The sequence below is a fragment of the Desulfovibrio gilichinskyi genome (genome assembly GCF_900177375.1).
GTDB lineage: Bacteria > Desulfobacterota > Desulfovibrionia > Desulfovibrionales > Desulfovibrionaceae > Maridesulfovibrio > Maridesulfovibrio gilichinskyi.
This window is the reverse complement of record NZ_FWZU01000001.1, coordinates 461,374-519,044: the sequence shown is the minus strand read 5'-3', so window position 1 is coordinate 519,044 and position 57,671 is coordinate 461,374. Positions and strand designations below refer to the sequence as shown.

Below are 57,671 nucleotides of genomic sequence, written 5' to 3'. Positions count from 1 at the left end.
CCGAACTTAAAGAATTATTCGGCATTCACGGCCCTAAAACTCTCACAGAAGAAGAACAGACCACGGCGGATGAACTGCGAAAGCAAATGGACGAAATAAATGGCACAACTAAAAAAGAGTTGACCGCTGACGAAAAAGAAAAAGCTGACGACATCATCAAAAAGATGGAAGAACTTGCCGGGAAAATTGTTACTCATGGACTTAGTAACATAGAAAAAACTCTTTATAACAGATTTGATGAACGCTTAGACGAACTTACAAAGTTATCAAAAGAAAGATCCTTGACGGAAAAAGAACAGGCAGAACTGAAGAAGACCAATGAAAATATAAACACTCTTCTTGATAAAGCAGCTAAAATTCAAGATCAGCAGGATGCACAGGCCAACCAAGTATATTCTCAAATGAACGGATTCTTCTCACAGATGGGAATGGGATATAGCGGCGGCGGAACACTACTTTCTACACGTGTTTAAGTAGAAATGAGTTTTCTATGATTTTACTTGATAAGCTTGCTTTTTTTTCTTAACTCTGACCCTGTTAAACAGACAGGAGTTAATGCTCCATTATATAAATTTATAGAACGAAAGGAGCACAGATGCCCATTTATGAATTCAAATGTGATAAGTGCGGAAAAGAATTTGATGAACTGGTCATGCCTGGCAAAGATATAAAAGCTGTTTGCCCGGAATGCGGAAAAAATGAATGTGAAAAGCTGCTTTCCAAAGGAAATGTCAGACCTCACGGTATCCCTAAAGGTAAAGGTGGGTATAAATTGTCACCATGCCATGAGTGTAAATCTCAAAAATAACTAATTTTTAGTTTGGTAAAAAAAACGCCCTCTGTCATACAATTAAACAGAGGGCGTTTTTACATTCAAAATATTTGAAAAAAGAATTAAAATCTTAACCTCTTTCGAACAGGGTGGCGGAAGGAGTTACTTTAAAAGTACAGCAATCCCCGGGCCTGCGATAATTAAAGTATCGGCATGGCTTAATTCCAAGGCGTTCGTGCAACCCTTCAAGCCACTCTGTCCGCCCTAAAGCATGAGTCGGCACAAAAATATGAGGTTGCACTTTTTCGACTAAAAGCGGCCCGCCTGCTAAACTCTCAAGCCGTCTTTCAACATTGGAAAAAGCAATATGCGATCCAAATTCTGAAATTCTATCTGCCGCATTTTCAAAAAAGGTTTTCGCAAATTTTTGTTCAGCTTCGGACGAATTATCCCAATCCCAGCAGGCTAAGTCACCGCCATTATATATTTTTAATCCTTCCGCTGTTTCAATCATAAAAGCGACACCTAAGTCATTCGACATAAGAGTTTCTATTTTTAGATTTTCAAAAAAATACTTTTCATCCGGCTCTACAACAAGTGCGTTTTCAAAAAAATCATTTTGATACATCTCGCCGATATCATCAGCCAGCACCGCTTTCACAGATTTCGCACAGCCACACACTTCCATGTAATCTGGAGCGAAATGATCCAAATGGCTGTGAGAAAAAAATACAACAACATCACGTCCGCGGATGGCTTCTTCTAATGCAGACAGAGTCCGGCGCATGCGGAATCTCTGTGCAGGAATATCAAAAACAATACTCAAATTTCCAACATCAAGAACAAAACAATTATGGAAAATATAGGTAATCTTAAATTTAATCATTACGGAAAACTATTTTTTACACTCGTCAGATTTTTTGAGTAAATACTGATTGAGAGCTTCTCGGCTGACGGGAATATAAATATGCGACCATGAGTTTAAATGCCCTGCTAAAAATTCAGCATCAGAACCAGACCCGCAAAATAAATCAACTCTCGTCCCTTTAATTGCCCCGCCTCTGTCTTGCGCCATAACTATTTTCGTAAACGGTTTTTTATCGTCAACGCCAGCTTCGGGAAGTTTTGTTGTAAGCAAAGCCATAGACCCGAGCGGCAGAACACTGCTGTCCACAGCAACACTTGCCATAGGAGTAAGCGGAGCATTCATGGCACCGTACGGACCGGAGTCATCCAGTCTGAAGAACACATAACTGGGATTAGTAATAAGCAATTCTTCAACAAGGTCAGGGTTATTCTTCAGGAATTGTTTAATACCCTGCATGCTCATTCCTTCTTTCGGCATAAGCCCTCTATCAATCAGGACTTTCCCCAATGACACATATTTCTGTCCATTTTTCCCGGCATACAGAATATGCTTAACACTGCCGTCTGCCAGCAACAGTCTTCCGGATCCTTGGATTTGCAGAATAAATACGTCAACAAGACTCTTGACCCAAGCGACTTCAAATCCTTTATTCTTTAACGCACCTTCAAAATCAATTGCTTTGCGGTCATCATACGGCACAACCGCCCCATCTTCAATTTTATAAATCAACTGTTCCCCTTTCCAGCGATAATGGAATTTACCTAGATCCAACACTTTAAGATCGGCAGGAACACTGTACAAAGGATACGGATAAGCTGGGTCCGGCGTTAGCGAAGCTTCAAGATAAGGCTCATAATACCCGGTCAATAAAGTACGGGGAGATAGAGCAAACCAGACAAATTTATCTTTTAAAAGGTCTGGGCTAACATCAAGCTCAGGTAATATTTCTAACAGCTCTTCATTAGTCCGAGCCAGCATTCCCCAAGTAATTTCCATGTTGCCATATTTTACAGCAACATCATCAGCCTGTTTTCTAGAAAGATACTTAATGTTTTCATTAATTCCTGACGCAAGGCTTATCCAAGACTGCTTTTCGCCATCTGCGGAATTCAAACGGCTGAGAATTGAATTTAATTGAGTCTTATCTACTTGAAAAAAACCTTTAACGGCATCCGGTTGAACATTTTTGGTTGCACAGCCAGCCAGCATAAAAAAAGCAAATATAGACACAAGAACCAACTTTGACATATTATAAGGCAAGTAGACCCGCATTTTAAATGAACTCCCGGCATAATTTGTTATTTAAAGAAGACTGGAAAAAAAAATAAAAGTGACCTACAACGAATTATTAAAAATATTCTTACGTTCAAATTATCATAATTTTAAATATAACATTCACAAGCATGAAGGGTCATGTATGCGTCAGTTAACAATACTAATCTCACTAATTACATTCATTCTGCTATCAACACCCTGCAGTGCGTCAAAATGGGATGTTATAATACTTACAACCTCTGGTTTAAACGGTCAGCTAGTTCCTTTCTCAGAAAAAAGTGAACTTAACAACGGCAATATGCTACGGACTTTCGGAGGATTTGCAAGAATTCAAACCGTATTCGAATCTTATCGCCAAAAGTTTCCAAACAAAACTATCACAATTGCAACCGGCGATGACCTAATGGGAGAATCTATTCAAGATGATCAAGGCAAAGTAGTCTTGGATGCAATGAACAGGATGGGTTTTGACATTTCAACCCTTGGCAACCATGAATTCGATCGCGGGTCAAATATTTTGGCAAAATATCTGGCAAATAAAAATTTCCCGACAATTGTAAGCAATCTTATAATTAATCCCGGAAGCAGACTTCTTAAATATATAAAACCGTACACCGTAATTGAACGAGGCCTTGTCCGTATCGGGTTTATGGGTTTAATCCTACCGGAATTAACAATGATTTCAAATCCTGGAACAACTACGTCTGTAAATCATGATCTGCTTGAAGTAGCCCGCCTAACTGCTCGTAAGTTGGTAAATGAGGAACACGCAGACATTGTTGTACTCCTAAGTCATATTTCTATTGATGATCAAAAATTGATTCTTGAATCTATTCCTGAAATCAACATCATTTGCGGCGGGCAAACTCACAAAGACATTTTTCCAGGGCAAGAGGTTATTGCTCGCGATGGGCCTACTACAGGTCTTATGGTTCAAGGTGGTGCCAGAGGTCGATTTGTCGGAGTTTTAAAACTGCGAATTGACGATGGCCATTTAGAAAATCATGAATGGACAATTATTCCTATTACGAACAGCATTCAGCCTAATAAAGAGACTTTTGACTTTATTAAAGCGCACATGACAAAAAAACTATCTACTGCAATGCTTACAATCTCGACAAAACCTTTAGATACAGAAGTAAAATCTATAAGAATCCAAGACGAACCCGCAGGTAAAATAATCAGCAAGATTCTTATGGACAAATTCAAAACAGACATTGCATTCCAAAACAGCGGCGGAATCAGGGGAAACAAAATTATTCCTGCCGGACCTATATATGCCAGTGATATCGACACAATGCTACCGTTCGGCAATACTGTGACAATCATTAAAATCACAGGCGAAGAACTGAAACAGGTGCTCGAACGCTCAGTTCAAAATCTTCCAGAATCTTCAGGAGCCTACCTGCAAACCGCTGGAGTACAATATACACTGGATTTAAATGGAACCCCGCAAACACTTAATATAACCAAGCAGGGAAAAGTTATCAGCATCAAAACTCACGGTTCAAGAATTTCAAATATTAAAATTCATGACAAATCAGGTAATTATATTCCTATAGTGAATGACAAGATGTATTCTATCGCCACCAATTCATTCTTAGCCAGTGGAGGTGACGGCTATATCACGCTTAAAAACTCTAAACAAAAGGTAGAAACTTTCATTAAAATGTCAGAAGTAATTAAATCAGGACTCTCAAAGATGAATAGTATTACGTATGGTAATGAAATTTCAACTTTTAATTTAAATGGAGATCCTTTTTTTACTGTTTCACAATCGCCTGATAAATAAATTAAAATTGATAAAAAATATGTTCACTATTTTTTATTTTTTAAAATATCTTGAAATTCAAGTCCGTAAATATCCAGCATAACCATTAAAAATGTTAATATCATAGGACCGTAAAGAATACCTAATGCTCCGAAAGCGTTGATCCCGCCAAGAATTGCAAGAAAAACATAGATTGTTGAGACTCTGGAAGAATCCCTTACAATAATCGGTCGTAAAATTGTGTCTATGCCGGTCACCAATATTCCGCACCACAGCCCGAGAAAAACGGCCATATGAATATTACCGATCAATAGAAGATATAAAATTGCCGGAACCCAGATTATGCCTGTACCGAGAACTGGAATAAGTGATGTGAACCCCATCATGGTTCCCCAGAACAGCGCAGGGATATTAGCAATAGCAAGGCCTACGCCACCGACAAAACCTTGAAGAACCGCAATACATAAGCTCCCTACAAGAACTGATTTTGAAACTTTACGAAGACTTGTAAATATAAAATCTTCTTGCTCAGCCCGCAGCGGCGAAAGGTATTTAATTCTGGCAATAAATCTGATTCCGTCTTTTAGAAAAGAAAAGACTAGAAAAGTCATTATAAAGAATTGAGCAATAAGCCCTGCCATATTTCCAGCCAGCCAAGTGCCGGAGGTAAGCATGGACTGCCCGAAAGTCTTGGAATATTCTATGCCTTTAGCTTTTATATCATTCGAATTTAATTCAAGAAAAGGGATCTTGTCTTCTATCCAGTTCACATAGATATCAAGTTTATGCGTATTCATAATTTTCGAGATATCAGCATGTTTCAGCCAACTATTTATCTCTGAAACAGAATCAACTCCCTGTCCGATTAACCCTAAAAAGAAAAACAGAGCAGGTATTATGATGGCAAAAACAATAATACACACAGTCAAAAATGAGGCCAAAGAAGAGTGGCCCTTCAACAGTTTGCAAATACGCTGACTTAAAGGATAAAAAAGCACGGAAAGAGTTATCGAAATAATAATTGTATTTAAAAAAGGCTTTGCAACAGAATACCCCAACGCAATCGCAGTTGCTAAAAGAAAAACCAAGAACAAAGTATAAATGATTGGAGATTTAGGAGCGACTTTTCCTGAAGGAGCCATAAAGCAAACCTTATAATAATAAAACTTACAGGTAGTTATAAAAGTCTTTTTTAAACGGATAAATTAAATTAAATCCGACCTTAAGACATAATCAGACATTACGGCAAGAGTTGTATCTGTTTCACGTTTCAAACGGGCAACCATGTTTGAAAGACAATCAAGGTCTCCATTTGAATCAATATTTTCTATATCCCGTGCAAGCTGACAAATTTTCCCTGCTCCTACATCCAGAGCCATCTCACGCAGTATCATAACACCCTTAACAACTACTTCAAAATCAGATTCAGCCGCAGATTTAATAATACTTTCTATCTGGGCCGGAACAATTCTCAAAAAATGGCTGAAAACATCCCGTACAAGTGAATCATCACCTTCAAAACGTGCAATAGTACCTTTAATATCTAAATAAGATGGTCCGTCATCACAATCAATTATTTCAGCAGCACAATTCGACTTACCGATTGTCATATTAAAAATAGAAGCAATGCCCTCCAATAATCTTGAGGACCGAACAGGTTTTGAAAGATATCCATTCATCCCTGCTTGCAAACACTTGGTCTTGTCGCCTTTCATAGAATGAGCCGTCAGTGCTAAAATGGGAATATCAGGATCAATATTATCAATTGATCCTGACCTGATTAATTCAGTTGTTTCGAATCCATCCATAACGGGCATCTGAACATCCATAATAATCATATCAAACTTTTTAGTCATTAAAAGATCAATAGCTTCCCGTCCGTTTTCAACGGTATCAAGTTCACAGTCAGTGTTTTCTAAAAAAGAAGAAACAACACGTCTGGTGATCGCATTATCATCCACAAATAAAATCTTTTTAGTGCCGTGAAAAGAAATTATACTGCAATCATGTTCATGAACCGCCTGAGCGTCTGTTTCCGGAATTTTAAATACTGCGGTAAAAAGAAAACTGCTCCCGGAAAGCGGCACTGTTTCTAGCCACATCGCACCTTGAAGCATATTAACCAAATTATATGAAATAGTTAAACCAAGTCCTATTCCGCCATGCTTGCGGGTCATATAATCTTCAAGCTGGGTAAAACTGTTAAAAATACAATCTGCCTTTTCACTTGAGATACCATGACCTGAGTCGGTAACAGCAAAAAGCAATCTGACAAAACCAGCAGGATAAGGCTCATCTTCAACGCTGTCCGGCATAACTTCAATAAGCAATCCGCCAATATCAGTATACTTTATTGCATTACTGACAAGGTTATTCAAAATTTGGATAAGCCGCCCTGAATCCCCCTTTAATCTGTAAGGAACATCAGGGTGAACAATACATTCAAAACCAAGCTTTTTTTTCACAGCTGCCGCGATATGAGTATTAACAACTCCGGTTAATACTTCCCTCAGATTAAAACATCCTTCTCGCAATTCCAATATGCGGCTTTCAATCTTTGAGTAGTCCAGAATTTCATTTAAAACATTTAGGAGAGATGTTGCAGAGCCTTTAATAAGCTCGATATATTCCTTCTGCTCAGAATCAATTTTGGTGTCCAGTAGAATTTCACTAAGCCCCAGAATACCATTCATAGGTGTTCTCAGTTCATGGCTTATGGTTGCTAGAAAGGAGCTTTTTGCTTCATTAGCGGCTTCAGCGTTGTAAAGAGCCCGTTTAGCTTCTTGTTCCATTCCATGCTTGTATAAAGCAATTTCAATGGCTGAACGAAGATCTCTTTCTTCAAAAGGTTTTAAAAGGTAACCATATGGTCCGGAAAGTTTAGCTCTGTTAATGGTAGTATCGTCAGCGTAAGCAGTGAGAAAGATAATGGGAATATCATACGTTTTAATAATTATATTTGCTGCATCAACTCCGTCCATTTTACCGTGGAGCTTGATATCCATCAAAACGAGATCTGGTTTTAGCTCTTCAACTTTAGAAATAGCTTCATCGCCTGACACCGCGTCCCCGGCAAATCCATATCCGAGACGCTTTAAAGTCGCCTGAATATCAAGACTTACGATTCTTTCGTCATCAACAACAAGAATTTTTTTCCCGGAAATCATTAACGCTCCATTTACCGATTAATTTACTCGCAGAATAAGTTAATATACAAACATTTCAAATTTTACGCAAATTCAGAAAGATCCGTTTCAAAAAAAACCGGCCCTGAAAAATCAGAGCCGGTCAAGAGAAGCCATTAATGTTTTGTCAAATATGAAGCCAAAGGCTTTAAAGTATTTGACTGAGAAATTGCTTCAGGCGCGGATGCTCAGTTGCGTTAAAAAACTCATGAGGAGGAGCACAGGCTATAATGCGTCCACTTTCCATAAAAACTATTCTATCAGCCACTTCACGGGCAAATCCCATCTCATGAGTAACTACAACCATAGTCATCCCTTCAATGGCAAGGTTTTTCATAACATCAAGAACCTCACCTATCATCTCAGGATCAAGTGCCGAGGTAGGTTCATCAAAAAGCATAATCTTAGGATTCATAGCCAACGCACGGGCTATAGCAACTCTCTGCTGTTGTCCACCGGATAGTTTTGAAGGATAAACATCCGCTTTTTCATTAATTCCGACTTTTTTCAACAAATCAACGGCGATAGCCTTAGCTTCTTCCTTCTCAAGTCCTTTAAGCTTAACCGGGGCCATTGTCAGATTTTCAAGGACGGTTTTATGTGGAAAAAGGTTAAAAGACTGAAAAACCATTCCGAGTTCCTGACGGATGCTGTTGATGTTATTTTCAGGATCATGAACATTTAATCCATCAACAACAATAGATCCGCGACTGATTTCTTCAAGTCGGTTTATTGAACGTAAAAGAGTACTTTTACCAGAACCTGAAGGCCCGATAATTACAACTTTTTCACCAGGCTTGATTTCAAGGGAAACATCACTAAGAGCAGCAAGGTCACCGAAGAACTTATAAACATTTTTTATTTCGATAATCGGTTTAACGGTCATACTGGGTCAACCTCTCTTCCATACGGCTAACGGCTTTTGAAAGAATCAAAGTAATCACAAGATATAAAAGGGCAATCATCGTATATGTCTCAAAGTACTGAAAACTTGAGGCAGCAAACTCACGCCCGCGTCTTAAAATATCAGCGACCGCTAAAATTGAAACAAGCGAAGAGTCTTTGAGCAGTGCAATAAATTCATTACCTACAGGGGGCAGAATTGTTCTCCAGGCTTGCGGGAGAATAACCATAAACATTGTCTGATTTTTATCAAACCCCAGGGATCTGGCAGCCTCAGTTTGTCCGTTATCAACAGACTCAATTCCTGCGCGAAAGATTTCGCCCATATAAGCACCGTAGCAGACACTCATAGCGATCACGGCAGAAACCATATCCGGCACCTGAAGAATGCGTCCCAGTGCGTAATATATATAAAAAAGCTGAACTAGAAGAGGAATACCTCTTACGACTTCAACATAGGTTGACGCAATGAGATTGAAAAAATAGTTTTTTGAAATTCTGCCAAGACCGGTAAATAACCCTATAACCAAAGCGCCCATAATTGAAAAAATAGTTACCTGAAATGTAACAAGAATACCATCAGGAACAAATAAAAGGATATCTTTATATGGATCAGGTTTTGTTATTACAAGAAAAAGGATAACGGAGATAGCACCAATAAATGACACCCACCATGCGTTCAATAATCCTTTATCATGTAGACCAGGTATACTGGCGCCATCCGTGACTTCAATTTTGACTGGTTTGTTTTTCATATTCTTTTACCCGGCTACAGTAAAAGCCGGAATCGGCTTAAGCATTTCCGATTCCGGCTTAACGTTTAATTTTCAAGCCTAATGGTTTACTTTTTAGTTAGATCCGAACCATTTTGCTTTAATCTTGTCATATGTGCCATCTTTAACAACTGCTGCTAAGCCTTTGTTAACTAGGTCAAGTACCTCTTTGTTCCCTTTCTGAAATGCTACGCCAAGATATTCAGGAGTGTCACTTTTGACAATAAAAGCAATCTTTAGTCTTTTGGCATATTCTTCCTGCTGCAATGCAAAGTCAGCAGCGATAGGATCGTCGCACACAACAGCAGAAATACGGCCGTTGTATAAATCTTCCATAGCAAGACCGACTTCGTCGTAAGATTTAGCAACAATTCCGTCTACTTTTTTAACGGCGAAATATCCTGTTGTACCGATCTGAGCTCCAACATTTTTACCTTTAAAATCAGCCAAAGTTGTAGCTTTTGAATCTTTATTAGTTACAACAGACTGCTGAACTTCAAAATATGGTGTTGAAAAATCCATTGCTTTCTTACGTTCGTTATTAATTGAAACAGATGAACAGATACAATCATACTTGCCAGAAGCAAGCCCTGCAAAAATACCGTCCCAAGCAACGTTCTTGATATCAACAACGTATCCGCCTGCATTAGCTGCAGCTTTCATCAGGTCAACAGAAAAACCGACAATCTGTTTATCTGAATTGATAAATTCCATAGGAGGCCAGGTGCAATCTGATGCAACTGTAATAACCGGCTTTCCTTCACTATTCGTGTGCATACCGGCTTCAGCAGAGAACCCTACAAGCATGGTCAGCATCAAAAGTACAACAATCTTCTTAAACATCTTATCCCCTCCAAAAAATTGTTAAAAAAACACAATAATTTACAAACATGAAAATTATATAATTTGCACCCCATGTCAATACAACCAACAGGAACAAGTTTGTTTATTTGCATTTTTCGAAATACATGGATTCAATTGTTGAGTTTATATCATAAAAAGGATAATATATCAGATTATTTTTTAAGGGGCAATATCATGATAAAAAAGGCTAAAGAAGTTAGACAGGAAGCTGTTGAGGTTGTTTGTCCAAAATGCAGGGAAACATGCATTGTTTATTTCCCAAAAGAATCTATGCCGATTTGTCCTTATTGCAAGGTCGAGATGATTATTAAAGAAGTTCTGACTGAAGGAAAATACGGTTGATCACCTGATATAACTTGATAATTTCTTTGTAATCTTACCCAATTCAACAACTATTAAGAGGAAAACCATGAAAAAAGCTTGTTTACTGTTAACATTGATACTCGCACTCGGATTTGCATTCAGTGCTCACGCATCTGACATTGATCTTGCCCAAAAGTCCACCCTCAACTCTATTATGAAAAGAGGGGAACTGCGTTGTGGAATCGATTCAGGATACCTTCCTTTTGAAATGACCGATAAAAATGGTAAATTCATTGGATTTGAAATTGACCTGGCCCGCGAAATGGCAAAAGCGATGGGTGTAAAATTTGTTCCTGTAAACATGGCTTTTGACGGTATTATCCCAGCTCTTCTGACTGATAAAATTGATATTATCACAGCAGGTATGACAGTTAACTCAAAGCGTAATCTCCAGATTAACTTTGCAGATCCGATCATTGTTGTCGGACAGACTGTCCTTGTAAACAAAAAGCTTGAAGGAAAAATTAAATCTTACAAAGATCTTAACAGCCCTGAATACACACTTGTTTCCAAGCTCGGTACAACCGGTGAGCAGGCAGCTAAACGCCTTCTTCCTAAAGCAAATTATAAATCATTCGAAACAGAAACAGACGCAGCTCTTGAAGTGCTCAACGGAAAAGCTTCTGCAATGGTTTATGACCTTCCTTTCAACTCAATTTTCATGGCAGAACAAGGCAGTGGAAAACTTTTCTTCATCGATAAACCTTTCACATATGAGCCTATCGGATGGGGAATCTGTAAAGGTGATCCTGACTTTCTCAATTTCCTGAACAACTTTCTGCGCCAGATCAAAAACGACGGTCGTTACGATACACTCTACGACAAATGGTTTAAAAGCACTGCTTGGCGTAAAAGCATGCAATAAACTTGCAAGTACCTGATAAACAGGGGGGACATCCCCCCTGTTTTTTTATTCTAAATACAACCTTTTTCATAAAATCGGCTTAATATATTATGAGTGGATATTCTCTAAGAACTCCCGGCAAGGGGCGCGGCTACAACCTGTTTTGGAAGTCTTTTTTTTATATTGCCCTTATCGGGACCATAGCAGGACTTTATTGGACAACTCAGCAAGTTGATTATGTATGGCGCTGGGAACGCATTCCAAATTACTTTTACTATCAAGATGAACTGAATATAACGAGCAGTCTGGATGGACAGATCTCCTCCATCAAAAAGACAGGTCTCAATTCGCTTGTTATAATAAAAGGCGAAGATAACAAATCTGTGCAATATGAAGTTCCAAGTGACAGTCTTATTGTTTATCAAGGAGACTCCATATTTACCGGTGACATACTAGGCACTGAAAAAGAATGGAAGATGGGCATTCTTTTAAAGGGGTTGCTGGTCACTTTAAAAGTAAGTGCTATTTCCATAGTGTTCGGTATCGCACTTGGTTTATTTACAGGCTTAGCCAGGATTTCATCAAATCCTGCTCTAAAAATGTCGGCTATTACTTATATTGAACTTATTCGAGGCTCCCCTCTTCTTGTCCAGATTTTTATTTGGTATTTTGTACTCGGGACTCTTATTAACAGCTTGCTTGGTAAGTACGATATAGCACAAATCCCTTCAATATGGTTTGGGATAGCATCTCTTGCTATTTTTGCAGGGGCATATGTTGCCGAAATAGTCCGCGCAGGTATTCAATCTGTCAGCCGCGGTCAAATGGAAGCAGCTCGTTCTTTAGGTATGTCTAAGTATTATGCAATGAAACACATTATACTTCCTCAAGCGTTCAGAAGAATACTTCCTCCGCTTGCAGGACAGTTTATAAGTATGATTAAAGATTCATCGCTGCTTGGAATAATTGCAGTAAGAGACCTCACTAAAGCTACTAGAGAAGCTGTTTCTACCAGCTTGCAACCTTTTGAACTCTGGTTTCTATGTGCAATACTATACCTCATTCTAACTTTTGCTTTCTCCATGTTCGTGCAATATCTTGAAAAAAGAATGGTACAGAGATAATGATTGAAGTACAAAACATATACAAAACTTTCTATGTAACACATGAAGTACAAGCACTTTCGAATGTTTCGCATACAGTCAAACAGGGAGAAGTTGTTGTTGTAATAGGTCCTTCAGGATCTGGAAAAAGTACTTTTTTAAGATGTCTTAACAGACTTGAATACGCAGACTCCGGTCACATCTTTATTGACGGGGTAGATATTCTTTCACCAAAGACAAATATCAATAAGATAAGAGAAGAAGTCGGTATGGTTTTTCAATCATTCAACCTTTTTCCACATAAAACTGTCCTTGAAAACCTGACCATTGCTCAAACAGTTGTCCGCAATCGTTCAAAGGGTGAAGCGATAGAAAAAGCTATGCACCTACTTAAAAAAGTGGGCATTCATGATAAAGCAGAAGTCTACCCGACACAGCTTTCCGGAGGCCAGCAACAACGCGTGGCAATAGCCCGTTCACTTGCAATGGACCCGAAAATTCTTCTTTTTGACGAACCGACCTCAGCTCTAGACCCGGAAATGATCGGTGAAGTTCTTGATGTAATGAAAACAGTTGCAAAAGACGGCATGACGATGGTTGTGGTAACGCATGAAATGGGATTCGCCAGAGAAGTCGCAGATGAAGTTGTTTTTATGGATCATGGAATGATTGTCGAGAAAGGCACTCCTGACCATTTTTTCCGCAATCCTGAATCAGACAGAACAAAAACTTTTTTGAGTCAGATTCTATAGTTGTTAAAATAGATAACAAATCAAAAGCCGCCCTGCTGTAAGCATGGCGGCTTTTGATTTTGAAAAATCAGATCACATATTATTTCAGCTTAGAATCTGAATCCTTGCTATCCTTAACATTTTTCATAGTCACCCCGGCAAGACAGCCGATCAACATTCCAAGCAATAAAGCGCGCTGAATATCCATAAAAAACCAGCCGGCAATTGCGCCGAGTGATCCACCCACAAGTATTCCGCGAGCCATGCATTCCAGCCATCTTTCAAAATTCTTATCTGTTTTCAACTCACTCATATTCTTCCCTTTTAATTTACATTAACTCTTCTATCTGATCAGCCTGAGCTTCTGTCAGGTTCAAAAATCTTACTTCGATGCCAGGCATCTTATCCGTAAATCCCCAGAGTTGGACATTTCTGACTATCGACAAAATCGGCGTTCTATCAGCCAGCTCTTTTATAACAACAGAAAGAGGATCGCCTTCCTCCCATTTACTGACAGAAAAAAAGAACCCCCCTTCTTCTGAAACTTCAAGAGTAACACTCTTCTCAATCCCGACACAGCCGGAACTATATTCCTTGCGAAGCAGCACATTCAAAACTCGGGACGAAGTTCTGCTGCCGCGTAATGACCGTGCTGAAAAGTTAGAACAAGTTTTTCTTACGAAATCATCCAGCTGCTTACTTTCTCCGGAAAAAATTCCGACCGGAATGCCACGGATACTTTCATCAGACGACCGGTAGGTAACTCTTAAAACCGGAAATCTTTCCGTAAAAAGATGTGCCTCCGCTTTATCTTTACCCTTTGCCCGAACAACTGTTGTAACATCAAACAAGAATCCATTATATTTAATTTTATTGAATTTTTTTAGGATATCACCAAAATTATCAATAACGTCAAACTCAACATTAAGAGCTTCAAGAGCATTAATGTAAGCTTCGCGACTTTGTCCAGCCATACAAATTAGTAGAATTCTGACACAATTCAAATTCGAGAACCTCCAAATCAGTGGTTCTGGTTTACGCTGAGCTTATTATACTCTATGTATAATAAAAAAATATGAACATATAAGCAAACTCAAATTACTAAACAATAATATCATTAATGTTAAGACATCTTCCTGATTATGATCAACGGATCTTTCAGACCAGTTCCATATATGGTGTTTATAAAAAGTTCATTAACTCTAAATGGAAAACAACTGATGCATAAACCTCCGCGAATACTAACAATTGATGATGATGAAGGAGTTAGACTCTCAATTGCCAACTATCTTGAAGATAGTGGATACTTCGTATTGCAGGCGACAAACGGGGCAGAAGGACTTGACGTTTTTCGCAGAAAATACCCTGACGTGGTTCTTCTTGATTTAAGAATGCCGGAAGTAGACGGTCTTTCTGTTCTTAAAACACTCGGACAGGAAGCCCCGCTGACACCTGTTATTGTTGTTTCAGGAACAGGGGCATTTGAAGACGTCATTGCAACAATAAGACTTGGAGCGTGGGATTATATTCCAAAACCTATTCTTGACTTAAAAGAACTTGAGTCATCAATTGTAAGAACCATTGAACGAGCCAGACTTCTTGTTGAGAATGAACGGTACAAAAAAGAATTAGAGATAAAAATAAGAGAACGCACAGAAGAACTTCAACGGACCAATTTGATTCTTTCTGAAGAAATTACAGCACGTAAGGCTTCTGAGAGACTAGTTAGAGAATCACTTTCGGAAAAAGAAGTTATGCTGAAAGAAATTCATCATCGCGTTAAAAACAACCTTCAGGTTATTTCCAGCTTGCTCAGCCTCCAAAGCGGCTATACTGAAGATGTTGAATCCAGAAATATGTTACGGGAATGTCAGCATAGAGTCCGTTCAATGTCTATGCTGCATGAGCGACTTTACCGTTCAGAGGATCTCTCGCGAATAGATATGAAAGAGTACGCTCAGACACTTATGAACTTTCTGCTGAGATCCTACTCTATTGATAACAACATACACCCCGCATTCGATATTAGTGATATTCACCTTGGTATAGATTCCGCAATTCCGTGCGGATTAATAATAAACGAACTTCTCTCTAATTCACTTAGACACGCCTTTCCCGACAAAAAGCAAGGCAACCTTTTTGTCTCAATGTCACGCAAAGGAAACGACATAAATTTGACAGTTTCTGACGATGGAATAGGATTGCCGGAAAACTTTAAAATAGGAAGCACAAAAACGCTTGGCATGACTTTGGTTGAAACCCTCTCACAACAGCTCTGCGGAAAAATGATAATTGATAAAACGATTGGAACATCTTTCCAAATCATTTTTCCAGCTAAAACTCAGGCTTGCTAGATTTTAAAAGGCGGTGTAGCTTTCGCCACGTGATCCTTTTATTAGAACCACATAATCAGAAGGAATAAAAATGGAACTTAAATTCAAAGAAGTAGATGAAATAACAATTGTTAAACTAGACGCGCCTGAACTTAATCATGTCGTCAGTCATGATTTTCAACGTCAGATTGCGCCTCTTTTTGATGAAAAAAAATTTAACATCGCACTTGATATGGGCAATGTCGACTTCATGGACAGCATGGGAATCGGAACCCTTATTACCTTGCGCAATAAACTCATGAAAGAAAAAGGCACTATTGCAATGTTCAGCCTGAGTGATCGGGTCAAAAAGATCATTGATATAGCTGCACTGCACAAAATATTTTCCATCTATGATTCAGAAAACGAAGCGGTGGAAGGACTAAAACAGCAACTTTTATCTTAGTTTTTTTTAAAAACAGCCGGGTGTATTCTTAAGAGTATACTTGGCTGTTTTTTTTAACTTTAACCATCACACCACACACAATATCCCCTTTTATGTATAAAATTTCTCCTATCTTTACTGAACTTTATGATATTTTTAAAAATGCTCGAAACATTTCATTCAGCCTTTTTAAAATTATGATTCCGATTGTTATTGCTGTAAAAATTCTTCAAGAAATGAATCTTATCAGCTATCTTGCCACGCCGCTTTCTCCTATAATGAAGCTGGTCGGTCTTCCAAGTGAAATGGGGCTGGTATGGGCTACAGCTTTGATCAATAATATATACAGTGGTCTCATCGTTTTTCTCAGTCTTGCAAAAGATTCTCCACTTTCTGCAGCGCAGGCGACCACACTTGGCGCAATGATTCTCGTAGCACACGCTATGCCTGTTGAACTTCGAGTTGTGCAAAGTTCGGGTCCGAGATTGATTTTCCAAGCAATTATAAGGTTTGCCGGAGCGTTAACGCTCGGCATGATTCTTAATTTTATTTACAGCCACTTCAATTTATTACAAGGCCCGGCTAGAATTCTTTTAACTCCTGAATCTTCTGCTGTACATGAAACGTTACTTATGTGGGCTTTAGGAGAAATTAAAAATTTAATTTCAATTTTCTGCATTATTACTACGTTACTGACGATAATGAAGATTCTCTCCAAACTCAGAATATTAGCCTTAGCAGACTTTTTGCTTCGTCCGCTATTAAAGCTTATGGGTATAGGACCAAAAGCTTCTGCGCTTACTGTTGTAGGTCTTACTATGGGACTCTCGTACGGTGGCGGGTTAATTATCCATGAAACTAAATCCGGTAATATTAATAAAAAAGACGTTTTTTATTCACTGACTCTAATGGGATTATGCCATAGCCTGATTGAAGATACATTTCTTCTTTTAACCATTGGCGGGCATGTTTCCGGGGTATTCTGGGGAAGATTGATATTTTCAATTGTAGTTGTTGCTATTCTTGTACAGATAACTAAAGTTTTACCTGAAAAATTTTGCGACAAATATTTATGGAGCGTACCCAAAAGCTTCAGCACTCAAAAAGAATAAACGTCACTTTTCCGGCACTTCTGTCCTCTTTCTTTGTAGTTAGCAAACCAAGGCTATAATGATATCTTTGTATTTTGACCACTTATCACTTTAAATACAAATTAGGCACGTTTAATGCTTATATAAAATCAACCAGCCCAGCTGATTAATAAGCGAAGATTAAAAAAATATAAAATAAGGCTAACGCCATTAACACAAGAATCTTCCTTTACACAGCTGACTGTGAAAAGAAAAATGTTCTGGATAATATGCGAGTGCAGACTTCGGTGGAATCGAACAGCTTAAGAATATAACTAAACAAAAGCGTTTCCACCTGCCTCCCGCGATTATTTCGGGCATTTTCTTTTTCTAAACATATCACCTCTGCGACCATTAAAATTATTATTTAAATTATACTGTAAACAGATATTGCCCTTACCAGCTTCTCTTGATAACGATTCCTTTCCAGAAAGGAGGAAACGTTTTATGAACCCTTTCAGTATTGTTCTTTTTGAACCTGAAATTCCACCAAACACCGGCAATATAGCCAGACTTTGCGCAGGCACGGATACCAAGCTTCACCTCATTGAACCGCTTGGTTTTTCTATATCAGATAAACATCTAAAACGTGCAGGCCTCGATTACTGGCCAAGCGTTAAACTTTCTGTATGGAAAAACTGGCAAGACTTCATGAAAAATGTTGAAATAGGCCGACTTGTGACAACCAGTGCGAAGCGTGGAACCTCGTTATTCAAATTTGAATTTAAACCTGGCGACCACCTCGTATTCGGACCTGAAACACGCGGACTGCCAGAATGGATGTTTAAGGATATTACACACGCAATAAATATCCCTACAACCAAACAAATTAGAAGTTTAAACCTTTCAACTTCAGCCGGAATTATTTTATATCAAGCTCTTGCAAGTTTAAATGACGATGCACTGTTTGAATAAACATCAATTACTTCATTTAATACAACATCCCGATTTAATACTTATTAATCGAATATAGACTCTTTATACTGTATTCCATAAGGCTTTGCTTCTTGCATAAGAAGACTGCAAGAGATATATTGTTGTTTTAAAAAATATTATCATGACGGAGAATTTATGAGACTTCTTGTTACTGGCGGATGCGGTTTTATCGGGACCAATTTTTTATATCTGATGCAGGAACGCCACCCGGACTGGAAAATTATCAATCTGGACAAGCTGACATATGCCGGAAACAGAAAGAATCTGCTCGCGATTGAAAACAATGCCGACGCCGATTATCACTTCGTCCATGGCGACATATGTGATAAGCAGTTTGTCGCAAATCTCATTGAAGAATATAAAATTGAAGCAGTAATAAACTTTGCGGCTGAATCACATGTGGATAGATCAATAAACGACCCTGCTCCGTTTTTAACAACTAATATTCAAGGTGCGCAGAATCTTATGGAATGCGCCCGGCAGGCCGGAATAGAAAAATTTGTCCATGTCTCAACTGATGAAGTGTACGGAACTCTCAGTAAGACCGATCCTGCTTTCACAGAGCTGACCCCGCTTGCTCCTAATAGTCCCTACTCAGCATCGAAAGCCGGTGCCGACCTTATGGCCCGCGCTTACTTTGAAACATATAATTTCCCCATATCCATAACACGATGTTCAAATAATTACGGACCGTATCAATTCCCTGAAAAATTAATTCCGCTGATGTTTACAAAAGCTACGGCAGGTGATCAGCTCCCTATCTACGGAGATGGAACCAATATTCGCGACTGGATTTATGTGGATGATCACTGTACAGGAGTTGAATTAACGCTGCTTAAAGGCCAACCGGGACGAGCATATAATTTCGGAGGAGCTGCTGAAAAAACAAACCTTGAACTGGTGCGCGAACTTCTAACCATACTTGGAAAAGATGAATCGCTGATTACATTTGTTAAGGACAGACCAGGACATGACCAACGGTATGCCATGGATTTCACGATGGCTGAAAATGAACTTGGATTCAGTCCAAGTGTTACTTTTACTGAAGGAATTCGTAAAACAATCAAGTGGTATCAAGATAATACTTTATGGCTGGAAGAAGTCAGAAACGGATCTTACCGTGACTTTATGGCCGAGTGGTATGGAGATCGAAAATGATTGAATTAAAAGGTAAAAAAGCTGTCATTTTAGGCGGAAGCACCGGGCTTTTAGGGCAAAGTCTTACTGAAGAATTACGCAAAAATGATGTTACAGCAATCCCGCTTTCGAGAAATGATTTTGACCCGCTAAATGAGCAGTCAACAACAGCTTTTTTTGAACGGGAAGAACCTGATTTTATATTCAACACAATTGCCTATACTATGGTTGATCAGGCTGAAGACGAAAAAAACAAAGCGCATCTTCTTAATACGACTCTTCCGGTAATTCTAGGTAGACTAGCTAAAAAACACCAAGCCAAACTTATTCATTTCAGCACAGATTTTGTTTTTGATGGCAAAAAAGATTCTCCATATACCGAAACAGACAAAACAAACCCGAAATCCGTATATGGTGCGACAAAACTTGACGGTGAAGAAAAGCTCTTAGATATTGAGTATGAAAATATACTGATAATTAGAACTGCATGGCTTTTCGGACCGTATAAAACAAACTTTGTACAGAAAATTCTGAAATTCGCCCGTGAAAAAGACTTTTTGAGCATTGTCCATGATCAAACAGGTTCACCGACCTACACGCCGGATCTTTCAGAATACACAATCGCTCTATTAAAAGCTGAAGCCAACGGAATTTTTAACGTTGTAAATTCAGGAAAAGCCAGTTGGTGTGAGCTTGCCACAGAAGCCATCAATTGTGCTGGTATCAACTGCCTGATTACTCCTGTGCCGACAAGCTCCTACCCATCAAAAGCTGAAAGACCGTCCTACTCAGTTCTGGACACATCAAAATTCACAGAAGTGACAGGAATAACCCCGCGTTCATGGGTCCAGGCGCTTCGCGACTATCTATATAAAGACCTCCAAAACGATTTTTAAAACACATCTAAATCTTCACAATTATTTATTATGCTTAAAGTGTCACCAGCTTCGTTACGTAACGCTATCCAGTTTATGATGACTGCATTCTGCATCTTCGTTGGATACCGTTTTTACCTTTTCTACCAATTTATGAACGGCAGTTCCTCCATTGCTGTCAGTAAACCCGGCGCAGTTGAAGGTTTTTTGCCTATCAGTGCCTTGCTTTCATTCAAACAACTCATAACAAGTGGTATATATGACGAAGTTCATCCGGCAGGTCTTACAATCTTCATTGCCGTACTCGTTATGTCACTGCTTCTTCGCAAAGGCTTTTGCGGATACCTTTGTCCGGTCGGATTCATAAGCAATCTACTTAACAAGTTAGGAAAAAAGACAAAAAAAATAATCACTGTCAGGGGTAAACTCGAATTTATTCTGTTAATTCCTAAATATATCGCCCTTGCTTTTTTTGTTATTGCGATTTTCTTTAAAATGGGTCCGCGAGAAATATCTTCGTTCATCCATTCTTCGTATAATTTTACAGCCGAAGCACGGATGTTTAATTTTTTCGCCAATCTTGGATTAACTCCAGCGATCATCATAATAACAATCGGCATACTTTGTATTTTTATACCATATTTCTGGTGCCGTTTTTTATGCCCTTACGGTGCGCTACTTGGCATACTTTCTAAAGTTTCACCTATAGCCGTTAAACGTGACCCCAATTTATGTATAAACTGCGGAAAATGCACCAAAGCATGCCCAGGTGGAATTGAAGTTGAAACTAAAACAATTGTTAACTCTGCTGAATGCATAGGATGCACTCAATGCATCGGAAATTGCCCTGTAAGCGACTGTTTAACCCTTACCGACCGTCTGAGCCGCAAACGGCGTCCATGGGCTACAATAGCTATCGGATGCGTATTCATCCTTATGCTTTACTATGTGACAGCTATTATGACCAATCACTGGAATTCTCCGATGCCATATGAAATGCTTCGCGGGTACTACATGAATATGTAACGCACGCGTCAATTTAGATAACACAAGAAAAGCCTCCCAGAGAAATTCTCTGAGAGGCTTTTTACATACGTTAAACGGAGGTAGCTTTAAACTTTAGCAGCTTGAAGTTCTTCTACTGAGTAATCCCAGATGGTATTGTGAGGCTCGAGGGTTTCTTCACTGAAGAAACGCGGAAGCTGATCATCAAACTTTGTGAATCCTGCGTTCGCATTGAATTCTAGTTCGTTCTTAAGAGTATTAACTCCAAGAGCGATAAAGTCGTCAGCAGTAAATTCAATACCGTGCGATGCTGCAACTAAATCGCAGATACACTGAACGGCGTCTGCAGTATCAAGAACAGCAAATGCAACGAAGAGACATAACCCTAAAGCATCAATCGATGCAGTAGCTATCTGGAGGTTTTTAGACAGTTCAATCTGCCCTTCTCTGGAAAGCGGATCAACATCTCCACCTATTTTAAGAATATTGGTAGCAACTGCGTATCCGGCAGTATGGTCGCCGCCCATAGGGGTTGTAGCATAAGTAACGCCTATACCCTTTACGGAACGTGGATCGTACGCAGGAAGTGCCTGACCTTTGACGGTAGGAATACGATCAACACCGAAAGCTTTACCGGCAAAGACAGTTCCGTTTCCGATAATGCGGCCCATTGGATCAGCAGATCCGACCTTTCTCAAAAGAGCAAGAGCACCATCACCGTCACCCCATTCCAGAATTCCGCCATCCATTGCTACGCCCATGGTACAACCCATTTCGATGGTATCGATACCCTTCTCGTCGCAAACACGGTCCATAGTAGCAATGGTATCAATATCTTTAACTAAACAGTTGGCTCCGAAACCCCATACTGTTTCATATTCAAATCCTGAAGTTAAATAATCACCATTTTTATCATTGTAACGCTGTGAACACTGAATAACACATCCGGTGTGACAGCCTTCTTTTGTTTTACCGTTACGCGATTCAATAATTTCAGCGATTCTTTCGCCGGAAATGTCAGCAACATCATCAAAACGACCTGTACGGAAGTTCTTTGTCGGCAATGCGCCTGCTTCGTTAATAATATTAACAAGAATAGAAGTTCCATACGCAGGAAGCCCTTCTCCGGTTACAGGATGTCCTGTCAGGATTTCAGTCCAGCGCTTACGGGCAACTTTAAACTTTTCAGGATCAGCTGCATTGGTGCGTCCTGAAGCAGCAGGATCAAGAACTACAGCTTTGACTTTCTTAGATCCCATAACTGCGCCCATACCTCCGCGTCCGGCAGATCTGGCAGGGTTTAAGTGCGGATCAGAGAATTGAATTGTAGAAGCGGCAAGACATTGTTCACCAGCCGGACCGGCCAAAGCGGTTACAACCTTTTCGCCATACATTTTCTTAAGTTCTTCATGTGCAGGATAATTATCTTTACCGGCTATTGCCGTGGCGTCTTTGAACACAACTTTGTCAGCATAAATTTCTATAATTGAAAACGGAGCATCTTGTGCAGGTTTGTCTTCAAAAACAATCGCCAGAAGATCAAGTCTAGGCAGAACCTGAGCAAATTGTCCGCCGGTGTTACTTTCCTTAATCCCGCCGGTAAGCGGAGATTTAGCACCACAGGAAAGTCTGCCGGAGTTGGCTGCTCCGGTATTAGCAAGAATACCGGCAGCAAAAACAAGTTTATTTGAAGAGGAAAGCGGATGGCAATCAGCAGGTACTTCTTTATTTACAAGTTTAGAAGTAAGTGCGCGACCGCCGAGTCCTGCGTATTCGCCAAGTTCTTCAAAAATAAATTCTTTAGTACGAGTATTAATTCTTAGTATTCTAGGCATGTGACCACCTTAAATTAAAGTTAATTCCAACCAACCTTCGCTGAACAATGTATAGTTAAATAATTAATAAGCATGGTAACTATATATGTGTATTGAAAGTTGTCAAAACAATTAAATTATATCTTTTGAGACATAACATAATATCTATTATATCTTATAAGACATAATAAATTTAAGGATGGTATTTTGAGTAAAATATACTTTTAAAAAAAAATTACAACAACAATTTATTAAATTTATTAAAAAGTTAATACATAGTTATATATAAAAAAAAATTACAACAATAAAGTTTAAGCAAAATAATTCAAAATACATAAAAATTGAATTAAATTTTTAATATTATTAAAATGAAATCAACAAATACAATTTACCCATTGCTAAAAAAAAGCGGGGATGGTTTTTCAACCATCCCCGCTTATAAAAGCAGTATCTAAAAAACTAACTGCTTATGCAGCGTCTACTTCTGGAATATCCTTTTCAATTACACTTGGACCGAATCCGATAAGAATCGGACTTGCAACAAAGATTGAAGAGTAAGTTCCGATACCGACACCGATCAACATTGCCAGAGCAAAGTCATGAATAACCCCGCCACCCAAAATGAACAAGGCGACAATTACAAGCAAGGTAGTGCCTGAAGTTAAGATTGTTCTACTGAGAGTCTGGTTAATACTGATATTAATAGTGTCAGCAAGATCTTTTCCGACCTTTCCATAAATATTTTCACGGATACGGTCGAAAACGATGATAGTATCATTCAGTGAATAACCGATAATCGTCAGCAGAGCCGCGATAATCGTAAGGTCAAACTCTTTGCCGAGCAAAGAGAATATCCCGACGGTTATAAGCACGTCATGAATAAGGGCGACAATAGCCCCCAGCGCGTAATTAAGTTTTAAATACCAACATAAGCCGACTGTAATAATAAGCGCGGCAAAGATAAGTAAAGAGGTCGAGACCCCTGCCAACTCGAGCAAGCTGATTCCGCCGAAGAGTCCACCAGCCATTATAGCGGCGGCAAACCAACGTTGTTCAAAACGGCCGGAAATATAAATTGCAATAAGAAGTACTGCAAAATAAAGAGCTTCAATCGCCTTGGTTCTTAAGTCCGCACCAACCTTAGGTCCGACCATTTCAAGCCGCTGAATGTCAAAATTAACACCTTTAAGGTTGGCATTAAAATCCTCAGTTATTTTTTTACGAATAATTTCAGAAGCGACGCTTGAAGTGGAAGTTCTGATGAGAATTTCATTATCATCAACATGACCGAAACGCTGAACTACAAGTCCTGGAAGTTCAGTATCATTGAGAGCTTGTTTAACGTCTTTAACATCAACAAGCTTATCAAATTTAACCTGAACCACAATACCGCCGGCAAAGTCGATACCGTACTTGGGTCCGCCCTTCATTATCAAAGAGCCGATTCCAAGCAGAATCAAAATAGCGGAAAACAAGAACGCTTTATTTTTGAATCCGATAAAATCAATATGAGTATCGGGTTTAATTAATTGCAATCCCATTTATTCACTCTCCTTAAATACTCAGCGACGCATTAGCTGCGCGCTTGGAGGTGTAAATATCGAACATGATACGGGTGACGAAAATAGCAGTAAACATCGAGGTAATAATACCAAGAGTAAGTGTTACTGCAAATCCCCGGATCGGTCCGGTACCGAATTGGTACAGAATAACAGCTGCAATCACAGTTGTGATATTGGCATCAAGAATAGTAAGGGTTGCTCTGCTGTATCCTTCGATAATCGCAGCTTTAGCCGTAAGTCCTCTTCTTAATTCCTCGCGAATGCGCTCAAATATGATAACGTTCGCATCAACCGCCATACCGATGGTAAGAATAATACCCGCGATACCCGGAAGAGTCAGAGTAGCTCCGAAAGCAGCCAGTCCGGCCAGGATCAGAAGAACGTTAAGAATAAGCACTACATCTGCTACAAAACCGGCAAAACCGTAGTATACAAGCATGAATACCAGAACAAGAGCACTACCTACGACAGCAGCCATTACGCCTTTATCAATAGATTCCTGTCCAAGAGAAGGTCCGACTGTTCTCTGTTCCTGAATAGTAACCGGAGCAGGAAGTGATCCGGCTCTGAGTACGATAGCAAGGTCATGAGCTTCGTCAGTTGTATAACTTCCTGTAATACTTGCTTTACCACCGCTGATGCGGTCCTGAATAGTCGGAGCGGAATAGACTTTACCGTCAAGAACGATAGCCATCCGTTTCTTAATATTCTCACCTGTAACGCGTTCGAAAATTCTAGCTCCTCTGGCGTTAAAGCTGAGAGTAACATAAGGTTTTCCGAACTGGTCAAAGCGGGTTTGAGCATCATTAATAAATTCACCGGTAAGCATTGCTTCTTTTCTAAGAACAATAGGCTTTTCGATGTAAGATCCGTCAGGCAGTCTGTGTTTAATAACAGTTACTTGGCGTCCTGGGGCTACAATACCCTTAGCGGCTTTTTCAAGATCAGCAGAATCATCTACCACTTTAAATTCTAAGTGAGCTGTTTTACCGATAATTTTGATAGCTCTTTCAGGGTCCTGCATACCGGGCAACTGAATCTGAATACGATTCCCTTCCTGCTTGCGGATGTCAGGTTCTGCAACACCGAACTGGTCAATACGGTTGCGGATAGTTTTAATAGCCTGATCCATTGTGAGCTTAGTTAGATACTTCTTAAATTCCGAAGTTGGAGCAAAGATGTAAGTGACTTTGCCGTCAGGTTTAACAACCGTGCTGACGACACTCAAATGATTAAACTCTTTTTTTACCAAAGAATTCAATTCTTCCTGCTGCTCTTTTTTGAGCAAAACAGCTTCAATTTTTTCACCATTGATAACATCGGGCTGCAGAACAATAATCCCTTTTTCTCTGGCAACGGCTCTAAGGTCGTCCCCCATACGGGCTAAGGTATTGTCCAATGCTTTATCCATGTCTACCCCGAGGGTGAGATGGATACCGCCCTTGAGGTCAAGGCCTAAACTGATTTTGTCATTCGGCAGGAAACGAGCCATGGCCGAATTCTGAATTGCAGGCAATGTAGGCAGAAGGTAAGCACCTCCAAGCACAATCACCAGCAGAGTCAGAGCAATTCTCCAACGAAGACTCCCGTTCATCTCCTCTCCCTTTATAAATTCAAATAGGAAATGTTACGACACACTTAAAAAGGCAAGCACCGTCGGATTTAACCTGACGAGGTGACTTGCCTTTGCAAGGCTGCATTACAAAAAGGTTTATTTACCTTTTTTTTCTTCCTTAGCAGGAACGGCCATACCGGCGACATAACCTCTGTCAACTTTAACCTGAAAACCTTCAGCAAGTTCGACAGTAAGTTCATCACCGTTAACAGCAACGATTCTACCATAAAGACCACCGCCAGTCAGGATGCGGTCACCCTTCTGAAGACCTGCAAGCATTTCTTTATGCTGTTTAGCCTTTTTCTGCTGTGGTCTGATAAGCAAGAAATAGAAAATTGCAAACATAAGAATTAAAGGCAGAAAGGAGCCGAGAGCACCAGCTGGACCAGCCTGTCCCTGCCCTCCTCCCATAGAACCCATCGCGTGTGCGATCTTGTCAAAAAACATCATGTCCTCCTGAAAAGACTGTGTACGATATAAATAATCCGCCTATTACGCGAGAACAACCATGTTCCCGTAAGGGCGGTGAAAGCGTCACACGCTCACACCGATTTCCTCAAATTAATCCTTGATAACTTCTTGATTTATGCCAAGACAGCTACCATTTACAGGATTTACCGAAATATAAAAAAACACCTTTTCAAAATAACTAGCGCGCAGGCATTAGAAACATCTGTATTTAACAGAAAACATACCCATAAGTAAAACAGCTAATTTATATAGAAAAAGTATTTATTTTTCAAACAATTACACTAACTGAACACAAATTAACATAAAGCTAAGTAACGAATATACACTCGATAACCGACATCGCCGCTAACGTAAATAGCTAACAGACAATTAAACACTGCCCTTGCCTAAGTGGTTCGCCATACGGTGTAAAGGATTTTCTGCCTGTTATCTAGCTTTTTAAGGGGTCCACTCATTAAAAAAGAGCTCATCAGGCCACATGAGGATATCCGGGCAACCGTCACATAACCTGATTTTAGTTACGGTATCAAGTTCACATTCAAACGTTATAAATGAAGTATACACTCCGGCAAAATCAATATCGCCAATTAAAATATAGCCGACGAGCCTTGAGTCTCTAAAAACAAGTTTGCGGTAACTATGCTTAATTTCATCATAAAAAATATTACATTCATATTCATCCGCATTTTCCGGTAAAATTATTTCACCGACAGAGACAAGCGCCATCCCGTAAAAAACAAATGAATTCATAGGAATATTTCTAAAATTCCCGGACGGATATTTTGCACAAATAATTTGCTTACTATCGCTGACAGCAATGCAATTAGGGACCTCGGCCATTTGGGTCCGAATAACACTGCAAGCTGACAAAAAGCTCTCTGTAGCGACAATAACTCCCGCTTCAAGAAAAGATTTATCAGAAAGCAGCACCCCTTTAGCAAGCCCGTCCTTATCACAAATTATCTCATTAACCGAAACTCCGCATTTAAGCAGAATTCCCGCTTCTTCAATTCTACAGGCAACAAGGTCAGCAACTTTCTTATCAAATTCCAGAGCAATAATTCGTTCTCCAGATTCTACAATAGCAACTTCAAAACCCATATTAAAAAGCTTTTCGGCCGTTTTTAACCCTGAAACACTTCCACCGAGAACTACAGCTCTTTTGGTATTTTTTGAAATTTGTATCAAGTTATCAGGATTATTTATCTCAGTATGATCATTTTCAGAAATTTCTTTAGAATTTTTGTAGGCGCGAAGTTGTCCGGCTGGAACAGAATCGTTTTCAAGAAACCTGAGCGCGCGATTCGGACACGCCTGAACACAGGCAGGAACTTCTGTCAGTCCTGAGCACATATCACATTTAACAATCTTATTGATAAGGCTGTTGCGCTGTATTGCCCCGTAAGAACAACTTACCAGACAGGACCAGCAGCCAACGCACTTTTCAAAATTATACTCAACTATTCCTGTGACACTGTTCTTTGATAATGCTCCGGCATCACAGACAGCAACACAGGCAGGCTCATCACAATGCCTACAGCTGAGAGCGACACTGGTTCCGTTACTTTCAACAACCCGTATTGAAGAAGTAAGCCCTGCCGCACGCTCTTTAGTATAAGCAAGAATCAAGTCTTTTGCTTCCGAATGTACTGTAAGACATGCAAGCTCACACAATTTGCATCCGATGCAATATTCTTTATCTGGATAAACTCGTTTCACAAATATTTCCTATTGCCCCGTATGCCTAACGCCCAAAATAGACATCTCAGTATCAGACAGCCCTACAGCTCTAATCTTGTCCTTGTTACCACACAAATCACGAATGAAAGTAATCCCCATTACATTTAGCATCTGCGTAATTTCGCAATTCCATGCGCTGATCAGATCTGCCATTTTTTCTGCGGCAACTTCAGGATTCTGACGTTTGCGAAGTACTGTAGCGGTGGTTGCAATCCCCCATGCACATTTACCAGTAGAACACTGACCACAGCAGGTACAACCGACGGCAACCATTGCAACATTACCGAGACAAACCACATTTGCTCCAAGCGCTACCAACTTAACGACATCAGCACTGCAACGAATTTTACCGTCTGCAATAACCGACACTTTATTACGAAGCCCTTCATCTTTTAATCTTTGATCAACTACCGCAACCGCAAATTCAATCGGCATGCCTTCATTAGGTATCACCGAGGCGAAAGGACCTGCTCCCGGTTGAAACCCTTCAATTATAAGAACCTCTGCTCCGTTTTTCACGGCGTTTACGGCTGAATCGGCAACATTATGGGCTGCGGGAATAGATTTAGTGTGCATTCTACCTGCAACATCAAAGTCCAGCCCCAATTTTTCCGACACCATTTTCATGGCAGTTAATAAGTTTAAATTAATCGGTACTGATGTTTTGGAGCTAAAAAGAATAGGACTTTCGCTTGTATGCTGAACGGGCGAAAAAGAATCGTTTACAACAGTATCAAATGCGCAACTATCTAGATATAATTTATCTAAATAACACGGCTCAACCTGTTTAAAATGATTATGAATTAAGCCGATTTGCGGAAAAAATGAATTTGCATTTTTTATTAAAAGTGCTCCGGTAGGGCAAAACGTAACGCAACGCTGACAGCCGACACATTTACTATTCTCATGGCGCACAATACCGCGAGCAGTATCTTGAAAGTGAACTCCATAAGAACACTGACGAACACAGATTTCACAATTAATGCATAAATCCTTATCCCTGCTGATTGTGAATTCAGGATAAGCACCAGTTAATTTATGGAAAAGCAAAATAACCTCATTCTCTCTACTTTAAAATGAAATACTATAGAAATTAATCAGTTACATTCGGCCAGAACATTGTGGCCCGTGCAGGGGTATAGCCCTTCATAAACGCTTCGCCGAGATTACTGAATCGCACTTTGTTTCTACTCATAATAGTTACCGAAAAATTACTGCCGTCACGAAAACATCTCCGACTTCTCATATTTCCAACCCATTTTATATTGAAATCTTTGAGGCTGAAAATTTTGCGCCAAAAACCTTTCATTTCCGGCATAGCTTTTCTTTGGGTCTGTAATAGAAAATTCTGTTTCAAGGGATCATTATTGGGATGAAAATAAAAAAATGCAGCACCGCTTGCGATCATCAGCTCGTTTACAAATGAATTATCCAGATAGACCCATCCTACAGTTCGTCCGTAGTGATCTTTCGTCTCAACAGGATCAATGACGACAATTTTATTTAAAATCATTTTTGACAGAATTTCGCGTGCTTCTTCGGCATAATACTGCTCAGGTTTACCGTCATGCCCAAGCTCGGGAGCATCAATTGAGGCAAGCCTGATTTTTTCGTTGTTTTCAAGAATAAAAGTATCTCCGTCAATCACAGACTTTACTTTTCCTTCAAAACCATAGCAATTCCATGCAGAAAAAAAACAAAAGCAGACCATAACACACAAAAACAAAACGGAGCCTCTAGCGGCCCCGTTTTGTTTTTCATGATTATTATAAAATCTAATCAGCACATTATCACCCTGTTTATTGCGCCCAGTGTATGAGTCCAAGAGAATGCGGATCAAGCAAAAGTTCATGATGAGGAAGGATTCTGACAGTATAGCCGAATCTTCCGGCTTCATTTGGAAGTACTTCGCCCTGATAAAGGTGCCATCCGGCCCCTAAATCCTCTTCAGGAGTCATTATTATTGTTTTACGTCCAAGGAATGCCCTGTCTTGGCTGACCGGTCCTGCATAGATTTCAACTTGAACATCTTCAGTCTTTAAACCGTTCAGAAAAACTTCCGCACTGACAATAATAGGTTCCTGAACATATATATCCGTATGCGCTTCAGAAATAATATTTCTGATTTTAAGACTCGACCACTGCGTCATAAGCTCGACTCTCCAGGCTGCTAATTCCTTAGCTCCCTTGAAGTCCTCTTTAGACATTGTCTTATAGTTATTAAAAGCCGGTAAATAAGCCTTTTCAGTATAATCTTCAACCATACGGTTTGCATTGAATTCAGGGCCGAGTTTACAAAGGGCAGCTTTAATTTTAGCAACCCAGCTTCGCGGAAGACTGCCATGTCCACGATCATAGAAATCAGGGATAATATCATTCTCCAGCACCTTATAAAGGGTCTGGCTTTCAACAAAATCCTGATACTCCAGATCATTATAATCTTCACGCCTACCGATTGCCCAGCCGAGACTATTGTCTGACAGATATGCTTCGTCCCACCAGCCGTCAGGAGTACTGAACTGCAACACGCCGTTAGCCATTGCTTTCATACCGCTTGTTCCGCAAGCTTCAAGCGGGCGGCGCGGAGTGTTCAGCCATATATCACAACCCTGAACCAGATAATTAGCCATCTTCATGTCATAATCTTCAAGAAAGACCATACTCATGCGACATTCTTCACGACGGCAAAGCTGGATCAAATCCTGAATCAGCTTCTTACCTTCATTGTCCTGAGGATGTGCTTTACCTGCAAAGATAAACTGAACAGGATGCCTGGTATCAGAAATAAGTTTGATTAACCTTTCTTTATCTCTGAGCAGCAGTCCGGCTCTCTTATAAGTTGCAAACCTTCTGGCAAAACCGATAGTAAGAGCCCTTGGATCAAGCACTTCTTCGGCAAGTTCGATCTCTTTTCTGCGCGCTCCGACATTCAGCAACTGCTTACGAAGCCGTTTACGCACGAAATCTACAAGCCGTTCTCTTAAACGTTCGTGTGTTCTCCAGAGCTCCGCATCAGGAATATTATCAACCTGTCTCCATGTACGGACGCCGTCAGGATCTTCACGCCAGTTCGGACCGAGATAACGGTCGAAAAGAAGCGAAATATCATTAGCAACCCATGTCGGCATATGTACACCGTTGGTAATAGCTCCGATAGGGACGTCTTCAACAGGATACTGAGGCCAAACCTTCTGCCACATATTTCTGGAAACACGTCCATGCAGTTTGGACACACCGTTATTAAAACGGGATAGTTTCAGCGCGAGAACTGTCATACAAAATAATTCATTGTCATCACGCGGGTCTTCCCTGCCAAGAGCAAGAAAAACTTTATACGCCAGCCCCATTGTCTGAGCATACGGCTCAAAATACGGTCGCATCAATTCAGCAGGGAAACGGTCATTTCCCGCAGGTACCGGAGTATGTGTTGTGAAAATACTTGAAGATGCAACCATCTCCATTGCAGCCTCAAAAGATAACCCATGATCAGTCATGAACACTCTGATTCGTTCAAGACCGGCAAAAGCAGAATGCCCTTCGTTCATATGAATGACGCTCGGTTCAAGTCCTAATGCGGCAAGAGCTTTAACCCCGCCAACGCCGAGCAGAATTTCCTGCCACAGCCTCATTTCAAGATCTCCGCCATACAAACGGGCGGTAATAGCTTTAAATTGAGTGGTGTTTTCTGAAATATTAGTATCAAGAAGGTACAGCGTGACGCGCCCTGTTGCGACTTTCCAAATTTTTACGTAGAGCGGCTCACCTTTTAATTTAACAGTGAACTTGAGATCTTCACCCTTCGCATTCTTAACAGGCTTAATCGGCATTTCCTCAAAATCATGACTTGGATAACGTTCCTGCTGCCATCCGTCCTGAGTCATATACTGGCGGAAATAGCCATGCTGATAACATAATCCGATGCCCACAAGAGGAATATTTAAATCACTGGAGGCTTTAAGATGATCACCGGCAAGTATACCCAGCCCTCCGGAATAAATCGGTAAACTGAGCCCTATACCGTATTCAAGGCTGAAGTAGGCAACAACAGGTTGTCCCTGCTTTGCTCCTTCAAATTTATAGGGGCAGCTTACTCTGGCAAGATAATTACTCTGAATTCTAACAGCTTCATTGAGACGCTGAGTAAAGAAAACATCCGTAGCAAGTTCTTCAAGCTGCTTCTGCGGCATGTTGTTTAAAAACGCTACAGGATTTTGTTGACAATCCCGCCATAAATTTTGATCAATCGAAGAAAATATGCTGGAAATATCGTTATTCCAAACAAATAAAAAATTATATGCTAAATCCCACAGTTTTTCCAATTGCTTAGGCAATCGAGGAACAACGCTATACACGCGAAGCGGTTGCATACTTATTCTCCTTAGTAATATACAGTTTAAGCCGGACAGAAATCAAACTATCAAAAAAAACAAAACTTTTACACTTATTTTTATTATTTGCACTATTCAGATATTTTTTTCAAGACAGTTTAGTATTAATTTATGTAGAAAGTTGACACCTGCAACTTGTAAGAGCATTCTCCGTGATCGGAAAATTTTCTAAAGGATTATATGTATGACGACTTCAAACACACATTTGATTGATGTAAAAGTAAAATACCTTAGCGATCTGGCTAAAAAAAGCGGCATGGAATATTCAACTCCGAATTCTGCCGGAATTGATTTGCGGGCCTGCATAGACACGGATTTTATAGAAATTAAACCAGGTGAAAAATATGCTTTCCCTGCCGGAATTGCCATTGAAATTACTGCCAAGGGAATTGCCGGATTTATATACTCACGAAGCGGGCTTGGCACGAAAGAAGGACTTACCGTCAGCCAGGGAGTCGGGGTTATTGACCCTGATTACCGCGGAGAAATTAAAGTTTCACTGCTTAACACCTCCGGAGAAATCCGACGAATTGAGCGCGGGCAGCGCATAGCACAATTAGTTTTTATGCCCTATTACCACGCGTCAATTATCCCCTGCGAAGAGCTCTCTTCAACTGAGCGCGGCAGCGGCGGATTCGGACACACCGGTAAAAGATAGTAACCTTTCAATCAATATATGAGTGAAACTGTTATGAATAAACATGAAGCTCTCGTAGAAAAACAAAAAGATTCCATCTGCAACACTTACGGCAGATATCCGGTTAATGTAACTAAAGCTAAAGGCAGCAGGCTGTGGGATCTTGACGGTCGGGAATATATAGACCTGCTTTCAGGTATATCTGTTGCAAACGTCGGCCATTGCCGTGATGATCTTGCAGACCTGATGGCTGAACAAGCCCGCAAACTGGTAATGGTCAGCAACCTTTTCTATCAGGAAGAACAAGTTGAATGTGCGGAAAAACTTCTCGCTACATGTGGCGCGGATAAAGTTTTTTTCTGCAACTCCGGAGCAGAAGCAAACGAAGCGGCTATCAAACTGGCCAGAAGATATATGCGCACCATTAAAGAAAGAGACGCCTATGAGATTATCACCCTCGAAGGATCTTTTCATGGCAGAACGCTGGCAACACTTACCGCAACAGGCCAAACAGGACCGATTAAAGACGGATACTCTCCTCTTCCTGAAGGATTTTCCTATGCTCCTGCCGGTGACATTGAAGCTATGACAGCTATGGTATCAGACAAGACTGCGGCTATCATGATTGAAATTGTCCAAGGTGAAGGCGGCATTAAGCCTCTTGCTCATGACTATGTTGAAGCACTCGCTAAACTTGTTAAAGAAAAAGACATTTTACTTATCGTAGATGAAGTTCAGTCAGGACTCTGCCGGACAGGAAAATGGTGGGCGCATCAGCATTATGGAATCACGCCGGACATTTTCACTTCGGCAAAAGCTCTTGCCAACGGACTTCCTATGGGAGCAATGCTCGCAACGGATGAAGTCGCTAAAGGATTTACTCCCGGCAGCCATGCCACCACATTCGGCGGTGGCGCACTGGTTTCCAAGGTTTCGTCAAAGGTTCTGGATATCATGACCGATGAAAAACTTGCTGACAGAGCGGCTGAACTTGGGGATTTTTTCATCAAAGAAGCACTTAAAATTAAAGATAAACACCCGGGAAAAATTGTTTCTGTCAGAGGTCTTGGTTTAATGCTCGGTATTGAACTGGGATTTGACGGAAATGAAATATTTGCCAAACTTCGTGATGAAGGTTTTATACTGAACCTCACAAAGGGTAAAATATTACGGCTTCTGCCTGCTCTCACTATTGATCGTGCAGATCTCGTATCATTCCTTAATACTTTAGATAAAGCTTTTACTGATATGGATTAACGGGTCCGTACCACCATTCTACCCAAACTTATATTTATAGTATAAGGTAAAAAAAACGGGAGGGAAGAAATGGATACAATCACCCCTTCTCCGCATGTAGAAGGAACAGCTCAAGATGCAGGAGTAATACCTGTAAACAAACTTGAACGAACTGATATTGCGAACAGTTTGCACGGTCCGGCTCTAAGAGCGCATGAATCAGACCTTGCAACAGAAGCTGCAACAGTCATGAACCGCATTACCGGAAAAGGCTCTATTATCGATCAAATGATATAGAACTTATCCTTAAAAATAAAAGCCCAAGGATCACACATATGATTTATATGTGAGTAATTGGGCTTTTTTGCAGCACAAAAAATATCTTAACAACCAAATAAGGCAGCTGAAATGTCAACACTTCTTAAAATTCAATTCACATTACCGGAATCAGAAACAGCTGAATGCCAAGTATACCTTTCAGGAAGAGTAGCTCACGGATGGGAAGAAAAACCACTTGAAGATGATACTATCTTTTACACCATTCATCTTGAAGACCACCCTCTCGGATCAGAAATTGTTGCTGAGATACAAAAACGGTGGCCGGAAGCCGGATGTATCAGCGAAGAAATTGAAGCTGAAAACTGGGGGCTTGCATGGAAAGAATACTTTGAACCCATCGTTTGCGGAGATATGTTTGAAATTTTGCCGCCGTGGCTGATGGATACTAAAACCGAAGGACTGAGGCACATCGTAATCGAGCCTAAAATGGCTTTCGGAACAGGCGGACATCCGACTACGGCCCTTTGCCTTGAACTGATCAGTAAACTTTACCGCGAAGGTAAACTTGACCCGAAAATGAATTTCTTCGATCTCGGTACAGGCTCTGCCATCCTTGCAATTGCCCTTGCAAAGCTTGGCGTTAAAGGAACAGGGGTGGACATCGATCCGCAATCTATTGTCTGCGCTCTGGAAAACCTGCAAAACAACGGTGTTGAATCAGATGTAACTCTTGCCGTAGGCAGTGCAGATTGCATTGATCAAAATCTTAAATATGATCTTGTTGTTGCCAATATATTATCCGGGCCGCTTATCGAACTTTCTTCTGCCGTCATTGCCAGACTGAAAGAAAATTCCATCCTTATACTTTCCGGCATTTTGAATGAACAAGCCGAAGGCGTTGCAAAGGCCTACATAACAAAAGGATTACCTGCTCCTGAAATATTCATAGACGGTGAATGGGCTGCCCTGCTCTGGGAAAACATCAGCGCAACTGACAGCTGAGAAAATTTACAATGAATAGAGAATCTTTACTGATGGGCTATTACGAAGCCTTACATACGGCTATAGGTCCATGCCATTGGTGGCCCGGTGAAACCCCGTTTGAAATTGCGGTCGGTGCGATATTAGTACAGAACACAAACTGGAAAAATGTTGAAAAAGCGATTCATAATCTTAAAGAGAATGATGCGCTGACTATCCGGGGACTCCGCAAACTCTCTATTGATGAATTGCAGGATCTTATCCGGCCTTCCGGTTTTTTCAAAATTAAATCTGAAAGACTTACCAATTTCCTAAGTTTTTTAGATGAAAAGTCAGCCGACTGCATTACAGATTTAGCTGCTTTTGAAACAGCTGACCTGAGACAGCAGCTTCTTTCTGTAAAAGGAATTGGACCGGAAACGGCTGATTCTATCCTGCTTTATGCACTGGGAAAACCAATATTTGTTGTAGATGCCTACACTCGTAGAATTTTTAACAGACATATGCTAATCCACGAGGATATTGAATATCATGAACTTCAAGATTTCTTTATGGACGTTTTAAATGAAGATGTAGAACTATTTAACGAATACCATGCGCTTATAGTTAAGGCAGCGAAAAAATGGTGTAAAAAAACTAACCCTGACTGTACTAATTGCCCTCTCGGTGAATTTCTTAAAAACTGAACTATTATAAAATATGCATAACGTCTCATTTAGACAGATATTATTAGTTGCAGCAACTCTGTTAGCTTTTTTTACACTATCGGCTTCATATTCGATGGCGGATGATTCTGCTGTGAGCAAAATTCGTGAAGCTATCAACGATCAAAAACAAAATATTCAAAAGCAAAAACAAGTTTTACTAAAGCTCACCCGTGAAGAAAGAGACATGTTCGGAGAACTGGCTTCAATTGAAGACAGAATATCAGACATAGAGCGCAAGCTTTTTAAAAGCGAAGATGAGCTGACTAAAATTGTAGCAGAGGAAAAATCAGCCAAAGAAAAACATGCAGTTTTGCAGGAAGATCTTGATAAAATTGTCGGCAATCTAAAAATGATGCTTGCAAAGCTGTGGCCTATTCATTCTCGGAAACTCGAAAACAAATTCGGATCTCTTGAAGACTGGGAAAGCTCTGACCGTAATTTTGTGTGGCTTGCCTCCGTCTACAAAGATGCGAAAGCAGAACTGACCAAAGCTGAAAATCAATCTAAAATGATTTTTGAAAATCTTGAAGTCCAGAAAGAGCTTCGTATAAAATCCGAAAAGAAATTAACAGCAATCAATAAGACAAAAGATCTTTTACTGAAAGACAAATTGAGCCTGCTTTCAGGGATTCGGCAAATCCGATCCATGAAAATGAGCCGTGAGGAAGAATTAAAAGCTCTTCTTGATACAATTAACAAACTGAATTACAAACTCAAAAGCCTGACCAGCAAAAAGATTCTCAACTTTAAAGGAGAATTGCCCGCTCCGTGCGATGGTAAGGTCAAAATAAACTTTGATCCTTCTGCAAAACCTCCTGTTAGAGGAGAAGGTTTCGAAACCAATGGTAATATTAATGTCAAATCTATTTTCTGGGGAAAAGTCGTACACAACGATACCCTCAGAGGATTTGGACGAGTTGTTATTATTTACCATGGATATAATTACTACTCCCTGTATGCTTACCTTTCGGAAAGCCTTGTAAAAACGGGACAGGAAGTTGAAAAGGATGAAGTTATCGGAAAAACTGGGTATTACCCAGCACTTAAAGGGACCGGACTCTATTTTGAATTGCGTTTTCACCAGAAACCCGTTAACCCGGAAAAATGGCTTTCCCGATAATAATGATTAATAACTTTCACAAGATACAGCACCCACCCCGCTGGAGGAACCAATGAGAAAAACTTTGTGGATGATAACTATCGTCTGTCTTTTTGTAATTTCTGCTTCGCCTCAAAAATCTGAAGCTGTCGACGGAGATCGCTTTCAGCCGTTACGCAGATTCAGTCAGGTGCTTGATTTAGTCGAGCATAACTACGTAGAAGATATTTCCCGCAAAGAACTGGTCGACGATGCTTTAAAAGGTATGCTTGAACAGCTTGATCCTCATTCTACTTTTCTTTCCAAAGAAGATTTCACAGAAATGCAGGAAGCTACAAGCGGAGAGTTCAGCGGAATCGGCATTGAAATCAGCCTTGAAAAAGGACGTTTAACTGTCATTTCTCCTATTGAAGATACTCCTGCATACAAAGCCGGACTGAAATCCGGTGACCTTATCCTTGAAATTGACGGAACACCTACACAGTCAATTTCTCTGATGGAAGCAGTAAGCAAAATCAGAGGTAAACGCGGAACTGACGTGGTGCTCACAATTCTGCACAAAGGTGATAATAAACCACTCAAAGTTACTATTACCCGCGGATCAATCCAGATTCAGAGTGTAAAAAGTCAGGAACTGGAAAAAGGCTATTTATACCTGAGGCTTACTCGCTTTAGTGAAAACACTACCAGCGACATGCATAAGGCTCTCGCTGAATACAAGAAGTCAAATAAAATCAAAGGAATTGTTTTTGATTTACGCAACAACCCAGGCGGACTCCTGACACAGGCTGCGTCAGTTGCTGATACTTTCATTGATAAAGGACTTCTCGTTTATATTGAAGGACGTAATAAAGACAGCAGAAAAGACTTTATGGCTGAAGGAGATGCGCAGTATGCAGATGTACCGATGGTCACATTGATCAACTCCGGTTCTGCATCCGCCTCTGAAATTGTTGCCGGAGCTCTGAAAGATCACAACAGATCACTGCTTCTGGGTGAACGTTCATTCGGTAAAGGTTCTGTACAGACAATCATTCCTATGGCAGACGGATCTGGAATTAAACTGACAACAGCCCGCTACTACACACCTAGCGGCCGCTCGATTCAGGCTGAAGGAATCGATCCTGACATCGTTTACCCGTTTGTCCCTCCAGTAAAAGAAGATGACGAGAATGACCGTTTCATAATCCGCGAACAAGACCTGACAAGACACCTGGAAAACACAGATGAAACTGAATCTGCTAAAAAAGGTGTTCAGACTGACAAAGCTGTTAAAATGCTTGAAAAAGACAATCAGCTAAGACTTGGCCTACAGCTTGTGAAACAGCTTCCACGCTTAAAAGAAATTCAATAGCGTAGGGGTTTAACGGAAGTGGAACTTAATACTTCGGATCAGAATAATAAGCCCGAAATCCCGGAAAACAATCCGGGAATTCGGGCTTATCTTTCAAAACCATTTGGAATTGCAATTGCAACAATTGCAACGGCTTCTTTTATTTGCATGATCATCGCCCTGATGATCTTTAGTGATTCCAATTCAATTGCGGAACATAAGGAATCGATCCCTCTCGAACAGCAGGGATTCGCTTCAGAAAATTCTACAAACCCATACGAAGAAATTGAACAAGATGATCTTGAAGATTTAGTCAAAATTGCTGATCTATCGCTTATTAATGAACTTAAATCAGCTGATGTTTCTATGTCTGATTTGAAACTTGAAGACGTAACTTTGAAGAAATATCACGGTCGCTTTTTTCATTTTCAGCAGCTTAGATTTCCTCTTAAAGGAAATAAGCAAAGCTTCATTAAAAGCGTAAATAACAGACTCACGAGTGCCGGGCTTACTGCAAGCATACAAAAAGTAGCCGATGACTGCTGGTTGCTAAGCATTAACAAAGTACCTACCCACAAATTTTTTATAGATACAGTAACACAGCAGGAAGAAACAGCTGAGCTTAAAATTGATCCCAACGCTCCGAAAATGGCTATTGTTATTGACGACATGGGCGAAAACGTAAATATTGCACAAAAATTGGCGGATCTTAACGTTCATATAACTTTTTCCATATGGCCCAACAGTTCTCATGCTTCGGAAGTAGCCAGAATAGGAAAAAGAAGTAACAATGAAATAATGATTCATCTCCCGATGCAACCTAAAGGGTATCCTAAAGTTCATCCGGGCGCAGATGCTCTGCTAATCGGCATGAACGCAAAAACGATTCAGCAACGCGTTCTCGATGCAATAAAAAAAATTCCGGATGCAACCGGAATAAACAATCATATGGGATCTAGGTTCACGGAAAATCTTGTTGGAATGCAAGAGGTTATGATTCCTTTGCACCAGAAAAAGATATTTTTTTTAGACAGCCGAACTACAGCAAAAAGCACTGCACAAGAAGCTGCTAAAAAAGCTAATGTTACTTTGTACGAAAGGAATATCTTTCTTGATAATGTTAAAGACGTTTCGGCAATCAAATTTCAACTAGCCAAAGCTGCTAAAATTGCGAGGACGCGAGGTCAATCAATTGCAATAGGCCACCCGCACCCGGAAACAATTGAAGCAATCAGACAATGGGCTATAGAATCAAATGGCAGAATAAGAATCGTTCCAGTTAGAAAACTTACTCCACATCGTTGAAATAGTTTTACAGGTAAACAATAATTTCAAAACGAAGGTATCAACAGATGAAAAAAATACTGCTCTTCATGGTCATACTGTTTATGGTTGCCGTTCCGGTTATCCATTCAGCTCAAAGTTACACTGTATCTATAACTCAGATAGTGGAACACCCTTCTCTTGATGCAATGCGTGCAGGTTTTCAAAGCCGCATGAAAGAAGCCGGCATCAACGTTCAATACAATGTTCATATTGCGCAGGGCAATCAGGCTAACAACATTCAAATTGCAAACCAGATAAAAGGTGAAAACCCGTCTCTGATTCTAGCCATTACAACTCCTTCAGCGCAGGCTGTTGCGCAGAAAATTAAAGATAAACCTATCCTTTTCACAGGTGTTACCGATCCGGTTGCGGCAGGACTTGTCAGAAGCCTTATGATTCCCGGTAAGAACATTACCGGAATGACTGACATGAGTCCTATAGTTCGCCAAGTGGAACTCATTAAAGAATTTCTACCTGATGTAAAAACCATCGGGACTATCTACAATGCAGGCGAAGCCAATTCCGTAGTACTGATTAAGATTCTCAAAGATGTGTGCAAAGATTTAGGTATTAAAGTTGAAGAAGCTTCAATCGCCAATTCCAGCGGAGTATATCAGGCTGCCAAATCTCTGGTCGGAAAATGTGACGCCATATATATCCCACTGGATAACACCGTTGTTTCTGGTCTTGAAGCAGCTATCAAAGTTTGCAGACAGAATAAGCTGCCGATATTTTCAGCAGACACAGACTCTGTAAAAAGAGGAACAATTGCTGCGGTGGCAATAGACTATTATCGTATGGGACTTCAAACCGCAGATATGGCTATCCGCATCCTTAATAAAAAAGCAATTCCGGCAAGTACTCCGGTTGAATCTCTGGAAAATCTTCAATTATACGTCAATCCTGCCGCTGCTGAAACGATGGGTGTGACAATTCCTAAACAAGTTTTAGACAGAGCAGACAATATCATCAAATAGTTGCTATTTGCCAAATCCACTCAATCGAGGTAAAGGCGCGATAGAAATCGCGCCTTTATTTTTATAAAAAACGTTATTACCCCAATTAAAAAATGATCAGTTTATACGCTTTCATGGGTGCTCTTGAACAAGGTTTTGCCTTCGGACTTATGGTTCTCGGAGTATACCTGACATTCAGAGTCCTTGACTTTCCGGATCTGACAGTTGACGGCAGTCTGCCACTTGGAGCTGCGGTCTCGGCCGTTGCAATCACCGGTGGATATCACCCACTCGCCGCTATGGGTATGGCGGCCTGTGCAGGTTTTCTAGCCGGAGCTGTAACCGGAATACTTAATACCAAATTCAAAATATTACATCTGCTCGCTTCAATTCTGACCATGATTTCTCTTTATTCCATAAACATCCGCATCATGGGCAAGCCAAACATTACTCTTCTCGGACAAGATACTTTAATTGACAAATTTATCGATATGACAGGACTTGCTCCTTACCTCGCCACTCCGCTGCTTTTCACGATCATATCCAGCATAGCTCTTGTTGCTTTAATATGGTTCCTGAAAACCTCATTCGGTCTGGCAATGCTTGCAACCGGCGACAACCCGAAAATGATCACAAGCCTCGGTGTAAACAAAGATATGATGATCATCTTCGGAGTTGGGCTCTCCAACGCAATGGTGGCCCTGTCCGGAGCGCTGGTCGCTCAGAATCAAGGGGCGGCTGATGTTAATATGGGTATCGGTACAATTATAGCAGGTCTGGCTTCTGTTATTATAGGTGAAACAATTTTCAGCACAAAAACTATCACTTGCGCCATGATTTCCGCAGTTCTGGGGTCTGTACTTTACAGGGTAGCAATTGCTCTGGCTCTCGGCGTTAGGCTTGGAAGCTTTTCATTCACACCAAGTGATCTTAACCTAGTCACCGCAATTCTGGTAGTAGCGGCTTTAGTCTCACCGCAGATTAAAGCTAATGTTCTGGGAAGGAGGCTGCGCGCATAATGCTTACCATCCAAAAAGGCGTCAAAACGTTTAATCCTAACAGTGTAAATGAAGTTCAAGCATTACGCGGAATTGATCTGCAAGTTGATAAAGGTGATTTCATAACCATTATCGGCTCAAACGGCGCAGGCAAATCAACTTTTCTTAATGCTATCGCCGGATCTTTTATTCTTACCAGCGGCACCATCACGATTAACACTCAAGATGTTACTTCGTGGCCGGAGCATAAGCGTGCCGGAAATCTTGGAAGAGTTTTCCAAGACCCGCTGCTCGGAACCTGCACTTCATTGACAATTGAACAAAATTTGGCACTGGCCCTCAAAAGAGGTCAAAGACGCGGTCTTGGATTCGGAGTGCGCACAAAGGATAAGGTCCTTTTTAAAGAGCATCTTTCTACACTCGGGCTTGGGCTTGAAAACAGGCTTACAGACAGAGTAGGACTCCTTTCCGGTGGTCAAAGACAGGCTCTGACCATGATCATGGCGACCATGACAAGACCTGATATATTGCTTCTGGATGAACATACCGCAGCTCTTGATCCTAAAACAGGCAAAAAAATTCTTGATATAACCGAAACTGTTGTTCATAGAGATGAGCTGACAACATTGATGGTGACTCATAATATGAACCAAGCCATTAATATGGGTAACAGACTGATAATGCTACATCAGGGCGAGATTATTTTAGATATTTCCGGTGAGGATAAGAAGGGACTGAAAGTTGAAGACCTTCTGGCAAGGTTCTATTCCCTTCGCGGCGAGAGTGTGGCAACTGACAGGATGCTTTTTTCGTAAAGCAGTCAATCATACTTCCTTCCGGATCAGGGCAAATGCCTTGGACCATGCGAAAAAACGCAGAAAAATACACTTTGGAGGATTTCACAATGGGCGAACTTACTTTTTCTATCATTAAACCGGATGCAGTTGCGAACAACAAAATCGGTGACATCTTGAAAATGATCTCTGACAGCGGACTCAAAATTAAAGCAACCAAAATGATCCATATGTCTAAAACACAGGCTGAAGGATTCTATGCAGTTCACAAAGAACGTCCTTTTTTCGGTGAACTCGTTGAATTTATGATTTCCGGCCCTTGTGTTGTTTCTGTTCTTGAAGGTGACAACGCTATTAAACGTTATCGCGATCTCATGGGTGCAACAAACCCTGCTGACGCGGTAGAAGGAACCATCCGCAAAGCTTTCGGTGCAGGTATTGAAGCTAATGCATGTCACGGTTCTGATGGGCCGGACACAGCAAAAGTTGAAGTTTCATATTTCTTCAGCAACCTAGAATTGGTGAACTAGCATGAGTAAAAAAGTCGGTTTCATAGGCACAGGTAATATGGGTACCGCCATCATTAAAGGCATGGCGGGAGATAAAAATATAAATCTTCTAGGCTTTGATCTCAATAAAACGGCGCTTGGCCTTCTTGCGGAAGAAACCGGCCTGACTCAGACCGATACTGCCCGTGACCTTGCCAAAGAATCCGACTATATTGTGCTGTGCGTAAAACCTCAGCACGCCGGTCCAGTTTTAGAAGAAATTGCTCCGGAACTCGATGAGTCCAAATGCCTTGTTTCAATTGCAGCTGGTCTCACCGTCAGTACGCTTAAAGATTGCAGCGAAAACAGATGTTCTGTTGTCCGGGTTATGCCAAGCACTCCTGCGTTGGTAAATGCCGGAGTTTTCGCGGTATGTCTTGATGACTCACACATCACTGCGGATCAGGCTTCTTTTGCCCGTGAAATGTTCAAACCGCTCGGCGATATATATATGCTTGCCGAAAGTCAGTTTGATGCTTTCACAGGCGTTATAGGATCAGGTCCGGCCTATGTTTTCTACTTCATAGAGGCTATGATTGAATCTGCTGTGGAATTAGGTCTTCCAAGAGAACAGGCTACCGCCATGGTGGAAAAACTCTTTGAAGGATCTACAAAATTAGCTCAGCAGAGCAAACTGCACGTCAGCCAGTTACGCGAAATGGTTACTTCCCCCGGCGGAACAACCGTTCAGGCTCTGATCCATCTGGACCGCACAGCTACTCGTGCAAACATTATAGACGCAGTTCGCAAGAGCTATGAACGAAGTGCAGAACTAGGCAAAAAATAGTATATCACAGAAGGAGGAAAACATTTTTAAAAAAGTGTTTCCTCCTTCTGAACAAAAAAAGAGGCCGCAAGCGACCTCTTCTAAAAAACAAATTCGATTTATTTTTACATTTCTGCAAGCCATACCAGCAAGAAATACACGTCCAAAAGAATAGCACTCAAAATTCCGCTGAAAAATATTAGCGTTCCGAGTCTTTTGAGTTTAAGCGAAGTCCACGTGCCGACTGGGCCCATTACTGGCTTTTGTTTCTCAACGCCGAAATAGACGGCCTTTCCGCCCATCTGTCCGCCTACTAGCCATGCGGCAGCAGCCATCGGCCAACCTGCATTGGGACTTTCGCTCTTTCCTGAATCTTCAATTAAATGTTCATAAGCACTTTTCCAATCAAGATGAAGAATACGCCCTGCCGCAAGCATCATAAACGCGGTGATACGAGCGGGAATAAATGCTAGAATATCATCAGCTTTTGCTGCGCAATATCCGAAATCTTTATACTGCTCATTTTTATAACCCCACATTGAGTCCATAGTGCTGATCGTCTTATACACCCACATTCCGGCAGGGCCGGTCACAACCAGATAAAAAAACGGAGCGACAAACCCGTCGTTCAAATTTTCGCTGGTTGTCTCAGCTAAAGCTTTGCGAATACCTGCTTCATCAAGTTCAGACACATCCCGGCTGACAAGATGCGAAACGGCAATGCGCGCGGCTTCAATTTGCCCTTGATCAAGAAGCAATGCTACTTTGCGGCATTCAGACAAAAGGCCGCCGAGGGCGAGTCCTGCATAAGCCAGATAAAGACCCAGAATCACACCGACATACGGAATTGAAAGAAATATTTTTAATACACTGAAAATAACAAGACAGAAACCGGCCACTCCCACTCCTCCCATAATTTTAGGAGCAAGACTCAAATGTCTGACCCATTTATCATAAGAATCAAGAGCCTTTCCCAAATAACGCACAGGATGCGGCAGCCAGCTTGGATCTCCCAAGATCAAATCAGCAATCATAGCAAGGACAGGAATAAGAAATACTACGGTAGAATTATCCATTACAACTTCATCCTCAATTTATTTCGGTTAAGGGTGATCTTTTTTTGATACAGAAAAACACCAACATCTATAACTATAAAGAATAAACGTTGGTGTTTCCATAAAAAAAAGGCGGTACAAAAGTTACTTTGTACCGCCTAAAAGACTAGTTTTCGTAATATGAACGAAGAAGTGCACTCCGGACAGGATGCCTGAGCTTCCTGAGAGCCTTGGCTTCGATCTGACGAATACGTTCACGAGTAACGTTAAACAGTTTACCAACCTCTTCAAGGGTGTGGTCAGACTTTTCGCCGATACCGAATCTTTTGCGAAGAACCTGCTCTTCGCGAGGAGTAAGATCAGAAAGAACCGTTGCTATCTGCTCACCGAGTTTAGTGCTGACGACTTCTTCAGCAGGAGCAGTTGCTTTTTTATCTTCAATAAAATCACCGAGACTTGAATCTTCTTCATCACCGATAGGTGTTTCAAGAGAGATAGGTTCTTTAGCAATCTTAAGAACTTTTTTAACTTTTTCGAGCGGATAGTCCATGCGCTCAGCAATTTCTTCAGGGGCCGGATCACGTCCTAATTCCTGAACGAGATAGCGGGAAGTTCTGATCAGCTTATTAATTGTTTCGATCATATGAACAGGGATACGGATAGTACGGGCCTGATCCGCAATGGCGCGGGTAATAGCCTGCCTGATCCACCATGTTGCGTATGTCGAGAATTTATATCCACGCTGATATTCAAACTTATCAACAGCCTTCATAAGACCGATGTTACCTTCCTGAATAAGATCAAGGAACTGCAAACCGCGGTTGGTGTACTTTTTAGCAATAGAAACAACCAGTCTAAGGTTAGCTCTGATGAGCTCCTGCTTAGCCTGCATTGCAGATCTGTTACCATGTTTGATACGCCAGAGAACTTCTTCAAGATCATAAACGTTATGACAGCATTTTTCTTGCAGGCGGACTAAAATTTCCATTTTACCGGAAATCATTTCCTTGAAAGAAAATAATTCGTCAACGGTTAAATTAAGTTCAGCGGCAGCAGCAACAGGATTGATTTCTCTATCATCGATCTTTTTAAAGAGATCTTTAATTTCCTGCTGAGTCTTACCAGTTGAAAGAATATAAGCAGATAGATCCCGCTGACAGTTATGCATCTGTCTGACATAATCACCGACAGTCTCAATGATCTGGTCGATCAAAGTTTTTTCGATTTTAATGTCACGCAAGCGGTCGACAATTTCCTGCTTGTAAATCATGATTTCATTTTGCACACCAAAGACCCTGCGGTCGAGCTGTGCGCAATAATCAAGCTTTTCGTATATTTTTTTCTTTTTCTTATAAATCTTTTTAACTTCATCAAGAAGGAAAATAACACGCTGACGCTGGTTCATCTCGTCTTCGCTCGGATCATCTTCTTCGATGGTTTTTACAACATCTTTAAGCTTGATACGTGATTCATCAAGATGTTCACCGACGTTGATAAGTTCTTCAATAGCAACAGGAATTTCAACCAGTGCATAAAGTACTTCCATTTCGCCGTTTTCAATCTTCTTAGCGATAACGACTTCACCTTCACGGTCAAGCAATCCTACAGCACCCATTTCACGCAAATACATGCGTACAGGGTCAGTACTGCGGGAGACGTAATCAATTGAGTCTTCCTCAGTTTCTGTAATATCTATATCGTCTTCAGCATCAACATCAACTTCAACATCGCCGTCCATCAGATCTTTACCGTCATCATCAGTATTAACGATAGCAATATTGAGTTGATCAAAAATCTTAATTACATCTTCAAGCTGCTTAGCTTCATTGAACTCGGCAGGCAAAACCTTACTAAGCTGCTCAAATGTAAGAAAACCTTGTTTCTTACCTTCTGTAATTAAAACCTTAATAGCTTGAATATCTTTAATGTTGCTCATCATCCCTCCATACAGAGTCGTTCAGAACTTTGAGGTACGCATTTACACGGTCTGAGTCGCCTTCCGCCTGAGCGCGGCGCAAAGCATCAGTGAGCTGTTTTCTGCCCAAATCATACCGCCGTCTGGCAATCACCTTACAAACATGTCGCCATTCTTCTTCCAGATCTTCACCGGAGAACGGATCTTCCATTCTACAGCCTGCCCAGAATGCTTTCTCGGAATCATCAAGATACGGCATTATGTCCTTTCCGCTGTGTGTCATAAATTTTGACCACAGCTTTGTGCCCCATTGTGAGGTAAGGACTTGCATGATCCCTCTTTCCGAGAGTTCAACGACATGTTCAGGATGCTGTACGGCATACCTCAAGAAATATTTATCATCTTTTTCCTGTCCTCCGACCGAAACGGGTGCGCGTTGCATCCTTTTTCGAACAACAGGAGTCGAGGATTGGCCCAAAACACCGGAAAAAGTTGATCTTAATTCTGCTTCAGACACCCCGAGGCCGGAAGCGACCTTGGGTAGATAAAAAGTTCTGATTGACGCATTGGACATCTTTTTAAGAAATCCCTGCGACCAATCCATAATTTCACGGGGAGAATACCCCTCTTTAAGAGTAGCAAGACAAAAGTCCAGCCCGTCTCGCGCTTCATCCAGAAAAACCTGAAATCCTTCAGCACCGCGGGTCTGAAGAAGACTATCAACATCCTCCCCGTCAGGAAGGACTATAACACCGCAGGAAACACCCTGCGTTAAAATCATTTCAGAACTGCGAAGAGCTGCTTTAAGCCCTGCACTGTCACCATCAAAAACTAAAATAACCTTTGAACAAAACCCGGAAAGTCTTTTAACCTGTTCGGGAGTTAAAGCCGTTCCAAGTACTCCGCAAGAATTTGTATAACCGAATTGATGCAGAGAAATAACATCCATATACCCTTCAGTCAGCAAAGCCTGCTTCGTTCTGGCTATTGATGTTCTTGCCTGAGAAAGTCCATACAGGTGCTCTCCTTTTTTATAAATAGGAGTATCGCTGCTGTTTAAATACTTTGGTTCTCCTTCAATAATTATTCTTCCGCCAAAAGCAATGACCCGACCCGATAAATTTTTAATCGGAAAAATTAATCTTCCGCGAAATCTATCGTAAGTATGACCTTTGGCGTTCTGAGAAAGCAGCCCTGCGCGAACTCCTTCCTCAGCCGAATAACCATTTGAAACCAAAAATTTCTCAAGCCCCTGCCATTCTTCGGAACTGCAACCAAGACCGAAACTTTCGATAGCTGCGGTATCAACACCTCGTTTTTTAAGGTATTCTCTTGCAGCACGTCCTTCGGGAAGTTTAAGAAGCCGGGAATAATATTCTGCGGCTTTCTCATGCATCTCGAGAAATTTTTTCTTTTCAGAACTTCTTTTGGCTGCGCCTGGATCAACTTTACCTGGAGTAAGTTCAACTCCGGCCTCTGCCGCCAGCTGTTCTAAAGCATCTTTAAATTCTAGCCCGTTAATGTTAGCATAAAAATCAAAGATATCGCCTGAAGCCTGACAGCCGAAACAATAATAAAGCCCTTCATCTCCGTTAACAGTAAAAGATGCAGTCTTTTCCTGATGGAACGGGCATAGTCCTTTCCACCTGCCGGAAACAGGTTTCAGCTCTACATACCTTCTGACAATATCGACTAAATCGAGGCGGTCCTTGATAGCATCAATTGCTGCTCTGTCCAAAAAAAGCCTCCGCGTGCCAATAAAAAGAACATAACCAAATTCTGCATAACACGGCAGAAACAGGTTTGCACTAAACCAATTCGACCAAAGTCATGCCGTCCCCGCCCTGATCTTCCGGAGCGAGAGCATAACTTGCAACCAACGGATTTTCATCCAGAAAAATATGAACCTCACGCCTCAGCGCCCCTGTACCGCGGCCATGAACAACTTCAATTGTTGTTGCGCCGCGCAGTAACGCCTGATCGAAAAATTTTCCGAGCTCACTTATTGCTATATCAGCACGTTTTCCGCGTAGGTCAACCTTAAGAGACATATCTCCACGCGAAGAAACTTCAACTGAAGCTACCGGCTGACGATAAATCTGACCGGATTTGTTTACAGGCCCGAGCTGGTCGGCAGGCATCCACATTGCCACGCCGTCCATATCAACCTTCACCCTTTTCTTTCGGTCATCTTTCTCTAAAACAATACCCTTGCGGTCCCAATTGATATTTAAAATATCTGAACCGACTTCGATATCAGAGTATGAAAAAGCCTTAGCTTCGGTTTTAGCATAGTTACCGCCACCGATTTTTTCACGGGCTTCAGCAAGTTTTTTTAAGGCTGTTTTACGTCCAACCTTTCCATCCTGCCACTCTTTCAAAACCGTTTGAGCTTGAGCTTTAACTTCATGCAAAACAGCAATACGTTCTTTTTCAAAACGCACTTCGAGCTTATCACGTTTAATGCGAAGTTTCTCACGTTCCTTAGTCAGCTCATCCAGCTCAAGTTCTCTGGTGACAGCAAGTTCATTCAACCGAGACATAATCGAACCGGTTTCAGAACCCTCCATAAGCAGATATTGTTCAGCTTTGGAGATCAAAGATTCAGGAAAACCATGCTCACGCGCAACATCAAGTGCGATAGATGCTCCGACCTGATCGTAAGCAATTCTGAACAATGGTTTTTTAGTTCCCGGATCAAAGAGAACACTGGCAGCCCTGACTCCCTCGGTAACAAGGGCATAAGTTTTAAGAGCAGGAAAATGGGTTGCTGCAAAACAGGTAACTTTATTCTCAAGCAAACCATCAACAACAGCCTGAGCCAATGCCGCGCCCTGTGCCGGATCAGTTCCGGACCCGAATTCATCCAGAATAAATAAAGTGGATGAATCCATTGAATCCCAGATTCTGCTGATAGACTGAATTTGCGCTGAGAAAGTACTTACGTTTTCCTCAAGTGACTGTTCATCACCGATAATAACAAAAATTTCTTTGAAAAGAGGCAGTATTGAACCCTTTTCAACAGTTACCGGGATTCCGCTGAATGCCATAGCGGCCAGAATGCCGACAGTTTTAAGGCAGACAGTTTTACCACCGGCATTACCACCGCTGATAATAAGTACACGCTGATCAGCAGGGAGCTCAACATTTAGCGGATGCACGCCCATGTCCGCAGCCACAAGCAACGGATGGCGGGCTCCTTTCAAATTAAACCCTGCGCCTGCTTCAACATCAACAGCAACAGCACCTAGGGCTTCTGCAAAATTAATTTTTGCCTGAAGTACATCGTAATCAACAAGAAAATTATATGCAGCTTCACATTCTGCAAGTTCGCCACGGACAAGTCCGGTGAGATAAGTCAGGATCTTCAGTTCTTCCTGTCTTTCATTTTGCTTGAGCTCCTGCATGGTGTTGTTAAGCTCAACAAGAAATAACGGTTCGAAATAACAGGTTTCACCGGTATTTGAATAACTGTGAATAATACCCTGCAATCGACCTTTAAAATTAGCTTTTAGCGGCAGAACATAACGATCAGATGAAATAGTCATGAAGTCGTCCTGCATAAAACGACTTATGTCTTCACCGTGAATGTAATCCCGCACTTTTTTTGAACAACGCTGATAAAGTCCTCTGAGAGACCGCCTGACATCATAAAGTTCCGGTGAACTTTCGTCACGGATATTTCCATCAGGATCAATACAACGTTTCAAACCGGAAAATGTTTTTTCAGGCCAGTCTATTCCATCTAAAAAATCAACTATAGAATCCCACTCTCGTTTTTCAGCAATCGAAAGAGCTTCTTTAAGTAAGCGAGTTTGTCCAAGGGTTTGAACAAGTGCAAAAAGTGCATCAGTATCAAGAATATTCGCCGGCTTGATTAGGAATTTGAAAAGCCCTTCGAGAGGGGGAAATACACTAAGCCTGAACCCTGTTTCCTTAGAAAAATTATGCCCTTGCCTGAAAAAGCGGGCCGCGGAATTGATTGCATCGGCTTCTTGCATTGGAGAAAGATTAAGGCATGACTGAGCTCCGGAAGAAGACACAGTGAAATTTGATAGTACTTTGAGAATCTTTGGAAACTCAAGTAATTGAAGAGATCTCGGCTCCATTTGGATTCCAGTGGGATTGAGAGGTGATCAACATAATCCTGAAATCTCAGGGACCAATACGGAAAAAACGGCAGAACAGCCCCGGAATAAATCCGGGGCCTGCCGTTAAATACTAATTAAAGCAGGTCGAGATCAGGAAAGACGTGAACGTACAAGTCCGCTAAGAACTTTTCCGTCAAACTGTCCTTTATGAGCTGCGGTAATGGCTTGCATTACTTTGCCCATATCCTTGATAGAAGATGCTCCGAGTTCGGCAATTGCCTTATCTACTGCAGCCTCGAGTTCCTCAGGGGAAAGCTCGGGTGGCATGTAGCTTGAAAGGGCAACAATTTCTACAGCCTCTTTCTCTGCAAGTTCAGGACGACCGGCACTTTCATACTGATCAATAGAGTCCTTGCGCTGCTTAATCTGCTTTGCAACAAGATCAAGCACATCTTCGTCGGTGATAGTACCACCGCCGTCAACCATGCGATTTTTAATAGCTGTTTTGAGATGCCTCAAAACAGCCTTTTTAACATCATCTTTGGCTTTATAAGCCGCGATATAGTCTTTATCAATCTGCTCAATGAGAGTCATATATTAACCCATTGAAATTTTGCGCATTTTTTTGATTAACCTTTTGCGAGCTGCAGCTTTTTTCTTTTTACGCTGTACGCTAGGTTTTTCATAGTGCTGACGTTTTTTGAGTTCGGAAAGAACTCCAGCTTTTTCAACCTGTTTTTTAAAACGGCGAAGAGCTATTTCGAAATTATCAGAATCTTCAAGGTATACACCGGGCAATCAAATCACCCCCCTACGTAGATCTCGCACTTAAAAGAAAGATGCGGAAGAGAAATCTTGTACAACCATAAACACAGTAAAGTCAAGCCTTACTGCAATAAAAAATGTTCAGCACCTAAAGCAAGATGCTGAACATAAAAAACAAAAGATGAAAGGACTAGTTATGAGCTGCTTGATCTTTTGAGTCCATCCAAGCTTTCACTACGCAGTACGCAAGGCCTGCGCCGAGGATAGCAAGAACGGCATAAAGAACACCGAAGAAAATAAAGTGATCAGGTTGCCACCAAGGAAGATCCATAGGAAGTGGACTATGTACGGTTTCACCATGCAACATTATTGATCTCCTTTATTATTTTACAGCGTCTTTCAACAATTTTCCTGGACGGAATTTAACAACTTTGCAAGCAGGAATTTTAATTTCATCACCTGTACGGGGATTACGGCCGACACGTTCTTTTCTTTCATCTACCTGAAAGGTTCCGAAACCCGTAAGAGTAAGTTTACCTTCGCTTACGAGAGTTTCTTCAACGGTGTCGAGAAAATAATTAAGGCAACGCTCAGCGTCTGCTTTAGTCATACCAGCTTTTTCAGCTATCTTAACTACTAATTCAGCCTTTGTCATCTGTCCTTCCTCCTTAAAACGGAAATTAATTATTGCGACGCACTCATCGACGTCTGCCATTGACCTCGCGTAAGTGCGAGAGTTTGGTTCAAAATCTTAGCCGAGTGATACATAAGAGACACTAAATCTCACATCCATCATTCAAGTTCGAACGCTACAAATAACCCACCCCCAAAATCAGTATCACTCTGAGGAAATTTGCCATGTCGAACCTTGATGAAAATCTAAAACAAAATTTTAGCCAACAAGTCAAGAGGGAAAATCGTTTTTAATGCAATTATATAATCCTTGAAACTGTACAGGTGACAAGGCTTCTGGCCGATCTTTGAGTGAAATACCCTCTTCTTCCATCCACTGCAGCAAAGAATCAGAAATGAATGATTTCAGTATCTTACCGAGCTGCTTTCGACGGAACTGGAAACAGAATTTTATTACTCTTGCAAGCCCCTCAGGATCACTGGGTTTTTCTAAATCAGGGCGCAAATAAAATTTTATTACTGCGGAGTCTACTTTCGGTTTCGGCTTAAAAACTGTCGGAGGAACTTGAAAAAGATACTGGGTCTGACAAAAACTTTGTATCCATGCACTGATCCCTCCATACTTTTTTGAGCCTTGTTCAGCAGTGATTCTAAGTCCGACTTCGTGCTGAACCATAAAAACACAATTCACAGCAGGACTCTTGGCTGCAATATCCCACATAAGTTTAGAGGCTACATTGTACGGCAGATTTCCGACAATTTTCCAATTCTCGGAAGGATCAAGATCTTCCCATACAAATTTCAAAGCATCTTCCTGGATAACTTCAGCGGTCGGATACTCTTCTGCAAGCGCAGGTGCTAGGTATCTATCCTTCTCGATCAGTACCAGCTTTTTAGGGGCGGCTTCCAGTATATGCTTAGTCAATGCTCCCTGACCGGGGCCGATCTCAAGGACAGAATCTTTTTCTGAAATCTTAAGACTGTCCACAATTTTACGTGCTATATTATCATCTTGTAAAAAATTCTGACCTAAACTCTTCTTAGCCTTATGTCTGACTTCCACAAAAACTCCATTTAAAAATAATTACTTCTGACAGCTTTAAAAAAAAGGACCATACCTTTATGCGCCCACATTCCGCAAGCTTTAGGTTGCACCCCGGAAAGACTACTTGTCCAACCGCTTATTAAGTTGCTATAGAAACTTCAAATTTACGTATCGGGAGATATTTCATGAAAAACTGTCTTAACAACTACTTTAAAATAGAAGAACACGGCTCAACTATCAGCCGTGAAATAATAGCCGGCATGACAACATTTGCCACGATGGCTTATATTATTATCGTCAACCCCAAAATTCTCGAAGCGGCCGGTATCCCCTTCGGCCCGAGCATGGTTGCCACAATCATCAGTGCTTTTTTCGGAACAATGGCGATGGGACTTTATGCTAAAAGGCCATTCGCCGTTGCGCCGTATATGGGTGAGAATGCTTTTATAGCCTTCACGGTTGTAAAAGTTATGGGCTACAGTTGGCAGACTGCCATCGGTGCAATTTTTATCGGCGGTGTTCTGTTTGTAATTTTTACAGCAACAGGCATCAGATCATGGATGATTTCGGCAATTCCTAAGAATTTAAAAAATGCTTTCGTGGTTGGAATAGGGCTTTTCCTTACTTTCATCGGACTTAACACAACAGGAATCGTCTCAATAGGTGTTCCCGGTGCTCCTATCCATCTTGGAAATATCTCAAATCCGTCCACACTTCTTGCCATAGGCTGCTTTTTCCTTATGGCCATGCTTATGGCCAGAAAAATCAACGGTGCCATCATTATCGGTATTATCGCGACAACAATCGCAGCCTTCTTCTTAGGAATATCCACACCGCCGACATCATTCTTCAGCATGCCACCGTCACTTGAACCTACATTTTTACAGCTCGATATCACCGGAACGTTCACATGGGGATTTATATCAGTCATTTTGACAGTTTTCATTTTAGATTTTCTGGACACAATGGGAACTCTCTATGCGGTATCGCACCATGCAGGACTTCTGGATGAAAACGGAGACTTACCGGAGATCGAAAAACCGCTCTTAGTTGATGCACTGACAACTGTACTTGCCGCCTTGCTCGGCACTTCAACAGCCGGAGTATTTGTTGAATCAGCTACAGGAATCGAGGCTGGAGGCAGAACAGGCTTAACCGCAGTGACAACAGCCCTGCTGTTTCTGGCCGCCCTATTTTTAGAACCGATCCTGACTACTATTCCGCCATGCGCATATGGACCAAGCCTAATTATTGTCGGTATGCTCATGATTGCTCCATGCAAGGATCTTGAAGTTGAAGACATGTCAGAACTTGTTCCGGCATTTTTAGTTATAGCTTTAATGAGCTTCACATATAACCTTGGAACAGGGATGACCGCCGGATTCATAGCATACCCGTTCATGAAAACCGTAACCGGAAAAATAAATGAGATATCCGCCGGAATGTGGATGCTTTGCTTTCTGTCAGTCTTATTCTTTCTGACATGTCCCCATTAATTTAAAAGTTAAGTGACTCCTATGCTGGGATTTGATTGCTTATAAGATGTTCAATTTCTACCTTTGACAACTTTTATGAAAGCATCTAATTCCACTTCATAAATATCAAATTCCACAGGATGGAGGAAGTTCATGAATTTAAGGGATCATATCCGCGATGTGCCTAATTTCCCTAAAGAAGGCATCGTATATTTTGACATTACCCCGCTTTTGGCTGACCCGAAAGTTTTTCAATATACCATCGACATGATGGCTGAACGTTTCAGCGAATACAAAGCAGACAAAATAGCTGCAGCCGAAGCAAGAGGGTTTATTTTCGGCGCACCATTGGCCTATAAACTCGGAATCGGCTTTGTACCTATCCGCAAACCCGGCAAACTGCCTTATGACACCATATCAGTCAGTTATGACCTTGAATACGGATCTGACAGCCTTTGCATGCACGTTGATGCTATTGCCAAAGGTGAAAACGTGCTGCTTATTGATGATGTTCTGGCAACAGGCGGAACAGCAGAAGGCATGGTCAAATTAGTCGAAAAAGCAGGCGGAATCGTCTCCGGGATCGGCTTTCTGATTGAACTAGGTTTTCTGGACGGTGCAGGCAGACTTAAAGGCATTGCCAACTCGCACCTGCTGAAGCTGTAAAATACTATTATTAAAAACTCCTTTTTACCGATCATACGGTAAAAAGGAGTTTTTTTTGATCATCACAAACTTAAATATTTGTTAATCAGGGAAGAAACAAAATGGCAGTAATCGGAATAATCGGCGGCAGTGGACTGGATAATCCCGATATTATTAAAAATGCTAAAGACTCCATTGTTTCTAACAAATGGGGAAAACCAAGCTCTCCCGTAAAATCCGGTACTATTTCCGGAACAGAAGTTCATATTATAGGCCGTCATGGCAGAGAGCACACTATCCCGCCTACGTATGTAAATAACAGAGCAAATATTCAAACCCTGAAAGACCTCGGATGCGACTACATTCTTGCAACCACAGCTGTAGGATCATTACGTGAAGAAATTGATCGCGGACATCTGGTTATCATCGATCAATTTATAGATTTTACCCGCAAGCGCGATACAACTTTTTTTGAGTCGTTTGAGCCGCACGCCCCTGCGCATACTCCGATGGCTGAACCTTTCGACAGTTTTCTGCGCGAGAAAATGATCAAGTCCTGCCAAGATCTAGGTATTACAGTTCATGACAAAGGGACTGTTGTTACTATCGAAGGTCCAAGATTCTCAACACGTGCTGAATCCCATATGTACAGAGCGTGGGGAGCGGACATTATCAATATGAGTACAGCTCCTGAAGCTATTCTAGCAAACGAAGCGGGAGTTCCTTACGCCGCAGTTGCCATGTCCACGGATTATGACTGCTGGAAGACTGATGAAGATCCTGTCACATGGGATGACATTCTTAAGATTTTTCAGGAAAATGCCCAGAAAGTTACTTCAATGCTGATTAAAACTATTGAAAAACTCGGCTGATATTAATCCGGCCTAGTACTCAGATGGCTTTGCGATAATTTAAGGAAATACATTGTATGTCTCCTCAGAAATGTGACCTGATCATTTACGGTTCCAACATTCTTACACAGGATGAAAATCGTTCCATACTAACTGACGGCGCAATTGCTGTGACAGGAAAGATCATCGCTGATGTTGGGACTAAAGCTGATATAGACCTGAAATGGAACAGCTCAAAAACGCTGGACGTCGGGAATTCTATTATAATGCCCGGAATGATCAATTCGCACACTCATGTTCCAATGACTCTGATGAGAGGCGTAGCAGACGATCTCCCGCTGCTCACATGGCTGCATGAATACATCTTCCCCATTGAAGCTGGACTTAATAAAGAACTTGTTGAACTGGGAGCCCTGCTTGGCTGCGCAGAAATGATAGCAGGTGGAACAACAGCTTTTCTGGACGGCTATATGTTCGAAGACGTTGTAGGGAAAGCCGTTGACGAATCAGGCATTAAAGCAGTTTTAGGAGAGGGGTTTTTCGAATTCCCTTCCCCCTTCTTTAAAACAGCAAAACAGGCATGGGAAACAATTGAAGGTTTGCATGAACGGTTCTTGTTACACGACAGGATAACCACTTCAATAACTCCCCACG

General features: G+C 41.1%; 57 protein-coding genes (2 of these 57 only partly in view). 31 read left to right on the top strand and 26 right to left on the bottom strand.

What is annotated here, in order from left to right; genetic code table 11:
* Positions 1-473 carry the final stretch of a hypothetical protein gene (locus B9N78_RS02445; RefSeq protein WP_085097799.1) on the top strand. 526 nt of this gene lie to the left of the window's left edge, so only the last 473 of its 999 coding nucleotides appear in the window; its start codon lies beyond the left edge, outside the window; it ends in the stop codon at positions 471-473.
* Between the two features lie 122 nt (positions 474-595).
* Positions 596-808 (top strand): FmdB family zinc ribbon protein, encoded by a 213-nt coding sequence (locus B9N78_RS02440; protein ID WP_085097797.1) that lies wholly within the window; start codon positions 596-598, stop codon positions 806-808.
* 94 nt (positions 809-902) lie between these two features.
* On the opposite strand, the gene B9N78_RS02435 is transcribed toward B9N78_RS02440, so the two are convergent.
* Positions 903-1,658, bottom strand: coding sequence for an MBL fold metallo-hydrolase (locus tag B9N78_RS02435; RefSeq protein ID WP_245805441.1), 756 nt, complete (start codon positions 1,656-1,658; stop codon positions 903-905).
* A 9-nt stretch (positions 1,659-1,667) separates the two neighbouring features.
* Positions 1,668-2,912 carry a murein transglycosylase A gene (gene mltA, locus B9N78_RS02430; protein ID WP_085097795.1) on the bottom strand — a complete coding sequence of 415 codons (1,245 nt, stop codon included), beginning with the start codon at positions 2,910-2,912 and terminating at the stop codon, positions 1,668-1,670.
* 145 nt (positions 2,913-3,057) lie between these two features.
* On the opposite strand from mltA, the gene B9N78_RS02425 reads away from it, so the two are divergent.
* The gene (locus tag B9N78_RS02425) at positions 3,058-4,707 is read left to right on the top strand and encodes a bifunctional metallophosphatase/5'-nucleotidase (RefSeq protein ID WP_085097793.1); all 1,650 of its coding nucleotides are present in this window, start codon (positions 3,058-3,060) and stop codon (positions 4,705-4,707) included.
* 26 nt (positions 4,708-4,733) lie between these two features.
* On the opposite strand, the gene B9N78_RS02420 is transcribed toward B9N78_RS02425, so the two are convergent.
* From B9N78_RS02420 to B9N78_RS02400, 5 genes are all read right to left on the bottom strand, one after another.
* Positions 4,734-5,828, bottom strand: a complete 1,095-nt coding sequence (locus tag B9N78_RS02420) for an AI-2E family transporter (protein WP_085097790.1) — start codon at positions 5,826-5,828, stop codon at positions 4,734-4,736.
* Between the two features lie 63 nt (positions 5,829-5,891).
* A complete protein-coding gene (locus tag B9N78_RS02415; RefSeq protein WP_245805440.1) occupies positions 5,892-7,853 on the bottom strand; it encodes a hybrid sensor histidine kinase/response regulator in 1,962 nt (653 codons plus the stop codon).
* Between the two features lie 166 nt (positions 7,854-8,019).
* Positions 8,020-8,757, bottom strand: coding sequence for an amino acid ABC transporter ATP-binding protein (locus B9N78_RS02410; protein WP_085097787.1), 738 nt, complete (start codon positions 8,755-8,757; stop codon positions 8,020-8,022).
* On the bottom strand, positions 8,747-9,529 hold the full coding sequence (locus B9N78_RS02405; protein WP_085097784.1) for an amino acid ABC transporter permease: 783 nt from the start codon (positions 9,527-9,529) through the stop codon (positions 8,747-8,749). The genes B9N78_RS02410 and B9N78_RS02405 overlap by 11 nt, the downstream gene beginning before the upstream one ends.
* A 93-nt stretch (positions 9,530-9,622) precedes the next feature.
* Entirely contained in the window at positions 9,623-10,390 is a 768-nt protein-coding gene (locus B9N78_RS02400) for a basic amino acid ABC transporter substrate-binding protein (protein ID WP_085097781.1), read from the bottom strand.
* 195 nt (positions 10,391-10,585) lie between these two features.
* Here B9N78_RS02400 and B9N78_RS18105 point away from each other — a divergent pair, with 195 nt between their 5' ends.
* The 4 genes from B9N78_RS18105 to B9N78_RS02385 all read left to right on the top strand — a co-directional run bounded on the left by B9N78_RS18105 (position 10,586) and on the right by B9N78_RS02385 (position 13,473).
* Positions 10,586-10,753 carry a hypothetical protein gene (locus tag B9N78_RS18105; protein ID WP_170921362.1) on the top strand — a complete coding sequence of 56 codons (168 nt, stop codon included), beginning with the start codon at positions 10,586-10,588 and terminating at the stop codon, positions 10,751-10,753.
* A gap of 67 nt (positions 10,754-10,820) precedes the next feature.
* Complete coding sequence (locus tag B9N78_RS02395; protein ID WP_085097778.1) at positions 10,821-11,639, top strand: transporter substrate-binding domain-containing protein; 819 nt, start codon at positions 10,821-10,823, stop codon at positions 11,637-11,639.
* An 89-nt stretch (positions 11,640-11,728) separates the two neighbouring features.
* Positions 11,729-12,742 carry an amino acid ABC transporter permease gene (locus B9N78_RS02390; RefSeq protein WP_085097775.1) on the top strand — a complete coding sequence of 338 codons (1,014 nt, stop codon included), beginning with the start codon at positions 11,729-11,731 and terminating at the stop codon, positions 12,740-12,742.
* Positions 12,742-13,473: an amino acid ABC transporter ATP-binding protein gene (locus tag B9N78_RS02385; RefSeq protein ID WP_085097772.1), complete on the top strand. Its 732-nt coding sequence runs from the start codon at positions 12,742-12,744 to the stop codon at positions 13,471-13,473. Before B9N78_RS02390 ends, B9N78_RS02385 begins: the two co-directional genes overlap by 1 nt.
* Before the next feature lie 79 nt (positions 13,474-13,552).
* Here the strand turns inward: B9N78_RS02385 and B9N78_RS02380 are convergent, their stop codons facing one another.
* Positions 13,553-13,765, bottom strand: coding sequence for a hypothetical protein (locus B9N78_RS02380; protein ID WP_085097769.1), 213 nt, complete (start codon positions 13,763-13,765; stop codon positions 13,553-13,555).
* A 16-nt stretch (positions 13,766-13,781) separates the two neighbouring features.
* Entirely contained in the window at positions 13,782-14,456 is a 675-nt protein-coding gene (locus B9N78_RS02375; protein ID WP_085097766.1) for a pilus assembly protein PilZ, read from the bottom strand.
* A gap of 216 nt (positions 14,457-14,672) precedes the next feature.
* Here B9N78_RS02375 and B9N78_RS02370 point away from each other — a divergent pair, with 216 nt between their 5' ends.
* The 7 genes from B9N78_RS02370 (at position 14,673) to B9N78_RS02340 (ending at position 21,313) form a co-directional block, all read left to right on the top strand.
* On the top strand, positions 14,673-15,806 hold the full coding sequence (locus B9N78_RS02370; RefSeq protein WP_085097763.1) for a histidine kinase dimerization/phosphoacceptor domain -containing protein: 1,134 nt from the start codon (positions 14,673-14,675) through the stop codon (positions 15,804-15,806).
* Between the two features lie 70 nt (positions 15,807-15,876).
* Positions 15,877-16,230, top strand: coding sequence for an STAS domain-containing protein (locus tag B9N78_RS02365; protein WP_085097760.1), 354 nt, complete (start codon positions 15,877-15,879; stop codon positions 16,228-16,230).
* A 92-nt stretch (positions 16,231-16,322) separates the two neighbouring features.
* Positions 16,323-17,321 (top strand): nucleoside recognition domain-containing protein, encoded by a 999-nt coding sequence (locus tag B9N78_RS02360; protein ID WP_085097757.1) that lies wholly within the window; start codon positions 16,323-16,325, stop codon positions 17,319-17,321.
* A 465-nt stretch (positions 17,322-17,786) separates the two neighbouring features.
* On the top strand, positions 17,787-18,254 hold the full coding sequence (locus tag B9N78_RS02355) for a tRNA (cytidine(34)-2'-O)-methyltransferase (protein WP_085097754.1): 468 nt from the start codon (positions 17,787-17,789) through the stop codon (positions 18,252-18,254).
* 156 nt (positions 18,255-18,410) lie between these two features.
* Positions 18,411-19,433, top strand: a complete 1,023-nt coding sequence (gene rfbB, locus B9N78_RS02350) for a dTDP-glucose 4,6-dehydratase (RefSeq protein WP_085097751.1) — start codon at positions 18,411-18,413, stop codon at positions 19,431-19,433.
* Positions 19,430-20,308, top strand: coding sequence for a dTDP-4-dehydrorhamnose reductase (gene rfbD, locus B9N78_RS02345; protein WP_085097748.1), 879 nt, complete (start codon positions 19,430-19,432; stop codon positions 20,306-20,308). The genes rfbB and rfbD overlap by 4 nt, the downstream gene beginning before the upstream one ends.
* 30 nt (positions 20,309-20,338) lie before the next feature.
* Positions 20,339-21,313, top strand: a complete 975-nt coding sequence (locus tag B9N78_RS02340; protein WP_085097745.1) for a 4Fe-4S binding protein — start codon at positions 20,339-20,341, stop codon at positions 21,311-21,313.
* 86 nt (positions 21,314-21,399) lie between these two features.
* On the opposite strand, the gene B9N78_RS02335 is transcribed toward B9N78_RS02340, so the two are convergent.
* The 8 genes from B9N78_RS02335 to glgP all read right to left on the bottom strand — a co-directional run bounded on the left by B9N78_RS02335 (position 21,400) and on the right by glgP (position 32,861).
* Positions 21,400-23,127, bottom strand: a complete 1,728-nt coding sequence (locus B9N78_RS02335) for an aldehyde ferredoxin oxidoreductase family protein (protein ID WP_085097742.1) — start codon at positions 23,125-23,127, stop codon at positions 21,400-21,402.
* A gap of 446 nt (positions 23,128-23,573) precedes the next feature.
* Positions 23,574-24,647 carry a protein translocase subunit SecF gene (gene secF, locus B9N78_RS02330; protein ID WP_085097739.1) on the bottom strand — a complete coding sequence of 358 codons (1,074 nt, stop codon included), beginning with the start codon at positions 24,645-24,647 and terminating at the stop codon, positions 23,574-23,576.
* A 13-nt stretch (positions 24,648-24,660) separates the two neighbouring features.
* Positions 24,661-26,262: a protein translocase subunit SecD gene (gene secD, locus B9N78_RS02325; protein ID WP_085097736.1), complete on the bottom strand. Its 1,602-nt coding sequence runs from the start codon at positions 26,260-26,262 to the stop codon at positions 24,661-24,663.
* 117 nt (positions 26,263-26,379) lie between these two features.
* Positions 26,380-26,730 (bottom strand): preprotein translocase subunit YajC, encoded by a 351-nt coding sequence (gene yajC, locus B9N78_RS02320; protein WP_085097734.1) that lies wholly within the window; start codon positions 26,728-26,730, stop codon positions 26,380-26,382.
* A gap of 462 nt (positions 26,731-27,192) precedes the next feature.
* Positions 27,193-28,473, bottom strand: a complete 1,281-nt coding sequence (locus tag B9N78_RS18490) for a 4Fe-4S dicluster domain-containing protein (RefSeq protein ID WP_170921361.1) — start codon at positions 28,471-28,473, stop codon at positions 27,193-27,195.
* A gap of 9 nt (positions 28,474-28,482) precedes the next feature.
* Positions 28,483-29,544 (bottom strand): glutamate synthase-related protein, encoded by a 1,062-nt coding sequence (locus tag B9N78_RS02310; protein ID WP_085097731.1) that lies wholly within the window; start codon positions 29,542-29,544, stop codon positions 28,483-28,485.
* Positions 29,545-29,587: 43 nt separating this feature from the next.
* Entirely contained in the window at positions 29,588-30,142 is a 555-nt protein-coding gene (locus B9N78_RS02305) for a thermonuclease family protein (RefSeq protein ID WP_245805439.1), read from the bottom strand.
* A gap of 151 nt (positions 30,143-30,293) precedes the next feature.
* Positions 30,294-32,861 carry an alpha-glucan family phosphorylase gene (gene glgP, locus B9N78_RS02300; protein WP_085097727.1) on the bottom strand — a complete coding sequence of 856 codons (2,568 nt, stop codon included), beginning with the start codon at positions 32,859-32,861 and terminating at the stop codon, positions 30,294-30,296.
* Positions 32,862-33,066: 205 nt separating this feature from the next.
* Here glgP and dut point away from each other — a divergent pair, with 205 nt between their 5' ends.
* The 13 genes from dut to proC all read left to right on the top strand — a co-directional run bounded on the left by dut (position 33,067) and on the right by proC (position 44,563).
* On the top strand, positions 33,067-33,540 hold the full coding sequence (gene dut / locus B9N78_RS02295) for a dUTP diphosphatase (protein WP_085097724.1): 474 nt from the start codon (positions 33,067-33,069) through the stop codon (positions 33,538-33,540).
* A 33-nt stretch (positions 33,541-33,573) separates the two neighbouring features.
* On the top strand, positions 33,574-34,776 hold the full coding sequence (locus B9N78_RS02290; RefSeq protein ID WP_137982473.1) for an aspartate aminotransferase family protein: 1,203 nt from the start codon (positions 33,574-33,576) through the stop codon (positions 34,774-34,776).
* A gap of 69 nt (positions 34,777-34,845) precedes the next feature.
* Entirely contained in the window at positions 34,846-35,052 is a 207-nt protein-coding gene (locus tag B9N78_RS02285) for a hypothetical protein (protein ID WP_085097718.1), read from the top strand.
* 111 nt (positions 35,053-35,163) lie between these two features.
* Positions 35,164-36,036 (top strand): 50S ribosomal protein L11 methyltransferase, encoded by an 873-nt coding sequence (locus B9N78_RS02280; RefSeq protein WP_085097715.1) that lies wholly within the window; start codon positions 35,164-35,166, stop codon positions 36,034-36,036.
* A gap of 11 nt (positions 36,037-36,047) precedes the next feature.
* Entirely contained in the window at positions 36,048-36,701 is a 654-nt protein-coding gene (locus tag B9N78_RS02275) for an endonuclease III domain-containing protein (protein WP_085097712.1), read from the top strand.
* A 112-nt stretch (positions 36,702-36,813) separates the two neighbouring features.
* A complete protein-coding gene (locus B9N78_RS02270) occupies positions 36,814-37,842 on the top strand; it encodes a murein hydrolase activator EnvC family protein (protein ID WP_245805438.1) in 1,029 nt (342 codons plus the stop codon).
* 52 nt (positions 37,843-37,894) lie between these two features.
* Positions 37,895-39,175: a S41 family peptidase gene (locus B9N78_RS02265; protein WP_085097706.1), complete on the top strand. Its 1,281-nt coding sequence runs from the start codon at positions 37,895-37,897 to the stop codon at positions 39,173-39,175.
* A gap of 18 nt (positions 39,176-39,193) precedes the next feature.
* The gene (locus B9N78_RS02260; RefSeq protein ID WP_085097703.1) at positions 39,194-40,459 is read left to right on the top strand and encodes a divergent polysaccharide deacetylase family protein; all 1,266 of its coding nucleotides are present in this window, start codon (positions 39,194-39,196) and stop codon (positions 40,457-40,459) included.
* A 47-nt stretch (positions 40,460-40,506) separates the two neighbouring features.
* Positions 40,507-41,457 (top strand): ABC transporter substrate-binding protein, encoded by a 951-nt coding sequence (locus B9N78_RS02255; RefSeq protein ID WP_085097700.1) that lies wholly within the window; start codon positions 40,507-40,509, stop codon positions 41,455-41,457.
* 92 nt (positions 41,458-41,549) lie between these two features.
* Entirely contained in the window at positions 41,550-42,455 is a 906-nt protein-coding gene (locus B9N78_RS02250) for an ABC transporter permease (protein ID WP_170921360.1), read from the top strand.
* Positions 42,455-43,249, top strand: coding sequence for an ABC transporter ATP-binding protein (locus B9N78_RS02245; protein ID WP_085097697.1), 795 nt, complete (start codon positions 42,455-42,457; stop codon positions 43,247-43,249). Before B9N78_RS02250 ends, B9N78_RS02245 begins: the two co-directional genes overlap by 1 nt.
* 89 nt (positions 43,250-43,338) lie before the next feature.
* Positions 43,339-43,758: a nucleoside-diphosphate kinase gene (gene ndk / locus B9N78_RS02240; protein WP_085099249.1), complete on the top strand. Its 420-nt coding sequence runs from the start codon at positions 43,339-43,341 to the stop codon at positions 43,756-43,758.
* 1 nt (position 43,759) lies between these two features.
* Positions 43,760-44,563, top strand: coding sequence for a pyrroline-5-carboxylate reductase (gene proC, locus B9N78_RS02235; protein WP_085097694.1), 804 nt, complete (start codon positions 43,760-43,762; stop codon positions 44,561-44,563).
* A 104-nt stretch (positions 44,564-44,667) separates the two neighbouring features.
* On the opposite strand, the gene cbiB is transcribed toward proC, so the two are convergent.
* The 9 genes from cbiB to rsmA all read right to left on the bottom strand — a co-directional run bounded on the left by cbiB (position 44,668) and on the right by rsmA (position 54,064).
* Positions 44,668-45,618: an adenosylcobinamide-phosphate synthase CbiB gene (gene cbiB, locus B9N78_RS02230; RefSeq protein WP_085097692.1), complete on the bottom strand. Its 951-nt coding sequence runs from the start codon at positions 45,616-45,618 to the stop codon at positions 44,668-44,670.
* A gap of 145 nt (positions 45,619-45,763) precedes the next feature.
* Positions 45,764-47,533 (bottom strand): RNA polymerase sigma factor RpoD, encoded by a 1,770-nt coding sequence (rpoD, locus tag B9N78_RS02225; RefSeq protein WP_085097689.1) that lies wholly within the window; start codon positions 47,531-47,533, stop codon positions 45,764-45,766.
* The gene (dnaG, locus tag B9N78_RS02220; protein ID WP_085097686.1) at positions 47,520-49,250 is read right to left on the bottom strand and encodes a DNA primase; all 1,731 of its coding nucleotides are present in this window, start codon (positions 49,248-49,250) and stop codon (positions 47,520-47,522) included. Before dnaG ends, rpoD begins: the two co-directional genes overlap by 14 nt.
* A gap of 70 nt (positions 49,251-49,320) precedes the next feature.
* Positions 49,321-51,621, bottom strand: a complete 2,301-nt coding sequence (locus tag B9N78_RS02215; RefSeq protein ID WP_085097683.1) for an endonuclease MutS2 — start codon at positions 51,619-51,621, stop codon at positions 49,321-49,323.
* Positions 51,622-51,753: 132 nt separating this feature from the next.
* Positions 51,754-52,197 (bottom strand): GatB/YqeY domain-containing protein, encoded by a 444-nt coding sequence (locus B9N78_RS02210; protein ID WP_085097680.1) that lies wholly within the window; start codon positions 52,195-52,197, stop codon positions 51,754-51,756.
* Between the two features lie 3 nt (positions 52,198-52,200).
* Positions 52,201-52,401 (bottom strand): 30S ribosomal protein S21, encoded by a 201-nt coding sequence (rpsU, locus tag B9N78_RS02205; protein WP_085097677.1) that lies wholly within the window; start codon positions 52,399-52,401, stop codon positions 52,201-52,203.
* Between the two features lie 157 nt (positions 52,402-52,558).
* Positions 52,559-52,735, bottom strand: coding sequence for a hypothetical protein (locus B9N78_RS18095; protein WP_170921359.1), 177 nt, complete (start codon positions 52,733-52,735; stop codon positions 52,559-52,561).
* A gap of 15 nt (positions 52,736-52,750) precedes the next feature.
* Positions 52,751-53,083, bottom strand: a complete 333-nt coding sequence (locus B9N78_RS02200; RefSeq protein WP_342743588.1) for an HU family DNA-binding protein — start codon at positions 53,081-53,083, stop codon at positions 52,751-52,753.
* A 189-nt stretch (positions 53,084-53,272) separates the two neighbouring features.
* On the bottom strand, positions 53,273-54,064 hold the full coding sequence (gene rsmA / locus B9N78_RS02195) for a 16S rRNA (adenine(1518)-N(6)/adenine(1519)-N(6))-dimethyltransferase RsmA (RefSeq protein WP_085097671.1): 792 nt from the start codon (positions 54,062-54,064) through the stop codon (positions 53,273-53,275).
* A gap of 167 nt (positions 54,065-54,231) precedes the next feature.
* On the opposite strand from rsmA, the gene B9N78_RS02190 reads away from it, so the two are divergent.
* From B9N78_RS02190 to B9N78_RS02175, 4 genes are all read left to right on the top strand, one after another.
* A complete protein-coding gene (locus tag B9N78_RS02190; protein ID WP_085097668.1) occupies positions 54,232-55,542 on the top strand; it encodes an NCS2 family permease in 1,311 nt (436 codons plus the stop codon).
* A 132-nt stretch (positions 55,543-55,674) separates the two neighbouring features.
* Positions 55,675-56,187: an adenine phosphoribosyltransferase gene (locus B9N78_RS02185; RefSeq protein ID WP_085097665.1), complete on the top strand. Its 513-nt coding sequence runs from the start codon at positions 55,675-55,677 to the stop codon at positions 56,185-56,187.
* A gap of 101 nt (positions 56,188-56,288) precedes the next feature.
* Positions 56,289-57,038 carry an S-methyl-5'-thioadenosine phosphorylase gene (gene mtnP, locus B9N78_RS02180; RefSeq protein WP_085097662.1) on the top strand — a complete coding sequence of 250 codons (750 nt, stop codon included), beginning with the start codon at positions 56,289-56,291 and terminating at the stop codon, positions 57,036-57,038.
* A gap of 56 nt (positions 57,039-57,094) precedes the next feature.
* Positions 57,095-57,671: the beginning of an amidohydrolase family protein gene (locus B9N78_RS02175; RefSeq protein WP_085097659.1), read on the top strand. 752 nt of this gene lie beyond the right edge of the window; 577 of the gene's 1,329 nt are visible here — the first part of the coding sequence; its start codon is at positions 57,095-57,097; its stop codon lies off the right edge, out of view.

Excerpts from the sequence above, each read along its gene's own strand:
- B9N78_RS02440 (WP_085097797.1), top strand. The coding sequence starts at position 596 with ATGCCCATTTATGAATTCAAATGTGATAAGTGCGGAAAAGAATTTGAT.
- B9N78_RS02435 (WP_245805441.1), bottom strand. The coding sequence starts at position 1,658 with ATGATTAAATTTAAGATTACCTATATTTTCCATAATTGTTTTGTTCTT.
- mltA (WP_085097795.1), bottom strand. The coding sequence starts at position 2,912 with ATGCGGGTCTACTTGCCTTATAATATGTCAAAGTTGGTTCTTGTGTCT.
- B9N78_RS02425 (WP_085097793.1), top strand. The coding sequence starts at position 3,058 with ATGCGTCAGTTAACAATACTAATCTCACTAATTACATTCATTCTGCTA.
- B9N78_RS02420 (WP_085097790.1), bottom strand. The coding sequence starts at position 5,828 with ATGGCTCCTTCAGGAAAAGTCGCTCCTAAATCTCCAATCATTTATACT.
- B9N78_RS02415 (WP_245805440.1), bottom strand. The coding sequence starts at position 7,853 with ATGATTTCCGGGAAAAAAATTCTTGTTGTTGATGACGAAAGAATCGTA.
- B9N78_RS02410 (WP_085097787.1), bottom strand. The coding sequence starts at position 8,757 with ATGACCGTTAAACCGATTATCGAAATAAAAAATGTTTATAAGTTCTTC.
- B9N78_RS02405 (WP_085097784.1), bottom strand. The coding sequence starts at position 9,529 with ATGAAAAACAAACCAGTCAAAATTGAAGTCACGGATGGCGCCAGTATA.
- B9N78_RS02400 (WP_085097781.1), bottom strand. The coding sequence starts at position 10,390 with ATGTTTAAGAAGATTGTTGTACTTTTGATGCTGACCATGCTTGTAGGG.
- B9N78_RS18105 (WP_170921362.1), top strand. The coding sequence starts at position 10,586 with ATGATAAAAAAGGCTAAAGAAGTTAGACAGGAAGCTGTTGAGGTTGTT.
- B9N78_RS02395 (WP_085097778.1), top strand. The coding sequence starts at position 10,821 with ATGAAAAAAGCTTGTTTACTGTTAACATTGATACTCGCACTCGGATTT.
- B9N78_RS02390 (WP_085097775.1), top strand. The coding sequence starts at position 11,729 with ATGAGTGGATATTCTCTAAGAACTCCCGGCAAGGGGCGCGGCTACAAC.
- B9N78_RS02385 (WP_085097772.1), top strand. The coding sequence starts at position 12,742 with ATGATTGAAGTACAAAACATATACAAAACTTTCTATGTAACACATGAA.
- B9N78_RS02380 (WP_085097769.1), bottom strand. The coding sequence starts at position 13,765 with ATGAGTGAGTTGAAAACAGATAAGAATTTTGAAAGATGGCTGGAATGC.
- B9N78_RS02370 (WP_085097763.1), top strand. The coding sequence starts at position 14,673 with ATGCATAAACCTCCGCGAATACTAACAATTGATGATGATGAAGGAGTT.
- B9N78_RS02365 (WP_085097760.1), top strand. The coding sequence starts at position 15,877 with ATGGAACTTAAATTCAAAGAAGTAGATGAAATAACAATTGTTAAACTA.
- B9N78_RS02360 (WP_085097757.1), top strand. The coding sequence starts at position 16,323 with ATGTATAAAATTTCTCCTATCTTTACTGAACTTTATGATATTTTTAAA.
- B9N78_RS02355 (WP_085097754.1), top strand. The coding sequence starts at position 17,787 with ATGAACCCTTTCAGTATTGTTCTTTTTGAACCTGAAATTCCACCAAAC.
- rfbB (WP_085097751.1), top strand. The coding sequence starts at position 18,411 with ATGAGACTTCTTGTTACTGGCGGATGCGGTTTTATCGGGACCAATTTT.
- rfbD (WP_085097748.1), top strand. The coding sequence starts at position 19,430 with ATGATTGAATTAAAAGGTAAAAAAGCTGTCATTTTAGGCGGAAGCACC.
- B9N78_RS02340 (WP_085097745.1), top strand. The coding sequence starts at position 20,339 with ATGCTTAAAGTGTCACCAGCTTCGTTACGTAACGCTATCCAGTTTATG.
- B9N78_RS02335 (WP_085097742.1), bottom strand. The coding sequence starts at position 23,127 with ATGCCTAGAATACTAAGAATTAATACTCGTACTAAAGAATTTATTTTT.
- secF (WP_085097739.1), bottom strand. The coding sequence starts at position 24,647 with ATGGGATTGCAATTAATTAAACCCGATACTCATATTGATTTTATCGGA.
- secD (WP_085097736.1), bottom strand. The coding sequence starts at position 26,262 with ATGAACGGGAGTCTTCGTTGGAGAATTGCTCTGACTCTGCTGGTGATT.
- yajC (WP_085097734.1), bottom strand. The coding sequence starts at position 26,730 with ATGTTTTTTGACAAGATCGCACACGCGATGGGTTCTATGGGAGGAGGG.
- glgP (WP_085097727.1), bottom strand. The coding sequence starts at position 32,861 with ATGCAACCGCTTCGCGTGTATAGCGTTGTTCCTCGATTGCCTAAGCAA.
- dut (WP_085097724.1), top strand. The coding sequence starts at position 33,067 with ATGACGACTTCAAACACACATTTGATTGATGTAAAAGTAAAATACCTT.
- B9N78_RS02290 (WP_137982473.1), top strand. The coding sequence starts at position 33,574 with ATGAATAAACATGAAGCTCTCGTAGAAAAACAAAAAGATTCCATCTGC.
- B9N78_RS02285 (WP_085097718.1), top strand. The coding sequence starts at position 34,846 with ATGGATACAATCACCCCTTCTCCGCATGTAGAAGGAACAGCTCAAGAT.
- B9N78_RS02280 (WP_085097715.1), top strand. The coding sequence starts at position 35,164 with ATGTCAACACTTCTTAAAATTCAATTCACATTACCGGAATCAGAAACA.
- B9N78_RS02275 (WP_085097712.1), top strand. The coding sequence starts at position 36,048 with ATGAATAGAGAATCTTTACTGATGGGCTATTACGAAGCCTTACATACG.
- B9N78_RS02265 (WP_085097706.1), top strand. The coding sequence starts at position 37,895 with ATGAGAAAAACTTTGTGGATGATAACTATCGTCTGTCTTTTTGTAATT.
- B9N78_RS02255 (WP_085097700.1), top strand. The coding sequence starts at position 40,507 with ATGAAAAAAATACTGCTCTTCATGGTCATACTGTTTATGGTTGCCGTT.
- B9N78_RS02250 (WP_170921360.1), top strand. The coding sequence starts at position 41,550 with ATGATCAGTTTATACGCTTTCATGGGTGCTCTTGAACAAGGTTTTGCC.
- B9N78_RS02245 (WP_085097697.1), top strand. The coding sequence starts at position 42,455 with ATGCTTACCATCCAAAAAGGCGTCAAAACGTTTAATCCTAACAGTGTA.
- ndk (WP_085099249.1), top strand. The coding sequence starts at position 43,339 with ATGGGCGAACTTACTTTTTCTATCATTAAACCGGATGCAGTTGCGAAC.
- proC (WP_085097694.1), top strand. The coding sequence starts at position 43,760 with ATGAGTAAAAAAGTCGGTTTCATAGGCACAGGTAATATGGGTACCGCC.
- cbiB (WP_085097692.1), bottom strand. The coding sequence starts at position 45,618 with ATGGATAATTCTACCGTAGTATTTCTTATTCCTGTCCTTGCTATGATT.
- rpoD (WP_085097689.1), bottom strand. The coding sequence starts at position 47,533 with ATGAGCAACATTAAAGATATTCAAGCTATTAAGGTTTTAATTACAGAA.
- B9N78_RS02215 (WP_085097683.1), bottom strand. The coding sequence starts at position 51,621 with ATGGAGCCGAGATCTCTTCAATTACTTGAGTTTCCAAAGATTCTCAAA.
- B9N78_RS02210 (WP_085097680.1), bottom strand. The coding sequence starts at position 52,197 with ATGACTCTCATTGAGCAGATTGATAAAGACTATATCGCGGCTTATAAA.
- B9N78_RS18095 (WP_170921359.1), bottom strand. The coding sequence starts at position 52,735 with ATGTTGCATGGTGAAACCGTACATAGTCCACTTCCTATGGATCTTCCT.
- B9N78_RS02200 (WP_342743588.1), bottom strand. The coding sequence starts at position 53,083 with ATGGCAGACGTCGATGAGTGCGTCGCAATAATTAATTTCCGTTTTAAG.
- B9N78_RS02190 (WP_085097668.1), top strand. The coding sequence starts at position 54,232 with ATGAAAAACTGTCTTAACAACTACTTTAAAATAGAAGAACACGGCTCA.
- B9N78_RS02185 (WP_085097665.1), top strand. The coding sequence starts at position 55,675 with ATGAATTTAAGGGATCATATCCGCGATGTGCCTAATTTCCCTAAAGAA.
- mtnP (WP_085097662.1), top strand. The coding sequence starts at position 56,289 with ATGGCAGTAATCGGAATAATCGGCGGCAGTGGACTGGATAATCCCGAT.